This is a genomic window from Oribacterium sp. Sow4_G1_1 (genome assembly GCF_052116105.1).
Classification (GTDB): Bacteria; Bacillota; Clostridia; order Lachnospirales; family Lachnospiraceae; genus Oribacterium.
Genome location: NZ_JBQKLS010000012.1, coordinates 1 through 54,811, shown reverse-complemented (window position 1 = coordinate 54,811; position 54,811 = coordinate 1). Strand labels below are relative to the sequence as shown.

Here is a 54,811-nt window from a genome sequence, read left to right as displayed (position 1 = left end):
CTTCACCTGCTCCGGGGTAGGCTTTATTCTCTCTCCCCGCTTAGCAGATGATGCATAGGTACGCATAGAGTGATACTTCCGAACATCTATTCTATTTCCGAATCTCCATGTCTTCTTCAGGTACATGATGATCACTCCTACGCATTGTCGTAAAGTTAATGGCTATAACAAGTTTCATGGGATGCCCGTCGGCATCCCATCCGGCAGCGCCGGGAAACGTTTCTTCTGGTCCTTTTCCTATTAGGTAGAGACTAGATCGCGAAAATATTCATGATGATGAGATAGACGCAGCTGAAAATCGCAAGCACGAGTGACAGCAGCGTCACGAAGAGCCTCGCCCTGGTTCTCGCCTTCATCGCCTGGTCTAAGAGGATCATCATGGTGTAGGTGCTCACAGACCCAATGAAAACTCCGAGCATGATTCTTCCGATAATCATAAGTTTGTTCTCCTGCTGCTAGTCGCTGATGATCCAGTCCTCAGACAGCATATCTGCCTGCGAGGCAAGCCATCCTACCTGGACTCCCTGCGTTCCTACAAATGCGATCGCTCTTTTTCCCATCGTGTCATGGGTAGCGTTTATCACGCGCCCATCAATCGTAAACGAAAGATCCGTGACCAGCACAAGGTACTGATCCTTTCCATTCCATCCTTCGCGTTTAATGTGTGCTCCTCTTTTCAGAGCTTCGAGTGCTTTTCCGAATGTCATCGTATTCCTCCGTATCTTTCAAAATTTCTTCCCATTTTCTAAGAAGATCGCGAAACTCTTCTATCTTTTCACGATCTTCCGAACGAGTTTCGCTTCAATCGCCGCTTTCACTTCCTCCACGGCGTCAAGTGCAGCTGAATACCCTACGCCGTACCGGTTAAGTTTCTCTGCGATCCACTTCGGAGATCGCTTCTGGCCTAGAAACATTTCGATCTCGTCCCGATAGATCTCCGCGATGCCGGCCTTCTCAGTTTCCGTCGCCGGCTTCACTTCCGGTGCTGCTGCAGTTTTCGTTTCCGGGGCAGCAGCCTTCTCCATAGATCCTGCTGCTTGATTCACTGTATATTCTGTTACCTTCGGCGCTGGTGTCAGGTCCTTCCCTGGCGTCTTCCAGTGCATCATGAAATCTGTTACCGCCTGGAAGCAGCTTTCGCAGAAGTCCATACCGTCCATCTCGCCCTCAACCGGCGTGATCGTCGGATGATCGCCCGCTGCATCCCGCACCTCCTTCACGGAGAACCGCTTCGGAACATTCCGAATCTCCGCCCCGCAGCGGTCGCATAATACAATTACTTTTCTCAAAGCCTTCTCCTTTCGTAGACAAAGCCATGCTGCCGGAGATGATGCCGGCAGCGGTAAAAGCAGATGCCAGAGGATCGCTGATCCGCAAGCATGCACGCGTACCAACCCACGCGCGGGTTTTATTTATTCTTGTCGCGCTCTTTTTTCCAGCGCGTAAGAATCCTCTTTGGCAGCTTCGCTTCTCCACGAAGCGCTGCTGTCACCATGTCCCATTCGAGACACCATTTCGCCCGTGCATCCGTGTCGCTTCTGAACGGGTCCTGTTTCTCCGGTCCCTTCTTCACCATACCTTCAGCCTCCCGATGCCATTCTCCCAGACGACGCGGGAGGAGCGGATCCGAAGGAGTTCACGGCGATGACGGCGGAGCTCCTGCCGCCGCTTCTCGCCCTGGAAACTCGTGTAGGCGATCGATCCGATGAAGCCTGCGATGAGAACGCTCCACGAAGCGCCTGCTGCCGGTACGTTCCCTTTTCCAATGCAGACGGCCCCCATGATGGCGACCATGCCCATGAAGAGCATTACCGCATGGATGAGGTCCCAGAGGTACGAGAGCGTGATCCTGCGCGCGATGCGCTCTAAATTCTTATTTCTCTTTCGGTTCTTCATAGATCCTCCTACACGACTCTTACTTCGAAGTCTTCTTTATGTGATATACCGGCGAGGCGCAGCGCCTCCAGTACGGCCTCGTTCTTATTCTCTGCTACGACCGAGAACAGGCGCATGTACTCATACTGTGGGGTGATCGTGCCCGGGATGAGCCCTCGTGAGACAGACACGATAAAGCTCTTAGTCCGGTTCATACAGTTTCCTCACAATCTCCTGGAGCTCCTCACGGGTGACACCGAGATACTTCGCGAAGCGCGTCTTAAATATCCGGTAGTTCGTCCGCTGACAGGATTTATCACATACGCCAGGGATGACGCCGTCCTCGATCTTCGCCCGGATCCATCCCTCTGACGCCACGAGGATCCGTGCTGCTGCCTTCACAGACAGGCACTCGCAGCCAGGATCCATATCGGTTACGCATGCTGATCTTTTCATTCCGGCATCTCCTCTCTTTTTGACAGAACCTCCAGGATCTTCGCAACCTGGGGACCGGTGAAGTTCTGCTGCGACGATTCAAACATCGCCTTGATCTTATAGAAGCGGTACATCTTCACTTCATCGAGATTTAAGCTTCCGTCCTGGAGATGCGCGAACTCATCGTCGATCAGAGTATCGCAGAGCTCCTCATAAAATGCTTCAAACTTTTCCTTTCTCATACGTCGCCTCCATAGATTGCAAGATGGACAAGTTTCTTTATCTGTTCCCCGTTAAACACGCGGCCCGAGTCCTCGACCACCTCCAGCATGTAGCTAAGTCGATAGCCGGCTGCCCCGTAGATCGAGCCGTCCGCTATCCCGATCGAGTCGAGATCCGGCCTCAACCGGTCATAGAAATCACGAAATCTTTCTTTTCTCATAGTTCCTTCCTTCTCCGTGCAGTCCATCTACCCGCCGCGCAAATGGTTTTACCGCCAGCCAGGCGGGTCTATATTTTTTCAGGAGATTCTTAAATCACGACGGGTGGATCGGCTGCACGGAGGATGACTAAGCGAGCGCGTTTTTCAGTTCCTCTGTTCCCTCTCGAGCTCCAGCATTTTGTCAAACAGCCTTCCCAGTCGTTCCCTCTTTTCCGCGTCGTTTACCGTGCCTGCCTGCATGCAGAGATCCGCGAGCTCCAGTGCCCGCTTAAGCTCTTTCTTTGCGTCAGCGGCCTTTGCCACCGCAACGGTCATCGAGAGGCACATCTCCGCATGGTCCACGTTTCCAGGCAGTGTGATCAGTCCCCATTTCGCCTCTTCTAATGCGATCTCAGAGATCTCCTTTTTGGCCTCCGTGATCATCGCTGCCGCCTTCGCCAGTGCTTCCATTTTCTCCTTCGTCATACTCTTTCTCCTTCTTTCTGAAACCGCGCGAGCCCTCCGCTCTCCACGAACTCCATGCACTCCCGCTTCGTCCGGAACTCCCGGAAGAGCCCGTTCTCTGCCTCGGCGAAATACTTCTTCGCGATCCAGTAGCCTTTCTTATGAGCATACGGGACGCGGAAGTTGCAGCGTGTGATCGTCACGCCTGGAAAATCCTCGCAGTGAAACCGCATCATGGATCCACCGATCGCGTCGAAGCTTTCACCCGCCATCATCCATTTGAATTTCTTCATGCTCTCCTCCTACCATTTTCGTGAGGTCACGAAAATGGTCCGCTTACTCCTTCACCGTCTTGCTGTCGACCAGGACTTCCCACGAAGCACTCCGGCCATCCCGGTAGATCCGCCGCCCGCAGACCGGGCAGTTCACGGTTCCGTTCTGGTAGTCCGCAAGCTTATCTCGATCCAGGTACACATGCATTCCGCAGGACGGGCACGCAAAACCGTACATCGTGAGAAACCCCGTCTCCTGCGTTGGCACGAAGCCGCCGAATCTGGTCTTCATGTCCATCAGGCTCTCCTCTTCCTGCAATTTCTTGTCGAGTTTCTCCCGGTACGCCTGGTAGCGCTTGCCCTGTCCGTACCACTCCTCGGCGTCTTCCATCTTTTCGACGATCGCCGCACGCTCCAGCCTCGTTTTCGAGATCTCTCTATTGAGCATCGCGATGATCCGTTCCTTTGCCTTGTCAATCTTGTTCATGATTCTTCCTCGTCCTCTGCCATCACGAGCGTACCCGGCATCGCCGTGCTCTGAATAAACTTCACGCAGTCATTAAGGCTTTCGAGCTCTACCTCGGTTCCATCCTCCATTCGCACATAGCGGCGCTTTATGTCGGCGCCTATGAAGCTGTCATAATTTAGGACCTCTACGATCTGTTCCTTTGGGTACCCTGCCAGTCTGCATACGATGGTCATTCCGATTTGACCTTGTCGGTGGTTTAATAAACTCTATGTTCTCGAAGAAATTGTGCCAATCTTCTTTAGCCATCGCATGTTCTCCTTCCTTCGGCCAATGCCAGCTGCTCCGCCTTGATGGCCTTCTCAAGCCGCTTCGCCTTGATAGCCTTCTCAAGCTTTCCTCTCTCCACGAATCTTTTCGCGGCGATCGGGCCGCCGAAGACCTTCTTATACCCGGAGTCTCTATCCTCGACGATAAAGTCGTGCTGCCAGATCGAGCCCTGGTAGATCTCGATGCCCCTCTGTTCAAGCTCCGTGATCGTCACGCCCGGGAAATCCTCGCAGGCATATCGGTAGGTGTGGCTGCTGTCTTCGTGCGATTCGCTGATCCGTTTCCATTCGTAGTTCTTCATCGGTTCCTCTCTCCTTCGGCCAATGCCGGCTGCCCCGCCTTGATGGCCTTCTCGAGCTGCCCGCTCTCAACAAACGCCTTCGCTTCCCTGAGCGTTCTGAACTCCTTTGCGAGGAATCCCAAAGGCGTTTCTATAGCAAAACTGCGATACAGCCATCTACCGTTGTCATATGTATGCGGAATGTATACCGCATTGCTGTATACGAAAACGCCAGGGAAATCTTCGCATGTGTATTGGATACTCTTTCCACCATCCTCGAATACTTCTGTACTCGTCTTTACCCATAAATGTTTCATGTCCTTGTCTCCTTGTTCACGTAGCCCACGCTTCCGCCAATGCCGGCTGTTCCATCAGAAGTTCCAGCCGTCCTTCTTCATCTCCTCGTAGCTGTCGTATCCGTACTTCCACGCTACGATGTCCTGGTAATCCTCCAGCGGAATCAGTCCCATGTTTGTCTCTACCATCTCTCCGGTTGTGTTCATTACGATTCTCCTTTCTCTATCGCCAATGCTGGCTGCGATGCTCTGATGGCCGGTGCTGGGTGGATTAGACCTGCTGTACCTCTTATAAAATTGCACTACGCAATTTCCTGGGCAAAAAAATAGCTTGCAAATTGTTCTGGCTCAATATTAAGGAGCTTGCAAATCTTTTCTGCTTCTTTCAAGCTCATCGGGCGCACATTGTTTATCTTCTGATTAGCTGTCGCAGTTGCTATTCCCAAGCACTCTGCGAAGTCTTTTTGGCTCAGACCGAGTTCAACGAGCCGTGCTTTCATTTTTCTTGTATTTATCATTGCCTTGCCTCCTTTATCTGAAATTTAGCACTATGCAAAATCACTGTCAATAGCATTACGCAATATTTTTTGCCGTTCATGCACTTATGTATTGCGCATTGCAAATTTACATCATATAATCGTTCCGAAAGGAGGTCCACTATGACAAACATCGACATTGGCAAGCGTATTGAAAGTGTTCGCGAGGAACAGCACTATTCTTTAGATGAAGTAGCGTCACGAATTGGAGTCGCCGCATCTACTGTTCAGAGATACGAGAAAGGTAAAATCGCTACCATAAAGTTGCCGGTTATTGAAGCCATTGCAAAATGTCTCGGAGTAAACCCGGCGTGGTTGATTGGTAAATCAGACGTCAAAGTTCTCCCAAAGCCAGTTTCCGCAGAAATCAGCACCGTCGAAATTGAATTGTTGGAAGCGTACCGTGACGCCAACGAGCACATCCAGTACGCCGTACGGAAGCTGCTGGATCTTAGTAATTAAGAATTTTTTGTAAGTTTAAAGGAGAGTATTTATGAAAAAGGTTCTTTGCTTTTTTACGCTTGCTTTATTTTTTGGAGCATTTAATTCCGCATTTCTTTTCCTGCTTGTACTTATCGGGAAGGCCATGCCTTTTTTAGCTAAGTATGATTTGTTTTGGTCGCTGCCATCATTGCTTTCGATGATTGTGACGCTTGAGATAGTCGGTAAATTATTCGTTCCTCAAATCATGGCTACACCTATGAAAGTATTAGGCGCTCTGATGGCGGTCACCAATTTTATCGATCTTATAGTCCTGGTTACTGGCGGGGATTCCGTGAACGGTTATCGCTCGGTCATGCTCATTATTATCGGTATCTGTTTCATTCGTTGGTCTAAAGATTACAAAAATGGGGAGACGTTTTAACTAGCAATTTTGTCCATCACATTAATTTAGTCGAAGCTTAGTCTTAGAAAGGAGCACGAAATGTTAATCAACTGCCCTGAATGCGGGCATCAGATTTCAGATCAGGCGTATGCGTGCCCGTACTGCGGGATGCCAATGCAGCAGAGATCGAGCGTCCCCAGACGCTCGGCTCCTGCGATCAGACAGAAGAACATCGCGCTTGACCGCCTCCCGAATGGATACGGGACGATCCGGAAGCTCTCCGGCAGGCGGACCCGGCCATATGCCGCCTTCGTGAATCCTCGCCGCATCGTGAACGACGAGAACCGGAAGTCGCACTACCAGTACGATCTTCTCGGCACGTACCCATCGCGGGCGCTTGCGATGGAGGCGCTCCTTGATTACCGGCGGAACTCTTATAACATTAAAGACGCGAAGCTTACCTTCGCGGAGGTTTATAAGCGCTGGAGCGAAGTATATTTTAAGCTGCCTAAGATCGCCCCGAACACGGTCAATGCCTATAAGACTGCCTACCGGAACAGCGTGCAGCTTTACGGCATGATCTTTCGTGAGATCCGGAAGCCGGATATGCAGCGGATCCTTGACGATGGCCGCGGTCGGAGCTCCGCGATCCAGCTCACGACCCTCTGGCACCAGATGTACATTTACGCACGGGAATATGAAATCTGCTCGAAGGACTACACGGAGTTCCTTGATACGAAGCATATCGCAGTGACGGATCCACACGTGCACCGGAGACTTACGCCTGACGAAGTAGAAGCCCTCTTCAAGTACGCGGAGAAAGGGCTCTTCCCTTCCGTCTATGCGATGCTGATCGGGACCGGCTGCCGCATCAACGAGCTCCTGACGTTAAAACGAGAGAACGTGCATTTAGAGGAAGGTTATATCGAGATCATCTCCTCGAAAACGAAGGCCGGCATGAGAATCATCCCGATCCACCCGCGGATCCGAAAGTACATTGAAGCGTGGATGAACGACGAGTCCGGTTCCCAGTACCTCATTCACGGGAACCGTAACAACCACGTCGGGTACTCGAACTTCAAGGATAACTACATGGCCCGCTGCAAGTCCCTCCTCGGTATCGACTTTAAGCCGCACGACTGCCGGTATACGCTCGCTTCCCTCATGAAGCAGTGCGAGGTCGACGAGTACGCCAGGAAGAAGATCCTCGGACATACGATCCCGTCTATTGATGTGACCAATGCCGTCTATACAGAGATGCCGCTCGAGTGGTTTGCGGCTGAGATGGCGAAGGTCGACTTTTTTTACCGTTAATTTGTTATTAGTTTGTTACTAGTTTGTTACTACCAAGCACGATTTTCACACTTTTTCGAAGGTTCTAAGCACATTAAAAATGGCGTAAATACGTGGGTTTTCCACGTATCTACGCCTACATGTCAATATACACAAAAGATCGAGGTCTTCGTGATTTTAATTCTTCCTTCTTTCAGCAATTTGCCCACAGCACGCTTGAAAGCGGCCTTTGACATGCCGAAATCCCGCATAATTTCGTCAGGTTGAACAGTTTTATCGGTGTAAGGTACATGTCCTTCGAACTTTTCCGTCAGGATCGCGAGAACCTCATCGGCATTTCGCTCATAATGATAGGTCTTAATTTGATCATTCTGTATAACCGTCGCCTCTTCGTGCTTCTTTGTATACATCGTGGCGGCGAGACGCTGGCTGTGATCGACGTACAGATAGACCTCGACCTGGTCGCCGGCCTTAATCTCGTGGCGCATCTCGTGGTATGGCAGAAGCACATCACGCTCGAGTCCGATGTCCACGAACGCACCGATCTTCGTCACATCCTTTACGAGCACCTTCGCGATATCGCCGACCTGCATGAGCGGCTTTCGGGTCGTCGCAATCAGACGGTCACTCGAATCCTTGTACACAAACACGGAGAGCTCATCTCCGATCGTCTTCCCTGCCGGCACCTGCTTCTTCGGAAGCAGCACCGAAGCACCCTCACTGTCTGCGAGGTACACACCGAAGTCCTTCTCTCGCGCGATCTTCAGTGTCTGGATCTTTCCTAATTCAATCATGTTTTTCCTCTTCTTTCTATTACGTACAGGCTGTCCGCATGCCGCGGTACGCCCTTTTTTTATACTGTATTTCAGGCCAATGTCTCCATCGGCATGCCGCCCGTTCAGCTGCGGATAAACTCTACATTACAGTAGACCTCGCCGGCAGGGCTCTGGAGGCTGACGATCAGCCCGCCGTCTGGTGACGATCCATATTTCGGAAGCATTGTATCCCCGAGCACGGCCGCCTTACGATACTCTGCGCGGATGCGACCAGCGTGAAAACGCTCTTTTCCACCGGCTGCCTCGGTGAGCACCTCGTCGGCGATCGCGATGTACTGTGCGTTGTTGACGTGATGATTACTGTCGATGTGATGCGGCTGCACGAGGATCGGTGCGGCTTCCGTGAGCACTTCCGGTTCCGTGATCTTTCGCTCGCTGGCCGGGAGCGCCAGCACATCCCGCATCTCGCCGAACGGCGTCAGCATATCCTCGGTGATTTTCGCAGGACGCATACGCTCGGTGTCATAGCAGAACCAGAGGCTGTCGGCGCGCAGGATGTAGGCACCGGCTTCGTCCTTGATCCAGAAGTTACGGTGTGCCAGCACGCCGCGGAAGGCATGCGGGCAGGTGCCGATCGTGAGGCGCTCACAGAGCTTCGGCATGCGCTCGATATAGATGTCCCAGTAGCTAAGCAGCCAGGCGCGCTTCATCTCCCGCAGATAATCGACCGTGAGGCCGACCTCCGTCGAGTGGAAGGTACTGCAGTCCTGCAGGTAATTCACGACCGAAAGTATCGTCGCCTGCTCATGCTCGTCTGTCTCGGAATAGCGGACCCGCTCGTTAAATTCGTACATGCGTTACTCTCCTTCTGTGCTGTTGTATGGAACTGTCTTCGCTTCGTCTGTGCCTGCAGTGCAGCCATCATGTGGCTGGACTGCGTCTGTGCCCTCTGGCTGCTCTGTGTGTTCGAGATCCTCCGTAGCACGTGCCCGTGCTTCGGCGTCCTCCTCGGCGGAGTGCGTGTGCATGTACGGCTTATCGAGCTGGATGATGCAGCGCACATCCGGATTCTCGATCTGCATCCGGTTCTGGATGCCGTGCAGGAGCTGGTTTTCTTCTTCCTTCGTCAGGTTCCATGGTGTGATGAGATCGAACACCAGGTAGATGAGCTTCTGCGTCTGCGCACCGTTGCTGCCCGCGACGAAGCTGTGCTTCGTATGCTTCTCTTTTGCGAGCTGCGCGACGTCGGAGCTGTGCCGGATACGGAAATCGTGGAAGCTGCTCTCCGGGGAGAGCTCGGCGAGGATGTTCGCCAGCATTGCCCTGTAAAAGCGGGTCTCATCGTCGTTATGAATCGGGTCCATGTGAATCACCAGGTGGACGCCGAGCTGTGTTTCGCAGTCATGCTCGATCCGGTCGATGAGGTCATGGGCGCTTTCGATGTCGCTGCGGCCGTCCACCTCGGCATGGATGGTGGCCATGTACTGGTTCGGACCGTAGTTATGGACGATCAGGTCATGACTTCCGAGGATGCCCGGATAGCGCTCGACGAAATCGATGATGGTATAAAAGAGCTCCGGATCGATGGAGTCGCCGATCAGCGGTGCCAGGGTCTCCCGTGCGATGCCGACACCGTTCCAGAGGACGATCAGGGAGACGAGGAGGCCGACATAGGCATCGATGTTCCGGTCGAAGAAATGGAAAATCAGGAGGGACGCGAAGGTCGTCGCGGTCGTGAGGATATCCATGAAGGCATCCTGGCTCGACGCACGGTAGATGTTCGAGTCGATTTTCTCTGCGACGCGACGGTAGAACAGCGCGAGGTCGAGCTTCGCCAGCATGGAAACGAGCAGGATCACGGCGGCATAGATGCTGTAGTGCATTATCTCCGGATGCAGGATCTTCTGAAAGGAATCCTGCAGGGAGCTGAGGCCGACGTTCAGTACCAGGATCGAGACGATGAAGGCCGCGATGTACTCGATGCGCCCGTGCCCGAAGGGGTGATCCTCGTCGGCTTTCTTTCCGGCCATCTTCGAGCCGACCACGGAGATCACGGAGCTGCCGGCGTCGGACAGGTTGTTAAAGCCATCGGCCATGATCGACACGGAGTTGATGATGATGCCGATGGAAATTTTAAATACAAAAAGGAGCAGGTTGCATACGATTCCCGTCAGACCTGCTCTCTCAGATATTTTCGTTCGTTCAGTATGTTCGTTCATATTCGCCTCTGTTAACTCATCCAACAGACTCTTGTTACGGCTGATGTCACCGCCCTGTGCTCACCCGGCGCTGTGCGATCGCACGACACGGATCTGTGCACTGCTGCCCTTCAGCGGGCCTCAGGATACATAAAACACCTGTGAGCGTTTTAGAATCATAAACGCTCACAGGTGTTTCGTCAAGTGAATTATCTGTGGCACGGTCAATCGGGTAATCTTCGTACTGTTCCGCCGAGCCACGCCTTGACTTAACTACGTTTGAACAGTAACATCTTCGACGTTTAGCTGTTCAGCTCTGCCGGATCGATCTGAAAGCCCTCCAGCTTCGAGGTGCAATGCGGGCAGCGGGTCGCCTTCACGTCGATCTCCGACATGCAGTACGGGCAGATCTTCGTGGTCGGAGCAGCTGGTGTCGGCTCCGCCTTCGGCTTCCGCAGGTGGTTGATCTCCTTCACGAAGAGGAAGACCACCAGTGCCATCACGAGGAAGGAAATCAGCTCGGTGAGGAAGGCACCATACGCGAATACTGCGCCCTGCTCGACCGCCTCGCTGTAGATCTTCGTGGTCTGTCCGGCGAGCGGGATGAACATGTTGGTGAAATCCAGCTTTCCGGTGAAGATGGACAGGATCGGCATGAAGAGATTGTCGACGACGGACTTCACAAGTGAGGTGAAGGCCGAGCCGATGATCATGCCGACCGCCAGATCGACCATGTTGCCCTTGATGGCAAACTCCTTAAACTCCTGTATAAAACGCTTCATATTTTCCCCCTGCGTCCGGAAGGACGGTTTCAACGTGGTTTACAGTTCTAAGATCAGTATATCAGTGCGCCGTCTGCGCCGACATAGTGTGTGCCGGTGTAGTCCGAGAAAATCAGGTTCTTATCCATGAAGCCGTTTGCACCGATGTGGTAGAGCTTGCCGGAATCCACGATCCACTTGCTGAAGACCGGTGCGCCGTTTACGAGGTAAACGTGGCCGATGCCCCAGTCGGTGATGACACCGTTCGTGAGGAAGTCACCGCTGGTGCTGGTCGACTGAGTTGCCGGTGCGCTGGTGCCGCTAGGACCTGCACTCGGTGTGCCCGGGATACCCGGTGTGCCTGCAGTGCCCGGTGTCGGGATGGAAGAACCAGGTGTGTTATTTGTATTTACACCACTGTTGGTTGCAGCGGTGGAAGAAAGCTTCTTCATCGTATCTTCATCGATCTCGTAAAAATCGGACTCGGATTCAGAGAGCTCACCGGTCGACTTTCCATCCTCATCTTTACTCTTTGACTTCGCCTTGATCTTAAAGGTGTAGTCACCGGTCTTGCCATACTTCTTGATCTGCTGTGTGAGCTCGACCGACCCCTTGGTGGTTGTGGTGTCCACGGAAATACCGGTCTTCTTGTCATCACGGGTTACGGTGATGGTTGCTCTGCAGCTGTCGTCGGACGCATCCCAGGTGGCATAGATATGAATCTTGCCGTTGGCGTCCTCCTGTACATCCCAGTCTGCACCACCGATCTCGTAGTCCTTGGACTTGTCCTTGTCGCTGTCTGCATAGGCAGTGATCTGACCGAGTACGGCACCGGCTGGTGTCGAGGTCGCGACAACAGCGGCCATCATGATTGCGCTTAACTTACGTAATTTCATACTTTTTCCTCCATGGCGTCCATGTATTTTTGTGGGTTCGTCCCACTTTTTCGTATACTCTTATGTTAGCTTTTCAGAGGACAGATGGCAAGGAACATATTCAGTTCTTTTTCTTACAAAAAAATCCCAAGACCTTGATAACCAAAGTTCTGGGATCTTTCGCAGCGCTACCAGGATTCGAACCTGGGAATGACGGAATCAGAATCCGTTGCCTTACCACTTGGCGACAGCGCTATGTGTTTGTGTCGCTCGCTTCAAGCGACTCGTATATAGTACCTGACTTTAAAACATTTGTCAACAACTAATTTTAAAATTTTTCGGGGCCCCGGAGGGGCCCGTAGGAGGTATAGTTCAGCCAGGGTCCCCGGCTTAGATTTTACCGGTCTCGGAGTATTGTGCCTCCGTTGCCGCCCCTCCGGGTCCCCTTAGCTGAACACTTATGCTTTCGTATAGTTCAGGAAGCCATCCGTGTACTCCTGGTGCCCGTCTGCGTCGATCCACATAGCTTCGAGGTCCTCGACCCGGAAGTCAGCACCGAGGGGACTGCTGCCCTCGCGGATGGACTGGATCAGTGCCTTGCCATCCTCGACCGGCATCATAAAGAGCGCGGTCGACAGAGCGTCGGCGAGGCCGGAATCCTCGGTCAGAATTGATACACTGCGATGATACTTCGCCGGATACAGGGTATCCGGATCGATGATGTGATGATAGCGCTGACCGTTCACGACGAAATAGCGCTCATAATCACCGGAGGTGACGAGGGAGCGTCCATCGAGGTAGCAGACGATCGCGTACTGGTCGCCGGTCTGGCTGTCGCGGTATTCCGGACTCTCCACCGGGCAGACCCACTTCGCGCCATCGCCTTTGATACCGATCGCACGCACATTACCGCCGAGGTTCAGGAGGAAGTTTTCCGAACCCTCATTCTGAATCAGCTTTGCAGCATTTTCCGTCGCATATCCCTTGCCGATGCCGCCGACGTCCAGGCTCATCTCCGGGTCCTTCAGGTAGATAGTGCCGGCTGCGTCGTCGATGATGACATCCTCGATGTTTGTATGCTTCACGGCTTCCTCCAGTGCGGCCTGATCCGGCAGCTCAGCGTGTGCCGGATCTTCGATCCCGGCTTCCCGCTTGTCATGCCAGAGATGCAGCACTGCGCCGTAGGCGATATTGACCCTGCCATCGGTGAGGGTGTAGACCTCCTTGCCCCATTTTATGAGGGAAAGGAGATCCGGATCGACCTTTACCGGCTGAATGCCGGCGTTGTCATTGACGGTTTTCAGGTTGTTGATGCCCTCGTAGTCGTTATAGATGTCGTAGAGCCTATGCTCCTTCAGGAGCTGTGCGTGGGAGCTCTCATAACACTTCTGGAAATCCGCTTCACTCTTCTCGAAGCCGATCTCCATCGAGACGGTGTCGAAGACATCCAGGAACTGCTTGTTGTAGCGCTCGAGCTTCGTCGCGCGGCTGCAGCCCGGCAGGCTGCAGGCCAGTGTGAGGCCGGCGCAGAGAAGCGCCAGCATTTGCTTCAGTTTTATGTTTCTCAATCGATGTTCTCTCTTTCGAAGGATGTAGGCGTAACGGTGCCGGCAGGGGGCCGCTCCCTGCCGGCACTGTTACGTGTACGCGGGAGGGGCTGTATGCGTTTCACTGCCGCTCTCTTTCGGATCGTGGGCAGCTGGAGACATTGGCCTCTGCTGCAGCTTAGAGCCGAGCATTCAGTATAGGGATGCGGGCGCCTTCTGTCAATGCCGGATGATCTTCCGAATCACGGAGAGGACGAGGCCGACGCCGCCGGCCATGAGGATCATCGCGCGGTTCACGACGAGGCGGGTGGAGGCGATGGCGAGGCCCACGATGACGGGCTGCGCAGATTCCATGATCGGGCTCAGGAGCAGGGCGATCACCTCCACGAGGAGCAGGAGGATGAAGGCGGTCATGCCGCGCCCGGTATCAATCGTTTCCAGCGTGCCGTAGCGCACATATTTCTTTCTGGAGAGCATCCAGAAGAGGGAGATCAGGCTGAACAGCGTGATGCTCGCGAAAACCGAGATGAAGGTGATTTCGGCGACATTGTGGTCCGTGATCATCGACTCGATCGGGCCGAGGGCGTTCAGGTTTTCGAGCGCCGGTACGACCATGAGAAGATACAGGAGGATCAGTGCGGCCACAGAGAAGAGCTGCAGGACACGGTTCACGCCCATGAGCATGCGGTCGCGGATGCCGCCATCGACTGGGCCATCCTCCTCTTCGTCGCCGTACGCTGTGTCACGGAAATAGGCGTCCTCTTCTTTCTCTTCTTGGTTCGGAAGTGGATTCGCATGGCGGTTTCGTACGCTGCCTGGTCGTCCGGTGGACGGCTCTGCCGCGAAATCAGAAGCAGCGCGCGGTGTGGAAGGCCGTGTGCTGCCGGAAGAGGCCATGTCTGCCGTGGAAGATGCGGTGTCAGCCACCGGGATCGTGATGGTCGTGGCGTTCAGCGTGGAGCCGGTGGACATGGACGGCTGCGTCTGTTCGGGCATGTCCAGCACGGGCTGCTGGGCTGTGTCGGTCGGCATGTAGGATGGGCTCAGAAGATGCGCGGCTTCGCTGTGCTTTGAGAACCAGTCCACGGCGTAGCTGCAGCTCGGATATGCTTTCAGCTGATTTCGCTCGAGGCAGGTGATGAGCCGCGCCATGAGCTTCCCGGCGAGCCCCCGACCACGCAGACTCTCATCGACATAGGTATGGGTGATTTCGACCGTCCCCGGCTCCTCTTCCATCGCCGGGAAATCGATCTCTGCCAGTGCCTGCTCTTCGTCATCCACCAGCACGATGCGGTTTTTATAGGTTCTGAATTCCATATTCACCTCCGATAATTGACAGTATTATAGCATAGACGCAAAAAAAGGCCACCGCCTGTGCGATGACCTTCTTTCTCTTTTTCTGATCTGCAGTACGTCGTTTCTTCGATGAAGTGAGGCATGTCGCAACTCAGAGCTTCTTCAGCATCGCGAGGATGTCTTCCTTCGGGCAGTAGCCGATCGACTGGTCGATCATCTTTCCGTCCTGAATCAGCGCCAGCATCGGGATGCTGGAAACATTGAAGCGCATCGCGAGATCCATTTGCTCGTCGACATTGACCTTTCCTACCTTCAGCGTATCCGCATACTCCTCGGCGATCTCATGCACGATCGGAGACAGCATCTTGCACGGTCCGCACCAGTCCGCGTAGAAGTCGATCAGCACCGGCTTCGTAGAGTGAAGCACTTCGGTTTCGAAATTTGTTGCAGTGATTTTAAGCTCAGCCATACAGGCTCCTTTCTCTTTTTGGCCCTGCCGGTGGATGTGGCGGGCGTGGTCGTTTATGTGTTTCGCCAATGTTGTCAGCCGGATCGTTCGTCACTGGACGGAGAGCGCCTGGCTGCTCGACGCATCGCGCACTCAGTCCTTCAGTGATTTGTAGTACAGCATGCAGTGACAGAAACCCTCATAGTTTGGGTCGGCGATCTGGTCCTTAAATTCCTTACACATGCACTTCGTCTCTTCCGTACGCTCGAGGCGGCATGGACAGTAGCCACCAGTGCGCTTCAGACCTTCACGGACGGTATTCACCACATCCTGATCCAGATTCAGTTCTATTTTCATGTTTCTCACCTCGTCTTTCTGCTGGATGATGGCGGGTGCTTATGGAAAAACATCCGGTGCCGTGAAAGCACCGGATGTGTAGCTTCGCTGGCTCTTTCGGAGGCTTACGATGGCGTTTCGGCTGCGATTTCGTTAAGCCTTCCAGAGGCTGTGGAGGTTACAGTAGGCGTAGACCGCCTCCACCTCGTCGCCCGCACAGAGTGCGAAGTCTGCGACCGGCTTCTCGCCCGGATGCAGTTCCTTATGCTGATAGCCCTGCTTCGTAAAGACGGAGATCCACTCGATGTAGTGCTCCGGCAGCATCGGATGCTCCACAGAGCCGACCTGTACATGCACGATCCCGTTCTCTACGCTCCATACCGGAACATGCTTCTCCCGTGCACCGTCACTGGTGCCGGCGATGAGCTCCGTCATCGGCTCGCCGCAGCAGACCACCGGGACGCCGCTGTCCTTTGCTTTTAAGACGATGTTTCCACAATGCTTACAAATATAATACTTCTGCTCCATGTTACGATCTCCTTTCTTCGTAGTGTTGAGTTTATGATCATGGCGATGGTCTTCTGCTCCCACCGTCGTGTACGTTTATGCTTATGGCGATGCTCTTCTGTACTCACCGTCGTGTGCGTTCATCCTTCGATGAGGTCACATTCTGCCAGTGTTCGCCCGGATAAACGTACAGTGCTATGAAACATAGCGGATCAATAGTTCTCTGCGTGCACCTCGAAATAGCTCTGCGGGTGGTTGCAGGTCGGGCAGACCTCCGGGGCCTTCTCGCCGATGACGATGTGTCCGCAGTTGCGGCACTCCCAGACCTTGACCTCGCTCTTCGCGAAGACCTCGGCCATCTCGACGTTATGCAGCAGTGCGCGATAGCGCTCCTCGTGATGCTTTTCAATCGCGGCTACGAGGCGGAAGCGGTGAGCGAGCTCAGGGAAGCCCTCTTCCTCTGCGGTCTTCGCGAAGCCCTCATACATATCGGTCCACTCGTAGTTCTCACCCTCGGCGGCTGCCTTCAGGTTCTCAGCGGTGTCCCCGATGCCGTTCAGCTCCTTGAACCACAGCTTCGCATGTTCCTTCTCGTTGTCCGCCGTCTTCAGGAACAGCGCAGCGATCTGCTCGTAGCCGTCCTTCTTCGCCTTCGAAGCGAAGTAGGTGTACTTATTGCGTGCCTGCGATTCGCCGGCGAATGCCTCCATCAGATTCTTCTCGGTTTGTGTGCCTGCATACTTATTCTTTTCCATCACATATCTCCTTTCGTGCTTTAATCATATCATCATTATACCAGCTTCGCAAAAGGCCGGCGCAGGCCGGCCTCAGAGTTTATAAAAACTTTCGAATTCATGGCTCATTATTAAACAGCGTGTTCAGATTCATAGCTGTCTGAAAATAGGGGCAACTAAAATCTCTTGTGTCCTTGACAAGGGGACTATTCATACGCCGCAATTTGCAGTACTGCAACTTACCGCCTATACAGTTTTTGCGTATGTGCATTCCCAATTACGGCTTACGCTTCGGATACGCGCTTATCTGCAAACGCTCTGTGTTCTCTTAGCTTGCGAGATCGGCATCAGTGGCAGCCGTGATTGCCGCAGCCGTGACTGCCACAGCTGTGTTCGCCCTCGCCGTGCTTGTGATCATGGTGGTTACAGTGCACATCCGGGTTATAGCCGAGATTTCCAGCGATGAGTGCATTGACCGCTGCATCTGCGTCCCCGCTGACCCCACCGAAAAGACGGATACCGACCTCGGCGAGTGCCATTTGTGCACCACCACCGATGCCGCCACAGATCAGTGCATCGACACCGAGCTGCATCAGGAAGCCTGCCAGTGCGCCGTGGCCACTGCCGTTCGTATCCACTACTTCTGCACGAACGATTTCGCCGTTTGCGACATCGTAGATCTTAAACTGTGCGGTATGTCCGAAGTGCTGGAAAATCTGTCCGTTTTCATAGGTTACTGCAATTCTCATGATGATATTTCCTTTATGATCACTGGTTAAACCAGAGGTACAGCAAGTGCCGGATTTACCCGCGCTGCCGCATTCGCTTCCAACATCTGGCGTTTCGCTGATGTCATCCTGGCCTGCTTGAGATCCACGAGACGGATGACCTCGTACTCATCGAGCGTCAGCAGAATCGGAGCGCTCTCTGCCACATTGCATGGGCAGAATCGCTCCACCCTGGGCGCACTGCAGATTCGACGGCATCAGGGCGGTCTCGGCATCGCTGTATCCTCCTTTATTTCCGGTATATACCGATTATGCGCAATCAGAAGGGAAAAGTCAATCCGCGAATCGAATATTGACAAGCACGCTGTTTTTTTGTATTATAATTTGGTCCTGCCGGTATGGCGGAATAGGCAGACGCTCAGGACTTAAAATCCTGTGACCAGTGATGGTCGTGTCGGTTCGACCCCGACTACCGGCATTAGAGGATGGTTCGAGAGATCCATCCTCTAGTGTTATAAAATGGAGATGTACCCAAGTGGCCGAAGGGGGCGCACTCGAAATGCGCTAGGCCGGTTAAACGGCGCCAGGGTTCAAATCCCTGCATCTCCGCTCAATGAAAAGCCTGAAACCGATGGAATGAAGGATTCCATCGGTTTCAGGCTTTTTTGCGTCGGAATATACACATAAAGGCCGTTTTTTGGTTTTTGCAGAGATATTCGTATACATAATTTTTAAAATGATCCTTGCGTGTACAGTTAGATTAAAACTATAGTTTCAGCCGGGTGATTTCCTCACCCGGCTGAGCTGTTACTGCGAATCACGCGGCGGTTTCTGCGATCGGCCCCGCTTCCGTCGTCTGTGGCGGCGCGACCGGTCCGACCTCCGGGCCGGCATTTTCCGTTTCCTTTACGGATGTGCCACCGTTATGTCGATCAGACGAATCGTTCTGATCAGAGCTGTCCGCTTTTCCGGAGGAAGTATGCTTATCCGAAGACACATTCGTATCCGAGTTGCCATTTGAACCACCGTTTCCGAACGAGGTGTTCTTATCGGAAGCCTCCGGCTCGTTCGAATGCTCGTCCTTCTTCGATTCCTCGCCCTTCGAAAGCTCCTCGATGGTGCTCTCTTCTTCCGTCGTCTGGTCGTTCGCCGTCACTTCGGTGGATTCAAGCGCAGATTCGCTCTCTGCTGCCGCGGCGGTTTCCGGTGCCGGCGTTTCCACAGCCGCAGCCGGATTCTGACCACTGTTTCCGGACTTTCCGCTGTCACCGCTGTTCGCGGCTGCCTCTGCTGCCTTCGTCACACCGGTGCCGCCACCGATCTTCGGGATGTCTGCATTCGGCAGCTCCCCGATGCCGGTCTTCTTCTGGATGTGCGCGGAGATCTCCTGCACCTTCGCACTCGGTGTGTAGCCGGCCGCATCATCGCCATACAGGAACGGGTGCAGCTGCGCTACGTTCGATACGAGCGTCGCCGGCACGACGACATTCATCTTTCCGACGTTTGTGGTATCACGTGAGAACGGGAAGCCGACAGCGTTCTGAATCGTATACTTCTTCACGGTCTTCGCGATATCCAGGATATCATCCGCGCCGATACTCGTCTGGATGTCCGGCATGACCTCCATCGCCGTCGCCACCAGCGTCTTCTTGCTGGCAGCCTTTGCCTTCTGCATCGCGAGCTCCAGCACCTTCCGCTGACGCGCCGTACGGTTGAAATCGGTATCCATGAGACGAAGACGCGCATACGCGACGGCCTGTACACCATCGAGATGGTTCATGCCGCTGTGCTCGAGCTGCACGGAGCCAAGCCCCGTACCCTGCACCGTCTCCGTGATAAACGCATTGATATACGCAAATTCTTTATCGCTGATATCGAGATCGACGCCACCGAGCACATTGAGGCCCTCGGCGACCGCCTTCCAGTTGAAGGTCACATAATCATCGATGTCGAGATCGAAGTTCCGGTTCAGCGTTGCGATGGCCTGCTTCGGACCACCCTTGAAGTACGCCTCGTTGATCTTATGGTACTTTCCCTCGTCATCGATCTGAAGATACGTATCGCGGTAAACCGACGTGAGGTTGACATCCCCCGTCTTTCGGTTGATGCTCGCGAGCATGATAACATCACTGAGCGCCCCCGCACCGAGATTTCCGTCACGCGAATCGACACCAAACACCGCCACCGTCCAGTACGTCGACTGACCGAGCGATTTCACGGCACTGCAGCCGAAGAAGCCGCCAATGATGACGACCAGCACGAGGATACCGGCCATCACACGACGGCCCCAGTTCGCCCTTTTCCTCCCGCGTGCCCGCCGCGGCGCGTTACCGGCCCCGGCAGAAGCATTCGCACGCAGGCCCTGCGCGGTGTTCGACACATCATGATTCATCCGCATATCTCCGACACGCTGTCTCGGCGCGTTCGCTGACATTTCGTCGCTCATCCGCGGATGACCGTTCCGTCTGCCCTGCACACCTGCAACCATCGCATCGTCCATACGACGTCCCTGCGCATTTGTCCGCTCCGCCGTACGGTCATATGCACCGTCCGTGCGATGCGTCTGCCCTGCGCCGCTCATCGAAGAAGCTGCCGCATCCGCATATGCGCTGTCCTCATCCTCCTCGAAGCTCGCCTCGACACGACTCGTCCGGTAGCGAAGCTCCTCCATCCGCTGCTGTGCTGCACGAGACGGCGCTGTCCGCCGAGGCGGACGCGCACCACCCTCACGACGCGGCGCGATATTCGGCACCTCAAGCCCGTCCTGATGATTCTGATGTTCGAAATCCTGATTATTCATATGCATGCATCATCTGCACTGTCCCATAGACAGAAGCGATGATCCTTTCTCCCGCTGTTCCGGGTTTTCTTCTTTTGCTTAATTTATCATCGAGATAGTCGTCAGTTTCTCTTTAGAGGATAACCTACCTGACGATACCTTGTTCCGACGGCATTATAACAGAGCTTAACTTAGAAACAAAGGATATTCACTCGATTGTCATTAGAAATTAATAAAGAATGTCGTGGTGCAGCTTCCGGGAACTGAACTGTCATAAAAAAAGGCCATCGGCGGATGCCGATGGCCTCATCAGAACCTGTTCTGTTGTGCTTTATGCGATGGTTGCTGTGTTGAGAAGCAGCATGCAGAATACCAGTGCGAACACGGCGACGGTCTCAGCGACACCGATCACGACGAAGTAGTTCGCAGTACCCTTACCGGTTGCACCGAGTGCATCCGCAGAAGCAGCGGCTACCTTGCCCTGGAACATAGCGGAGAAGCCGATCGCGATACCACCGAAGATACCGACACCGAGGGACAGTGCAGGATCGATGGTGCCTGCATTGTACGCACTCGCGATGAAGTTCATCAGAAGGAAACCGTAGATGGTCTGTGTCAGCGGTGCGCCGGCAAATGCCGTCATGATGAACGGTGCCTGCTTACCCTGTGCATAGCACTTCTTCCATGCGCCTACAGCGGACTGACCGGCGATACCGGTACCAAATGCGGAACCTAATGCAGAGAGACCAAGTGCTGCTGCCATACCAATAAAAGCGATATTCATAATAATCTCCTTTTTGCTTATCTGAAAAGCTTACTGTTTAATTTTATCGTTTAATCTGAACGGGTTGTACGCGATACCGGTCCACTCCAGTCCTACCTGTCCGGAGAACTCAAGCACGTTCAGACGTACACCATGTACAACGACAGAGAGAATACACATAACGATATTGATGACGTGTCCGATCAGTACGATCACGACGGCAGCAATCATCAAAGGTCCATGTGCAAGACCTGCGGCCATGTTGTTAAAGCTCTGAGCGATCGCGAGTCCCGCCATGCCTACGGCGAAGAGTCGGATGTAGCTCATGATATTACCGAAGCAGCTGATCGTGTTCAGGAAGACGGTAAATGCTCCGCCTAAGCTCGAAGCGATACCTGCGCCGATGCTCTTGCCCGGTGCCATGCCGTTCGTAAAGAGAACCAGTACGAAGCCGATCGCCACCGCTGCAACGACCGGTGTCAGCGGAAGCTGCTCGTGTAATACGAGGTAGAGTGCCAGAAGGTACATGCCACAGATGGTAAATAACCATCCGATATCGGACAGGAAGCTGAGATCCTTCTCTTCCATCTTCTTTTTGACGGCGAGGAGGCTTCCGAGCTCCATCTGCATTGCACCGATGGTGAAGGAGAACTTCATCATGTTGTTCTGCTGCAGTGCGGCCGGTACATCGAAGTACTGCGGATAGTTCGCAAAGCCCGGCAGAACCAGTGCGCGGAGGAACGGAACCTTCATCGCAGATTCCATACCGAACCAGGTACCGGTGATGGCACCCCAGATCACGGTTGAGGTCGACAGTACCAGGAGCAGGAAGCTCGCGGTGTCGATTTTTCCGCTCTTCTTGATCATCACGATGGTGCCGATCAGGAACAGGAGGCCGTAGCCACCGTCTCCGATGATCATCGCGAAGAACAGTGCGAAGAACAGCAGGAACCAGAGTGAGATATCCGTCTCATAGTATCCAGGCAGGATGCCCAGCATATCATAGAGCGGCTTGATCAGCTTGCTGACCTTGTTGTAGCGAAGCTTCGTCGGGATGTGCTCATCCTCAGTGGAAACCTCGTCGATCGCGTATGCCCAGTGATTCTCGCGGGCACCTTCCTTGAACCGGTCGAGATAGATCTCCGGGATGTAACCGGACAGCCATACGAGCTGTGTATCGCCTTCCGCGGTTTCGCTTGCGGAGGAGTACTCCTCTGCGTTCTGCGCGTCGAGCAGCTTCTGATGGAAGCTGTTTTCATGAAGCGCCGCCTTTTGAAGGAGCGCATCACAGGCTGCCTGTGCCTGCTGGCAATCCGCGATATCCTGCTGCAGCTCGGCGAGTCCCTTTTCCGGAAGCGTGAATTCACTCGCGTTATAGCTCATCGGGAGTGTACCGATCACGGCGATGGTGTCTGCCTTATCGACCGATGCGAGACGAAGAACCCGGAGGCTCTCGTCTGCCATGATCGCTGCGCATACATCCTTATCCACACGGTAGAAATGGAGGTCGTAGCCGAGCTTCTGAAGCTCGCGGACATCCTTCGGTGAGAACTGTCCCCATGGCTCGATGCGTTCCATCTCTGTGATGTCGGCGGTGATCTGCTGTGTCAGCTGATCCTTCTTCGCGAGTGCGTTCCGAACCTCCTGGTACAGCTGCTCGAACGCCTCGTCCGAAAGAAGTGCCGGTGCTTCGCCTGCAGCGTCTTTCTTTGTATCCTTGCTTTCCGGCAGATACTCCTGAAGCTTCGAGGAGACACGCGCGAGCTCAGTGAAGCGCTCACTCGCAGCCTGACTCGCCTGCTTCTGCTCTGCCAGATGGAGAAGTCCCAGGGAACGGAGCCCCTCCAGCATGTCATCTTTATGTTCAGCGGTGGTCACGACGTGAACCATTTTCATTTTTTCTATCATCGTCCTGCCTCCACCAGTTTTTTCTTTGCGATCTTGCCGCGTACGACAGCGGCTGTCTGCTGATCACCGAGGTAAACACCGATGATACGGATGTTTTCCTTAGCCTCCGGTATCTTGACCTTCTCGAAGAGGTTTACACGCTGGGATGTGGAACGAAGTTCCTTTTCCAGAAGCTCCACCTGCTTGCGAAGGGTTGAAACCAGCGCATCCAGACGCGCGATCTCACGCAGCTTGATCAGTGCAGTGTCCACCCATAAAGGGTAATCATCCACGTTATAGGAGATGTCCTTGAAGGTCAGCTCCTTGAAGGCCGGGATCTTCACACCGGCGACATTTTCGATACCGGAGATCACCTTGTCCGGCTGTACCAGAGTGTCCAGCTGTTTCTCTGTATCAAACAGCGTGTTCTCTGAGAATACAGCTACCCAGTCATCGAGATCGCCGATCATCTGCTCCCGCTCCACTTCCTTCGCGGCCAGATCGTCCTTCACCTGCATGATGACGGACTGCAGCTGCTGCTTTTTCAGCTGCAGGGTCGGCAGGTAACGCTGATACTCTTTCAGGTGATCTTTCTGCACTTTCTGTTCATTTTTCGTGAGTTTGATCGCCATTGACTGCTCCTTTACTCATCCAGCTTCTTCGGCCATCTCTCCTTGATCAGGCTGGTCTTCAGACCGGTCTCGTTCGGCTCGAAGCACTCCGCGAGGATTTCCCAGCCGAGATCCAGTGCCTTCTCGAGAGGAATGTTTACACTGAGGTCCATCAGCTTCGATTCGAAGAGCTGACCATACTTGAGGAGCTTATCATCCCAGGAGCTCATCGCGAAGCCCATGGACTTCTTCTCCAGACTCTCCTTGTACTGTGCATAGAGCTTGATCATACCATCCATCAGTGCACGGTGGTCGTCACGTGTGCTGCCGTTGACGTTCTGCTTTAGTCTGGACAGGGAACCGAACGGCTCGATGTGTCCATTTCGAAGATAGAACTGACCCTCGGTGATGTAGCCGGTGTTATCTGGTACCGGGTGAGTGACATCATCACCAGGCATCGTGGTTACACCGAGAATCGTGATGGAACCTGCGCCATCGATATCCACGGCCTTCTCGTAACGGGATGCGAGCATACTGTAGAGATCGCCCGGGTAACCTCGGTTCGAAGGTACCTGCTCCATGGTGATCGCGAGCTCCTTCTGTGCATCGCAGTAGCTCGTCATATCCGTGAGAAGTACGAGTACCTTCTTGCCCTCGAGGGCGAACTGCTCTGCGACGGCGAGGGACATATCCGGAACCAGCGTACTCTCTACGGTAGGATCCGCTGCGGTATGAATGAACATGACGGTGTGACTCATCGCGCCGCCCTTTTCGAGGGTGTCACGGAAGGTCAGGTAGTCGTCATACTTGAGGCCCATACCGCCGAGCACGATGACATCAACCTCTGCCTGCAGTGCGATACGCGCAAGCAGCTGGTTATACGGCTCTCCGGAGATGGAGAAGATCGGGAGCTTCTGGCTCTCGACGAGGGTGTTAAACACATCGATCATCGGGATACCGGTACGGATCATGTGCTTCGGAATTACTCGCTTCGCCGGGTTGAAGGATGGTCCGCCGATATCGACCATGTTTTCGGTCAGGGCAGGACCGTTATCTCTCGGTACACCGGCACCATCGAAGATACGGCCGAGCAGATGCTCGGAGAAGGAAACCTGCATCGGTCTGCCGAGGAAACGCACCGGGTCATTGGTGCTGACACCCTGTGCACCGGCAAATACCTGGAGGGATACGAGATCCTTATCCAGCTTGATTACATTCGCGTAACTGTCACCGACCAGTGCGAGGTCTCCGTTTCGGATGCCCTCTGCACGGACGGTAACGACGTTACCGACGATCGACTCAATTTTTGTATATACTTTTTGCATAAGACCTCCTAAGCGATTGCCTTTGATTTATAGAAATCAGCGATCTTATTCTTCTGTGCTTCAAAAGCGTCTGAATTAAATTCGGTTCCGTGCCAGTCCAGGAACTCCTGTCTCAGCTGGTTAAAGAAGGAACGAATCTCATCCTTGTCCTCGAGGTCGTACTGCTGCATCAGTGCATCGTAAAGAAGATCGAACTCGACACGCTGTCTCTCCGGAGAGTCGGCCGCATCGATCGGATCGAAGGAGTTCTGCTGGAGGTAAACGGCATCGAGAAGCTCACCCTTCTGATAGGTGATGTAATCTTCTGCCGTCGTACCTTCCTCACCGACGACCTTCATCATCTGGTTGATTTCGATACTTCTCTTCAGAATACTGCGGCTCTCTTCTACACGATCCATCGGGATGATGCCGGTATACTTCGACCAGGATTCCGTCGGATTGATCGCCGGGTATTTACGTGCATCGGAACGCTCACGGCTCAGTCCGTGGAAAGCGCCGACAACCTTCAGGGTTGCCTGTGTTACCGGCTCATCGAAGTTACCGCCGGCCGGGGATACCGTACCGCCGATGGTGACCGAACCGATGGAGCCATCCTTCAGACGAACCTTACCGGCACGCTCATAGAAGGCGGCGATGGTGGACTCAAGGTATGCAGGGAAGGCTTCCTCACCCGGAATCTCCTCGAGACGTCCACTCATCTCTCGCATGGCCTGGGCCCAGCGGGAGGTAGAATCTGCCAGAAGAAGAACATTGAGACCCATCTGACGATAATACTCTGCGAGGGTTACCGCGGTATAGCAGGATGCTTCTCGTGCGGCAACCGGCATCGAAGAGGTATTACAGATGATGATGGTTCTCTCCATCAGGGAACGACCGGTACGCGGATCATCCAGCTCCGGGAATTCCTTCAGGATTTCAACGACCTCACCGGCACGCTCTCCGCAGGCAGCGACGATTACGATATCAGCTTCTCCGTTCTTCGCCTCCATGTGCTGAAGAACGGTCTTGCCTGCGCCGAACGGACCAGGTACGCAGAAGGTACCGCCCTTTGCGATCGGCAGGAAGGTATCAACACAACGAAGCTGCATGATCAGCGGCTCATCCGGACGAAGTCTCTCTGCGTAGCACTTGATCGGCTGCTTGATCGGCTGCGTGATCACCATGCTGAGCTCCTTCTGCTCGCCGAGGCTGTTCTCGATGACGCAGATGGTGGCACGTACATTATACGTTCCCTTTGCCTTGATGGACTTTACGGTCCAGTCATCCCCCTTCAGAGTGAACGGAACCATGATATGGTGGGTGAAGATACCCTCCGGAACGGTTCCGATGGTATCACCGGCCACGACGCTGTCCCCTGCCTTTACGCTCGGTGTGAATTCCCAGTCCTTATCCGGGATCGCGTCGAGGTATACACCTCTCTGCAGGAAGAAGCCACACTGCTCTGCAAGCTCCGGAAGCGGGTTCTGAAGTCCATCATAGATCTGTGTCAGAAGTCCCGGACCCAGATCAACACTCATCAGCTCACCGGTAAACTCGACCGGATCACCGACCTTGATGCCATTTGACATCTCATAAATCTGCATACTGGCGATTCCGTTATTGATACGAATGACCTCACCCTTCAGACGCTTTCCGTCGACGAGGATATAGCCTACCTCGTTCTTACGGACGGCACCGTCGAAGCTTACATTCGCCATGTTACTGTTAATGCCAGTTACATGTCCTGTTATTGTTTCCATATATGTCTCCCGATATTTCTACTTATTACAAACTGTAAACGCGCTGCTGCACGACACGGAGCAGGCGGCGGAACTCGGCCTGACCCTTCTCGTGTTCGAAACTTCTCTGACGTTCGAGCAGCTTCAGCTTCAGCGCATAGCCGAACAGTACATAGTCATCAAACATATGAAGACCTACCAGCTGATCCAGCTGCTGGAATGAGAAATCCAGCATGATCTGCTCTGCCTCCAGAGGATTCTTCGCGGTAAGTGCGGAGCCGACGACCTGTGCCGTCACGTAATCCTTCGTGGAAGGTGCAGGATAGCTCTTTCCGAGCTTCATGCTACGCTGATAATTCAGCTCCTTCGTCATCGCACCGTACACCTGGTTCCACTCCTTTACGAGCGGGCCCTCCGCCGAGTTCAGTGTGAGCTCCGATAAGAGCTTATACGTGCCACGGCTGACGGTGGATTCACATAAATCAAGAAATTCCTGATAGCTGAGTGGCATATCTCCGTCACTCCGGAGTTCCGGCAGGCTCGATATCAGATAATAATAATGCGAAGCCATGAGCAGTACCTCCTATCAGATTTCAAGGTTTCTGAAGTACGGCATCATCATCTCTGCGATCGCATCATCGGTACAGTCGAAGTATCCTGATCCATCCTTGGCTGCCAGACGGAAACCGGCATTGACGCCTCTGGTCGGCTTGATCTCGAGGCCGTTTCGAACCTCGTCGGCAAGCTCTGCCTTCAGCTCATCGGATACAGCAGCGACCTCTGCGCTGTACTGCGCCACATCCTCGCCCGCCAGTGCGGCACGAATCAGCTTGCCCAGCGCGGCACCGGACAGTTCCTTGCGGATATCGTTCTTCAGAAGCTTCTCGTATTCCTTCTGAACCTCCGTCTTAAACGAGAGCATGGCGTCACGCTTTGCCTGCTCTGCACTGACAGCGGCACTTTCCTTCATGACTCCGATTTCCTTTTCTGCGCCTGCTTTCGCAGCAGCCGCTTCTGCCTTTGCATCGGAAATAATTGCGTCTGCTTTTTTACGGGCTTCCGCAATGATAGAGTCAGCTTCAGCGTTTGCTGCATCGACACCCTCTTTGCGAATCGATGTAACCAGATCCTGAATCTGTAATTCCATAGGCCTCCTCCTTGTATGCAATGTTAATATTTTGGTAATCCCAATTCAGATAATTATAATTGTTAAAAATTTATTAGTAAAGATTCTTTATGTGATTTTAATATTTCGGAGATTTCTTCCTTTTTTACTATCTATTTTCGGAAACTATAGTACCTGAACTTCGATAGGATCAACATCTTGTATCTTATCATACAGCATGTCTATTTAATACATACAAAAAAGAGCCTGTGTCATAAAAGACACAGACTCTCTTCTATACATATTTATGCTTCCGGCTTCGTAGCCTCTGTTTCAGCGGCCTTCGGCGTCGGTGCAGTCTCTGCAGCCTTCGGAGCGGTCGGAGCAGCCGGCTTCTTGACCACCGGGCGCTTACCAGTGATGGCACCGGTCGGACACTTCTGGGCACAGATACCGCAGTCCTTACAGTTCTCGTTCATCACTGCAAGATCATTCACGATATGGATACCATCGAACGGACAGTTACGCTCGCACATACCGCAGGCGATACATCCGGTCGCGCAGGCATCCTTGACCGCCTTGCCCTTCAGATGGTTCTGGCAGGCAACGTTATGCTTCTTCTTATACGGAACGAGATCGATGATGTGCTTCGGGCAGGCCTTCATGCAGGCACCACAGGCCACACACTTCTCCTTATCGACGACAGCGACACCGTTTACGATGTGGATCGCATCGAATGCACAGGCCTTCACGCAGGTACCGTAACCACAGCAGCTGAATGCACACTCTTTCTCGGAACCGTTTGGTACGACCGCAAGATCGGAACAGTCTGCGATACCGGAATAGTGGTATGCCTGCTTCGCCTTCGAGCAGTCACCCTGGCAGCGTACGAACGCGACCATCTTGCTGGACTCGTCGATCGGCTCCGCCTTGACACCCATCACCTCAGCGATCTTCTCAGCGACCGCAGCACCACCAACCGGACACTGGGTGACGGCAGCTTCACCGCTTGCGATGGCCTTCGCACAGCCATCACAGCCCGGGAATCCGCAGGCACCGCAGTTGTTACCTGGCAGACAGTCTCTGACCTTCGCTTCACGCTCATCTACTTCAACCTTAAACTTCTCGGAAGCCACGCCCAGGAAGATGCCGATGACTAAACCGACAGCTCCGACCAGGATGGCAGCAACAACGACAAATAATACCATTTTCTCTACCCTCCTATCAGATCAGACCCTGGAATCCGAAGAATGCCATGGACATCAGGCACGCCGTCAGAAGAACGATCGGTGCGCCCTGGAAGGAACGCGGGATGTCCTTGTTATCCTCGAGCACATTCTCACGAACATAAGAAAGGAGGAGAATGGCGAGGGCAAAGCCGATACCGATGCCGAGTGCGTATACGATACACTCGATCATGTTGAAGCCATAGCTTACGTTGTTCAGTGCAACACCGAGTACGGCGCAGTTCGTGGTGATCAGCGGAAGGTAAACACCGAGCGCATCATAGAGGCTCTTCATGTTCTTCTTCATGAACATCTCAACCAGCTGCACAAGTGCGGCGATGAGCAGGATGAAGACGATGGTGTTCAGGAAATCGAGGCCATCCTTGATGCCCAGTGCCTTGCAGATCGGGGAGCTTGCGCTCATGATGCCCACATAGATCAGGTGGGAAACGATCGATGCCAGTACCGTAACGAAGATAACGGCAGCGCCCATACCCTTGGAAGCGGAGGACTTCTTCGATACACCGAGGAAGGCACAGATTCCGAGGAACTGAGACAGAACGACGTTGGAAACAAGAGAATATTTAATTGCAATTAACAGAAGATCTACCATACTCATGCCTCCTTCACGTCAGCGGCATCTGTGCTCTGGTTATAGGCACCGAACACATCGCCGGAGGTTACAAATTCGTTTGGCTCCTGTCCGCCGTTGGTTGCAGACGGAAGGCCCAGCTTATTCTGGATCGCGGTAAGGAAAGCGAGCACCAGGAACGCACCCGGAGCCAGAACCATCATACCGATATGGAAATCATCCGGGATGATCTGGAAGCCGAAGATGGAGCCTGCACCGAGGATCTCACGGAATGCACCGAGCGTAACGAGCGCGAAGGTGAAGCCGAGACCCATTCCGAGTCCATCGAAGAAGGACAGGATCGGCGTATTGAACAGCGCAAAGGACTCTGCACGTCCGAGGATGATACAGTTTACGACGATCAGCGGGATATAGATACCGAGCGCGCTGTAAACATCCGGCGTATAGGCCTGCATGAGGAGCTGTACGACGGTTACGAGCGATGCAACGACGACGATCTCACTCGGAAGACGCATACGACCAGGAATCACCTTACGAATAGCGGAAATGAGCATGTTGGACATGACCAGTACGGCGGTCGTGGAAAGACCCATGCCGATCGCGTTGGTCGCACTCGTGGTGGTTGCCAGCGTAGGACACATACCAAGCATCATGATGAAGGTAGGATTTTCTTTAACGATACCGTTATAAATTCTTTCTACATATTTATTCATCTTCTATCCTCCTTCACTTAAGGATGTAATCCTGAACAAATTCAGTAGCGGCATTGACCGTGTTCGTAACCGCGGTCGAGGTGATGGTCGCACCTGAAATTGCATCGATTTCATCCTCACCGGCACCGCCGCCCTTCTTTACAGAGAGCTTCGTGCCCTTGCCGGCAAACTGCTCATAGAATGCAGGCTCTGTAGCCTTCTGGCCGAGACCTGCCGTCTCCGGAAGTGTCTCCGGGAAGGAAATACCGGTTACCTTCAGATCTGCATCGACACCGACGACGACGATGACACTTCCACCGTAACCAGCGGCTGAGCCCTTGACGATGTAGCCGGTTTCTGCACCGGATGCATCCTTCGCAGCGACGACAGAAATCAGGGAAGCGCCGCCATTATCGGCTGCGATCTTTCCATCGCTCTGCGCGGTGGTGAGGGCATCTGCATAGGTCTCATCATCGTACTCCTCTGCCGGCATAACCTGCTTGTAGGATGCGATGGTGGAAGCCATATTGATCTCATAGATTTTCTGCTTCGTCAGGCCGTAGGCGCCACCGAGGCAGCAGCCGGAAATCAGTGTGATCAGTGCGAGGACAAGCGCGTCCTTCATAAATGAATCTTTCTTCATTTCTTAGCGCCCTCCTTTCCGAAAGCCTTCGGTACGGTATGCACATTGATCATCGGCACGAGGATGTTGCAGATGATGATGGCATAGGAAACACCCTCTGCGGAGCCACCGAAGAGACGGAACAGTCCGGTCAGGATACCAAGCATAATCGCGAAGATGATCTGGCCGAGCGGGGTGATCGGGGATGTAACATAGTCCGTCGCCATGAAGAATGCACCGAAGATCAGTCCACCGGCGCAGAGCTCACAGGCGAGATAGTAAAGGTCGAAGCCGTGACCACCGAAAAGCAGCGTGAATACGGCAACGGTTCCGATGTAGATCAGCGGGATCTTCGGAGAAATTACCTTACGGATGATGAGGTAGGCTGCACCGATCAGTACGCAGAGCTTCGAAACCTCACCGATGGTTCCAGGGATACGTCCGAGGAAGGCAGCACCGAGGTCGACCTTGGCGATCGCATCCGGATTCGTCTTCATGAAGGCAAGCGGGGTTGCACCGGAAAGTGCATCTGCGCCGACACCGGTGAAGCTGGTCATCTTACCTGCGAAGGAAATCAGCAGGAAGCATCTGGCAGCGAGTGCCGGGTTCATGAAGTTCTTACCGAGGCCGCCATAGAGCTGCTTTACGATGATGATAGCAAAGACAGCACCGAGACATGGAATCCATGCCGGGATATTCGGCGGGCAGTTGAGCGCAAGGATGAGACCTGTAACCGCAGCGGACCAGTCCTTGATGGTGATCGGCAGCTTCATGCACTTCTCATACACAAGCTCGGAAATTACAGCAGCAGCGACCGTCAGGATACATACGAGTGCAGCGTTGAAGCCCCACTGGATGATACCGTACAGGGTCGTCGGAATCAGGGCGATGAAGACATCGCGCATGATTTCCGCAGTCGTTACGTTGTCACGAATATGCGGATTTGAGGAAAGATTTAAAAGCTTACTCATTATTTCTGTACCTCCTCCGCTTTCTTCTCAGCGGCCTTCGCCTCTGCTTCAGCCTTTGCCTTTGCAGCGGCAGCTCTACGCTCCGCACCGACACGGCGCTTCATCTCCTTGAAGCCCTGGGTGAGCGGACGCTTCGCCGGGCATACATATGCGCAGGCACCACACTCGAGACACTCCATGCCCTCGAGCGCTGTGAAGCGGGCGGTATCCTTCTTCAGTGCAGCCTTGAACATCATGGTCGGCATGAGGTTCTCCGGGCATGCGGAAACACAGCGGCCGCAGCCGATGCAGGCTGTGGTCGGCTCATGGGAAACCTGATCATGTGCGAATGCCAGGATGGAGCTCGAGTTCTTCGCTACCGGGATATCCAGCTTAAAGAGCGGAATACCCATCATCGGTCCACCGCAGACGATCTTCTCCGGCTCAGTCTTGAAGCCACCGGCCTGATCCACGATCTCCTGGTAGTTCATACCGGTCGGCACGCGGAAGTTGCCCGGCTTTGCCATCGCATCACCGGTGACGGTGAGGATTCTCGAAACGAGCGGCTTCGATTCACAAACGGCCTCATAGATGGCGAGCATGGTGGCAGCATTGTCCACGACGCAGCCTGCGTCTGCCGGAAGCATACCGGAGTTGATCTTACGACCCGTAATCGCATAGATCAGCTGGCGCTCACCACCCTGCGGATACTTGGTCTTCAGTGCCACAACCTCGATGTTGGACTCGCCCTTTGCGGCTTCCGTCATCGTGCGGACAGCCTCTGGCTTATTGTCCTCGATACCGATTACGCCCTTCGCGTTCGGGAAAATCGAAAGGATGACCTTGAGGCCGCCGATGATCTTCTCCGGCTCCTCGAGCATGATGCGATAGTCGGAGGTGAGGTAAGGCTCACACTCGGCACCGTTTACGAGGAAATAATCGATCTTATCGATGTTCTTCGGTGCCAGCTTCACGGAGGTAGGGAATCCTGCTCCGCCCAGTCCGACGATACCGGCTTCCTTTACGATATTCACGATCTCGTCACGCGTGAGCTTCGTATAGTCTCTCGCCTGACCGAAACCCTCGATCGCTTCATACTGCTGGTCGTTCTCTACTACAATTGCGTCTACCATGGCTCCGCCGGCCGTCAGCTTCTTCTCGATACTCTTTACAGTACCTGATACAGAGCAGATGACAGGTGCGGAAATAAATCCACCGGCCTCAGCGATCTTCTGTCCGACGAGGACACGATCCCCCTTCGCTACAACCGGCTTCGCCGGTGCACCGATATGCTGAGAAAGCGGATAGACCATGAGTCCCTGTGGCTTCAGCTCGACGATCGCCTGATCTTTGGCGAGGTCCTTGCCGTCATAGGGATGGACGCCACCTTTAAAAGTGGTAACACCCATGTTCACATACCTCCTAAAATAAAATCATAGACTGATATATTATATCAAATTCGCGAGGCTCGACAACGAATTTTCTTCGAATGTACGCCTTTTTGTGCATGTTTTCAACAAAAAATTTGTTAAAATTATGACATAATAAACAAAAATTTGACAATAACTGGAAAAAGTCACCAACTCGGAGTTTTTCTCCGGTCTGGTGACTTTTTCTTAAAGATTTACCGCTGCTTTCTTCTGCATGAGAAGCAGCGGAACTGCACGCATGCGGTTTCCGAGCGCCCGGTTCATGGAATCCGATGGTGAGACGGGACCGTGCTTCGGCTCCGCTCACTCCACGGTGACGGATTTCGCGAGGTTTCTCGGTTTATCGACGTCGAGGCCCTTGGCGACGCTCACATAGTAGGCGAGCAGCTGGAGCGGTACGACGGCGAGGCTGGTCGCGAAGTACGGGTCCGTCGATGGTACGTAGACGGTGAAGTCTGCGGTATCCTCGATGCTGTAGTTTCCATAGCTTGTGAGGCCCATGAGGTAGCCGCCACGGGATTTCACTTCGACCATGTTCGACACGGTCTTTTCGAAGAGCTCCGGCTGGGTCAGGATGCCGACCACCAGGATGCCCTTCTCGATCAGGGAGATGGTGCCGTGCTTCAGCTCACCGGCCGCATAGGCCTCAGAGTGGATATAGCTGATCTCCTTCAGCTTGAGCGAGCCCTCGAGTCCGATCGCATAGTCGATGCCACGGCCGATGAAGAACACGTCCTTCGCATTGGCCTGCTTCGCGGCGAACCACTGGATACGCTCCTTATCGAGCAGGATGCGCTCGATCTTCTCCGGCAGTGTTCCGAGCTCTGTGATGAGCGCCGCATAGCGCTCATCCTCGAGCTCGCCCCGTACCTTCGCAAATTCGATGGCGAGGGTGTAGCCGGCGATGAGCTGGGTGGAGTATGCCTTCGTCGTAGCGACCGCGATCTCCGGTCCGGCGAGGGTATAGAACACGTTATCCGCCTCGCGCGCGATGGAGGAACCGACGACATTGACGATGCCGAGGGTCCGGATGCCGCGTGCCTTCGCTTCACGAAGTGCGGCGAGCGAATCGGCAGTCTCACCAGACTGGCTGATGATGATCACGAGGCCGTTCGGATCGAGGATCGGGTTCCGGTAACGGAACTCGGAGGCGAGCTCCACACGCACCGGGATCCGGGCGAGGCCCTCCATCACGTACTGTGTCACGACACCGACATGGTAGGCAGAGCCACAGGCGACGATATAGATCTGCGAAATCTTCTGGATCTCCTCATCACTGAGGCCGACGGCGGACAGATCGATGTGACCATCCTTTACGACGGAAGTGATCGTATCACGGACAGCCTTCGGCTGCTCATAGATCTCCTTCATCATGAAATGCTCGAAGCCACCCTTTTCGGCGGCCTGCGCATCCATCTTGATCTCGACGAGCTCCTTCTCGATCGGCTCCTGATCGAGGTTGAAGAACTCGGCCTTTCCGGCGGTGAGCTTCGCGATCTCGGAATTGTCGATATAGTACACGTTCTTGCAGTACTTGAGAATCGCCGGTACATCGGAGGCGACATAGGTCTCGCCCTCTTCGACGCCGATGATCATCGGTGCATCCTTCCGGGCGACGTAGATCTCCCCCGGGCAGTCCATAAACATGAATTCGAGGGCATAGGAGCCGCGGATCCGCATCATTGCCCGTGCGATCGCGTCGATCGGTCCCTGTCCGTACTTTTCATAGTAGTAGTCCACGAGGTTGACGGCGACCTCGGTATCGGTCTGGCTGTAGAACTGATAGCCCTTCTTCAGGAGCTTATCCTTGATTTCCTGGAAGTTTTCGATGATGCCGTTGTGAACCGCGACCACCTTATGATGAAAGCTCATATGCGGGTGGGCGTTGGTCTCGGATGGCTCGCCATGGGTCGCCCAGCGGGTGTGGCCGATGCCGGTGGTGCCCTTCATCGCCTTGCCGTCGTTCGTCTTCTCCATCAGATTCTTCAGGCGTCCCTTTGCCTTCACGACCTCGATCTCGCCCTGCTCGTTCCGCACGGCGATGCCGGCTGAGTCATAGCCTCTGTACTCGAGCTTCGAAAGGCCGTTCAGAAGAATTGGTGCTGCCTGCTGCTGTCCTACATATCCTACAATTCCACACATAAAAAAATCTCCTCTCACTGATCAGACGCATGCATCCGACGGGCGTTCTGCACAGGAAAGCAGGGCGGGCATCACCGGGAGGTCTGCCGGGTGTTTCTGCTGCCCGCATAGCATGCAGTGCCGCTGCGGTGGGTACAGAACAGGGGCATGCAGCGTGCATGCCCTGTGGATGTATGGGTGTTGTTCAGTGTGGGGAAACTTCTGTTACGGTGTTGATTCCGCTTTTTCTTTTTCCTCTTACGATCACTACTCCGTGACAGCATCCGCCGAGTCTTTCGATGACTGTCATCCTCGTCGACCTTTACGGTCCTGGCGCTAATGGATCACCGGTCTCCAGACGGAAGGATCCATTTGCCGCAAACTATAGCACAAAATGAGGTCTGCGGCAAGGCGGTGTGCAATCATGCCCGGTGCCCATACCCCGGAGAACGGCAACAGAAACACAGTACTGTTCAGACGTGGCTCGGCGGACAACAGCCGAAAACACAGTACTACGAGACCGGTGAAATCTAAGCCGGGGACCCTAAGCGGCACTAGGCCCTCTGCAATCGCTGAGTTTTCTTCATGAAAACTCAGCGTTGCAGAGGGTGCTAAGGAAAATGTACCAAGTGCCGCTAAGGGGACCCGGCTTGATTTCACACGGTCTCTTCGTATGGCTTCCGGCTGCCGTCCGCCGAGCCACGTCTTGACTTAACTACGCTTGAACAGTAACACCGACCTCGTAGTACTGCGCTTCAGTTATCGGTCCTTCGGTTTTCGTGATCAATGCTTTCTTCAGATGAATTTACTGGTGGAGCAACCTTGTCCGCTATGTTCGGGTTTACTTTTTCAGATTTTCTGGTTTTCCTGCGGCTGCGGATGGCCTTCACGATGCGGTAAATAATGAAAAAGAGGATCGCGAGGACGAGGAGTACCGGGATGCTCGCCAGGAACCAGATGAGGAAGCTGGTGACGGCGTCACCGAGGTCTTCGAGGTTCGATTCGAGGTTTGCCTGTACACGGCTCCAGAAGCCGCTCTTTTCCGAGGCGGTGAGGACGGTGGTTTCGCTGACATCGACCGTGACCGTGGAGTAATCGACCTGGTTATCGTAGCGGCGGAGGTCGGATTCGAAGCTGTCGAGCTGGTAGCGGATCTCCGACAGGCGTTGTTCGATGGCGATGACGGCGTCGACGGATTCGGCCTTCGCCATGAGCTGAAGCAGTCGGTCATATTCTGCCTGGAGGGCCTTCTTCCTAGATTCGGTGTCATGATACTGGAGGGTGATGTCCTGGGTATACTCGTACTTTCTTGTGAGATTGGCTTCTCCCTCAGCGAAGCTCAGGAAGCTGTCGACCTGTGGCTTCGGGATGCGCAGGGTGAAGTAGGCGCTGCGGCGACGGTCGGTATAGGCGTTACCGCTTACATCGCTGGACTCGATGTAGCCGCCAAGTGCGGTCGTCTTACTCTGAATATCCTGTACGAAGGTATCGAAATCGGTAGTCTCGAAGCTGAGGTCGACGTTTCGGATGAGCTTACGGGAATCCGGGATCTTCGTGGTATCGACCGAACCGTCGGCGCCGGTGCTGTCTGTGCCGGTATCGCCGCGTTCCTGCAGCGAAACGCTGTTCATTTTCATATTCGCTGCGCTGTCGTAGTCGGCGACGGCCTCTTCTGCTGAGGCTTCGTTATACATGCCACCGCTGGCAGCTGCCATCGTCTCACTTACATAAGCGCTTTTACTGGCACTGGCACCACAGGCCGTGAGGCCGGACACCAGCAGAAGGCCGGCAGCAGCGAGCGCCAGCAGGCGCACGCTGGTGTTGTTCAGGCGCTTCCGTTTCATTATGGTGGTATCACTCTTTCTTTTCATGGTCAGCTCCTTTCTGTATGGCCATGTGTTTTTCTTATTTCCAGATCGCTGGATCGATGGCTTCTACGAGGCTTCGGATATCATCTTCCGTGAAGTGCTGGTCTTCCGCTACACAGATGGCGTAGCTGAGGTTCAAGCTGTGATTGCTCCAGGTGGCGACGGAGATCGTATCTCCGTTTCCGCGGATCGTGACGGAGCGACCGCCGCTGGTCAGCGTCTTCTCCTGTGCGTAGCTTGTGTAGTCACCGCTGATGTCTTCGGAGCCACGGCTCTTCCGGATACGGAAGCCCTCCTGCCCGTCGGCATCCTGATAGATAATTTCGAGCATCTCGCCATGCATCGAACGGTAAATACGATGATCAAAATTCTGGTAGCTTTCCGGGAGTTCAATCTGGAGTAGTGCATCGGCTTCTGCCTCTTCCAGTGAATCGAAGTCACTCCATGGGTTCGCCAGCTGCATGCTCTCCTGCGCATCCGAGGAGGCTGCCTCCGGTGTGGCACCGGTTTCCGTCACTGAGGATTTCATCCGCGCACTGCCATCCACTTCCATCGTGCCCTGATCCGCATACGGCGCTGCTTCGGCTGCCATCTCCGGATCACCTTCCGCTGCGGCGACGTCCGGATCTGCGCCGGTTTCCATCCTCGCGGACCTTTCCATCGCAGCTGCGCCTGCAGACTCCTGATCAGCTCCGGTGGCCGCGCTCTCGTCCTCACCATCGATAGCCCTCGCCATATCGCTTCCACCGGTGACGAACGCGACCGGTGCCATCGAGTTGCTGGCTTTTTCTGTCTTCATATATGCTCCGAAGCCGATTACGAGAACCGCAGCGGCCGCGATGATACCCATCGGCTTCCAGCGTTTCTGCGGTTTCATATAGAGGACCTTCGGCTCCGAATGACGATCTTCGTCCGGCATATCTGCTTTCGCTGGCGCCTCCGCTTCCTTCTGTGCGTCCATTTTCGTCTTCTCGACGTCCGCGTGCTTCATCTGCACAAGCGTCGCCGTCTCCACAGCCCCTTCCAAAGCCGCGCTATGTTCTGTATTTTCCGGGGCAGCCTCCGCGATATAGCGATCCTCGATCTCTGTCATCGCGTGCAGGAGCTGCCGCGCCTTTTCTTCTCTCGTCAACATGAGATGCCTTCCTTTTCTAACTCAGCCATGAGCTGTGCGCGCATGCGGCTCAGGGTCATCTTGACCTTACTTTCCGTAAAGCCATAGTCACCGGCGATTTCCTTGATTTCCGAAAGGTACCAGTAGCGGCGGACGAAAAGCTTCCTGTTTTCCGGCTTCTGGTGTTCCAGAAAGCGGTTGATACATTCGGTCAATGTCAACTGTTCCGGAAGCTGATCCGGCTGTCCCGCCCGGGTATCTGCCACGCACTCTGTGAGCTCATCGAGCGCCGCTGCGGGTTCACCCCGGCCACGCTTCTCCGCATGGGTATGCTCCCAGCGATTCAGTGCCAGATTCCGGGTGATCTTTCCGAGGAAGGTCCGGAGCATGGCCGGACGCTTCGGTGGAATCGCACCCCAGGCCCGGAGCCAGGTATCGTTTACACACTCCTCACTGTCCTCGTGACTGTAGAGTATGTTCATCGCGACCGTATGGCAGTACTTTCCGTATTTCTCATTCGTTGCGCTGATCGCGCTTTCCGACCTCGCGAAGTAGAGGTCGAGGATATCCTGATCGTTCATGTTGTGCCCTCTGTTTCTGTCCTTTCACCTATATACACCGGGTACATAGAGTGGCGTCACATACATTTCATAAAAATATACTGAATTTTTTCATCTTTCCATGGGTGGTGTCCCCGGAGCGTTCATGATCCACCGGATCACGGTTCTTTCCCAAGTGGCATTTCTTATATGCATACTTTTTATATTCATTTTACCCGATACCATCTGATCAGGCATCTGAAATCATCCTCGGAATTCTTACGAAAGTATGAAAAAAGCCGCCGGGAAAACCTCCCGACGACTTTTCATCATCACTCATGTACATTTATGCGCTGTAACGGTTGAGATAGCCGGCAGCACCGGATACCTTACCAGCTGCAGCATCATGTGCCTTCTGCACAGATCCACCCTCTGTACTTGCAGCATCGGCTGCAGTGCTTTCTGTCGCGACAGCCACGGTAGCATCCGCACTGTAGCGGTTCAGGTAGCCGGCGGCACCCTCTACCTTACCAGCCGCAGCGTCATGCGCCTTCTGTACGGAATCAGCAGTACCCTCCGTTTCGGACTCTGCCGCGCTGGCTTCACTCTCTGACTCCGCAGCTTCGGTCTCTGCGCCCGCTTCGCCGGCATAACCGAAGGTAGCCGGATCGACATCCGCATCCGCGATCGCCTGTGCTACTGCGTTCTTAATCGCTGTAGACGTGATAGTCGCACCGGAAACCGCATCCACATTCAGACTGTTCTCCGCGACGATAGTACCTGGCAGTGCATCGATCGCCTTCGTTCCGATATCCGGCGTCTCATTCGCCTCGGTCACGGTCACACGGTAAATCTTTTCCGGAGAGAACGCGACCTCAACCTTTACCGGTCCGTCCATACCCTGTGCACTTCCGTTTGCGATGATCGAACCCTCCGGAATCGCGTTCGCATTTCTGGACTGCATACCCGTTGCGATCGCAACGATGATACCTGCACCGATAACCACCAGTGAAACCATATTTGTATTCTTCTTCATTTCCTATTTCCCCTCATCCGTGCCGATTAACCCTAGTGGCACTTTTGTCAAACCATTCATACATTATAACACAGGTAGTTAACAGCAACAAGCAGAGATGCTTTTCAATACTTTCTATAATGACGCAAAAAGCGCCCCTTACGGGACGCTTCCAGCGGATAAAACATCTGTCTTATGTTATATATGTCAAACGGGGAACCGCCCCGATATGACCGTGCTTACTCGACATCCTGAATGTCCTCATAGTCTTCCTCGCCGGTACGTACCTTGACGGCACGCATCACATTGTAAACGAAGATTAGGTATAGCAAAAGGGCGTCTGGAAAAACCAGACGCCCTTGCCCATGAATGGTATTATAGTTATGGCTCCGCACGAAGTCTACTACCATTTAGTTATATCTAAAATGAAATAAGGGAGCCCGCCGTGGTCCTTCACCACAACATAAAGAGCGTCCCTTTCGGGACGCTCTCTGATCGCCATACAGGCATCGTATCAGTTAAAGTACTCCTTCGCTGCACGGAAGAGACCCATATCATAGTTACCAGGTACGTTCTTATACAGTCCGCTGCCCCAGCGCTCTGCGTGACCCATCTTACCGAGGACACGACCATCCGGCGAGGTGATACCCTCGACCGCATAGTAGGAGCCGTTCGGGTTGTACTGGATATCCATGGTCGGATGACCCTCGAGATCCACGTACTGGGTTGCGATCTGACCGTTCTCGACGAGCTGCTGGAAAAGCGCCGGCTCACAGAGGAAGCGGCCCTCGCCGTGAGAGATCGGTACGCTGTAGATGTCGCCCGGCTCCGTGTCAGCAAGCCACGGAGACATGTTCGAAGCGACACGGATGTTGACGATCTTCGACTGGTGGCGTCCGATCGTGTTGAAGGTCAGGGTCGGACAGTGCTCATCGGTATCACGGATCTCACCATACGGTACGAGACCGAGCTTGATGAGGGCCTGGAAGCCGTTGCAGATACCGAGCATGAGACCATCCCGCTTGTTCAGCATATCCATGGTTGCGTTCTTCACTGCCTCATTTCGGAAGAAGGAGGTGATGAACTTCGCAGAGCCGTCCGGCTCGTCACCACCGGAGAAACCACCTGGGATGAAGATCATCTGGGACTCGGCGATCCGCTTCGCAACCTGCTCGACGGAATCACTGATGTCCTGCTTCGTCATATTGCGTACGACGATGATCTCAGGATCGAGTCCTGCGTCGGCGCAGGCCTTCGCAGAATCATACTCACAGTTGTTGCCCGGGAAGACCGGAATCAGGACGTGCGGCTTCTCCACCTGGATGGCCGGAGCGACCCACTCCTTCTCGGTATAATCCGGAATCGTCACATCTGCTGCACTCTCCTCACTGTCCTTCTCGAGGTTCATATTGCAGGTGAAGACCTTCTCAAGCTTATCCTCGTAAGATGCCTCGAGATCACTGAGCTTCAGGGTCTCGTCGTTGTAACGGATCTCTGCATTGTCCGTGGTGACACCGAGGTCTGCCACGATGATGTTCGCTGCCTTCACAGCCGGATCATTATAGATCGCGTCACGGTCTGCTGCGTCACGGAGCTCCAGCAGGAAGCTGCCGTACTGATAGCCGAAGATGTCCTCGACACTCAGGCTCGGTGCGAAATCAAAGCCGATGTCGTTACCCATGCACTGCTTCAGTACCGCCTCGGCGGCACCACCGTAGGTCGGGGTGTAGATGGACGCGAGCTTACCGTCGAGCACGAGCTGATGTACGTACGCGAACAGGGCGAGGAGGGACTCCTTCACCGGAAGCTCATCACGGTACTGCGGCTTCAGCCAGAGCACCGGATGACCGGCTGCCTTGTACTCCGGGCTCACGATGTTCTTCGCATCCTCTGTGGTGATGGCGAAGGAAACGAGCGTAGGCGGAACATCGAGCCTCTCGAAGGTTCCAGACATGGAGTCCTTACCACCGATTGCAGCGATACCGAGGTCGAGTTGTGCGTTAAATGCACCGAGCAGTGCCTCGAGTGGCTGTCCCCAGCGCTCCGGCGTACGACCCGGCTTACCGAAGTACTCCTGGAAGGTGAGGTAGGTATCCTCGAAGCCTGCGCCGGTTGCAATCAGCTTCGCCGCAGACTCAACGACGGCGAGGTACGCACCCTTGTAGCAGTTCTTCTCAGTGATAAACGGGTTATATCCATAGGCCATGACGGATGTGTCATCGGTATGACCCTTTTCAATGGAGATCTTCGCCGCCATCGCCTGTACCGGTGTACGCTGATTCTTACCGCCGAACGGCATCAGCACGGTACCTGCACCGATGGTGGAGTCGAAGCGCTCGCTGAGACCACGCTTGCTGACCACGTTGAGATCCTCGGCCAGTGCCTCATAGTTCTCGGCGAAGCTGCCCCTCACCTCACGGGCAATGTTCTCGCCCGCCGCAGTCGTCACGCTGATGTGCTTCTCGGCACCGTTACTGTTCAGGAAGTCTCTCGAAAGATCGATGACATTCTTTCCGTTCCAGTGGGCGACGAGACGATTGGTGTCGGTGACGTCTGCCACGTGGGTCGCCTCGAGGTTCTCCTCATGTGCGAGCGCAAGGAAGCGCTCCATATCCTCCGGCGCGACCACGACCGCCATACGCTCCTGCGACTCGGAGATCGCAAGCTCTGTGCCATCGAGACCGGCATACTTCTTCGGAACCTTATCGAGGTTGATGTCGAGACCATCCGCGAGCTCACCAATCGCGACGGATACACCGCCAGCACCGAAGTCGTTGCAGCGCTTGATCAGCTTACTTGCCTCCGGATTACGGAAGAGACGCTGCAGCTTACGCTCCTCAGGTGCATTACCCTTCTGCACCTCTGCGCCGTCCTTCTCGAGGGATTCCACATTGTGCGACTTGGAGGATCCGGTAGCGCCACCGATACCATCACGGCCGGTACGACCGCCGAGGAGGATGACGACATCACCCGGTGCCGGAACCTCACGGCGTACGTTCTCTGCCGGTGCGGCTGCGACGACGGCACCGATCTCCATACGCTTAGCGACATAGCCCGGATGATAGATCTCATCGACGAGACCGGTCGCGAGGCCGATCTGGTTACCATAGCTGGAGTAACCGTTGGCCGCGGTCGTCACGAGCTTACGCTGTGGCAGCTTGCCCTTCATGGTCTCCTGTACCGGTACGGTCGGATCGCCGGCACCGGTGACACGCATCGCCTGATATACATAGCTTCTGCCGGACAGCGGATCACGGATCGCGCCACCGATACAGGTGGCCGCACCACCGAACGGCTCGATCTCGGTCGGGTGGTTATGGGTCTCGTTCTTAAAGAGCAGGAGCCAGTCCTGATCCTCGCCATCGACATTGACCTTGATCTTTACGGTGCAGGCATTGATCTCCTCCGACTCATCGAGCTTCTGGAGCTTTCCTTCCTTCTTCAGAACTTTCGCAGCGAGGGTACCGATATCCATGAGGTTGATCGGCTTCGTGCGGTTCAGCTCCTTGCGGGCTGCGATGTAACGATCCCATGCCTTCTGGAGCGCCGGATCAGCGAAATCGACATGATCGATCGTGGTCAGGAAGGTGGTATGACGGCAGTGATCGGACCAGTAGGTATCGATCATGCGGATCTCCGTGATGCTCGGATCACGATGCTCGGACTTGAAGTAATCACGGCAGAACTCGAGATCGTCGAGGTCCATCGCGAGGCCCTTCTCCTGACGGAAGGCATCGAGCTCCTCGTTCGGTGCATCGATGAAGCCCGTGAGGGTCTCGACCTCGGTCGGGATGTCATACTTTACATCCAGGGTCGCATAGGTGTCGAGGGAAGCCTCTCTCGACTCTACCGGGTTGATGACATACTTCTTGATTTCTGCGATCTCATCCGCGCTGAGCTCTCCGTAGAGGAGGTACACCTTCGCGGAACGTACCTTCGGGCGCTCACCCTGGGTGAGGATCTGGATACACTGTGCGGCAGAGTCTGCGCGCTGGTCGAACTGACCCGGCAGGAACTCGACGGCAAACACATACGCACCGTCCTGCTTCGGAAGCTCAGTCGATACATCATCGAGCTGCGGCTCGCTGAGGACGAGCTGTACAGCCTTATCAAAGGTCTCCTGGTCCAGTCCCTCGACGTCGTAACGGTTCAGAAGCCGTACGTCCGTGAGGTTCTTGATCAGAAGGATGTGACGGATATCATGGCGGAGTCCCTGTGCCTCGTGGCGGAGACCCTGCTTCTTCTCAACATAAATTCTATTTACCATGGATCGTAATCCTCCTTAACTCAGTGCCTTCAGTGCACGCTGTCCTATGTCCTTCCGCATGTGCATCTTTTCGAAGCTGACCTTCGCTGCACTTGCATACGCCTTATCGATGGCCTCCTTCAGAGTCGGTGCGGTCTCAACGACGCCGAGCACACGACCGCCGTGGGTATAGAGCTTTCCATCGCGGAGGTCTGCACCTGCGACGTAGACATGATCCACCTGATCGACACCCGTGATCTCGAAGCCGGACTCGTACGCCACCGGATATCCGCCGGATGCCTCGATGATACAGCAGGCGGATTCATCCTTCCACTTCACTTCGACATCCGCGAGTCTGCCCTCGGTGACGGCCTGCATGATGGTCAGCAGGTCAGAATCCAGCAGCGGCAGTACGACCTGCGCCTCCGGATCGCCGAAACGGCAGTTGTACTCGATAACCTTCGGGCCATCCTTCGTCAGCATGAGACCGAAGTAGAGGCAGCCCTTGAAGGTGCGGCCCTCACTCTTCATCGCTTCGATGGTCGGCTTGAAGATGGTCTCCATGCAGACAGCGGCGATCTCCTTCGTGTAGTACGGGTTCGGTGCGATGGTGCCCATACCGCCGGTATTGAGGCCCTCATCGTTGTCATTGGCACGCTTGTGATCCATGGAGCTGATCATCGGCACGACGACGTTACCGTCGGTAAAGCTGAGGACGGAGACCTCCGGACCCTCGAGGTACTCCTCGATGACGATCTGGTCGCCGGAGTGGCCGAACTTGTGCTCTGCCATGATGGTCTTGATGCCTTCGATCGCCTCTTCACGGGTCATCGCGATGATGACACCCTTTCCGAGTGCGAGTCCGTCCGCCTTGATGACGGTCGGGATCGGGCAGGTCTCGACATATGCTTCTGCAGCATGAATATCGGTGAATACCTCATAGCCCGCGGTCGGGATGTGGTACTTCTTCATCAGGTTCTTCGAGAATACCTTCGAGCCCTCGATGATCGCTGCCTTGCCCTCCGGTCCGAAGGCCGGGATGCCGGCTGCCTCGAGTGCATCGACCATGCCCGCAACGAGCGGATCATCCGGTGCGACGACCACATAATCCAGCTTCTGTTCGACGGCGAACTTTACGACGCCCTCGACATCGGTTGCCTTGATCTCTGGTACGCACTCGGCGTCTCTTGCGATACCGCCGTTGCCAGGGATCGCATAGAGCTTCTCGACCGAAGGATTCTTCTTGATTGCTTTGATGATGGCATGCTCACGTCCGCCACCACCTACGACGCCAATTCTCATCGTTTATGCCTCCTGTTCACGCTTCTGTTCACGGATTTCCTTACTCATCAGCTCGGCTGCGGCCGGCAGAAGCTTCCACTCCGCCTGCTCCATCACGCGCTTCTGAAGGATCTCGGGCGTATCGCCTTCCTCGATCGCGACGGCCTTCTGGAGAAGGATACGTCCGCCATCCGGAATTTCGTTTACGAGATGTACGGTTGCACCGGTCACCTTCACACCGTAGGCGAGTGCGGCCTCATGCGGGCGAAGCCCGTACATGCCCTTGCCGCAGAAGCTCGGGATCAGGGACGGATGGATGTTGATGATGCGATCCGCATACGCATGGATGAAATCCGGGCCCAGGATCGTCAGATAGCCGGCCAGGATGACGAGGTCGATGCTGTGGGACTGTAAGGTTTCGATCAGCTTCGGCTCATCCTTATGCACGACGGTATGCTCGATGCCGGCCTTCTCTGCACGTTCCAGTGCATAGATCCCCTCACGGGAGCCGACGACGAGGACGATCTCGCCATCCGGGATCTCACCACGATGCTGTGCATCGATCAGCGCCTGGAGGTTGGTACCACCGCCGCTGACCAGCACGGCAATTCTAGTTTTATTCTTCATTTGTATATATCCCTCTCAATCTACAAGGAGACAATGCCATTATATGCGCCTTCGGGCGCACCCCATGTGATTAATGGTGGAAGAGACGCATGCCGGTGAAGCACAGCACCATACCGTACTTATCCGCGGTCTCGATGACATTGTCATCACGGATGGATCCGCCCGGCTCTGCGATGTAGCTGACACCGGACTTCCGTGCACGCTCGACATTGTCACCGAACGGGAAGAACGCGTCGGAGCCGAGGGCCGTTCCGGTGAGTGTAGCGAGGTACGCCTTCTGCTCTGCTCTCGTAAATGGAGCCGGCTGCTCGGTGAAGTACTGCTGCCATGCGCCATCCTTCAGGACATCCTCGCACTCCTCGGAGAGGTATACGTCGATGACATTGTCCCGATCGGCACGACGGAGGCCCTCCTTGAACGGAAGGTTCAGGACGCGGTCGGTCTGACGAAGGTGCCAGTGATCCGCCTTATCACCTGCGAGACGTGTGCAGTGCACTCTGGACTGCTGTCCGGCACCGACACCGATGGCCTGACCATCCTCTGCATACGCTACGGAGTTGGACTGCGTGTACTTGATGGTGATGAGGGCGATGGTCATGTTGAGACGCGCCTCCTCGGTGAGCTCCTTGTTCGCACTCACGATGTTTGCGAAGGCCTCCTCGGTCACCTTGTACTCGTTGCGGCCCTGCTCGAAGGTCACACCGAATACCTGCTTGTGCTCGACCGGATCCGGGCGGTAGCTCGGGTCGATCTTGATGATATTGTAGTTTCCCTTCTTCTTCGTCTTCAGGATCTCGAGCGCTTCCTCCGTGTAGCCTGGGGCAATGACGCCATCCGACACTTCGCGGTGGATGATGCGTGCGGTCGTCGCATCACAGGTATCCGACAGGGCGATGAAGTCACCGTAAGAAGACATACGATCGACACCACGTGCTCTCGCATACGCACAGGCCAGCGGAGACTCGTCGAGTCCTTCGATATCGTCTACGAAGCAGGCCTTCTTCAGCTTGTCGGAAAGCTTCCGTCCGATCGCGGCACCGGAAGGAGAAACGTGCTTGAAGGATGCGGCGGCGACCATGCCGGTGGCTTCCTTGAGATCGGAAACCAGCTGCCAGCTGTTCAGTGCGTCGAGGAAGTTGATATAGCCAGGACGGCCATTCAGAATCTCGATCGGAAGATCAGAGCCGTCGTGCATGTAGATCTTCGCCGGCTTCTGATTCGGGTTCATACCATACTTTAATTCAAACTCTTTCATCGCTGCCCTCTCCTCTTATGCGTTCACCTTTGTGAACTTGTTAATCATTCTGTTTGTTACGCTACCGTCTACGACATTGATATAGCGTACGTACATGGAAATCTTATTATCCTCGTTCAGGCTGTTCCAGATCGCCTCTGCGAACTCCTCCGCGCTGTTCGGGATCGCGACACGCTCCGGCTCTCCCTCGAAGGTCGGAATCGGATTACCGTTCTGTTTGTAGGTATGGATGAAGTGGCCAAGACCATTCTGCAGCTTGTAGCTGTAGGTATAGCGTGCACAGTCGGTGCCCTCTGCATCCTGGGACTTGAGAATCGACATCTTATAGCGGTCGGAATCATCGAGCATCACGAGGCCGCTGATACGCGGTGTCCAGTTCGGACCATCCGGCTCGAATTCACGTGTTTCGAGGGCTTCCTCGAAGGTGTTGCCCTCCTTCAGGAAATCATAGATGGTATCCGTCTGATCGCCGTTGGTCACGATCAGATTATCACCGATCTTACGGATCGGGCTGTAGATGATGAGGCTCGGGTCCTCGACCTTGCTGGCGTCTGCCGGGTAGATGGTGACGGTGTCACCATCCTCGATAAATAAGCGGTTTCTGGAGTTTGCGCTACGCCCCATGATGAAGTAAGCGATGGCGATGGACTGTCCATCCGCGGACTTGCCGATCACGATGCCACGGCCAGGGTACTCGTTGTTTTTCAGCAGCTCTGGAAGCTGTGCTACATCATATGTTGCCATGTTTTTACTCTCCTTACTCTAAAACGACCTTATCGTCGGACGCGATGATCTCACCGAGGTGGTATGCCTCGACACCATTTGCACGAAGTACCTCGAGTGCTGCCGCCTCATCCTCCTTCGCTACGACAACGCTCATGCCGACACCCATGTTGTAGGTATTGAACATATCGTGTGTGGATACATCGCCGGTCTTCTGAATCAGCTTGAAGATCGGAAGCACGCGTACGTCATCCATACGGATCTTTGCACCGAGGCCATCCGGGATGGATCTCGGGATATTCTCATAGAAACCACCGCCGGTGATGTGGCTGATGGCCTTCACAGTCACCTTCTCAAGCAGCTGGAGCACCGGCTTTACATAGATGACGGTCGGTGTCAGCAGGGTCTCACCGAGGGACTGACCACCGAGCTCCTCGAGCGGCTTACGAAGCTCCTCCTTCGTGATATGGTCGATGTCGAAGACCTTACGTACCAGTGAGAAACCGTTGGAGTGCACACCGGAGCTTGGAAGTGCGATCACGACATCACCTGCCTTCATGGAGTTGTTGTCGATGACCTTCTCCTTATCCACGATGCCGACAGAGAAACCGGCGAGATCGAACTCATCCTCCGGATAGAAGCCCGGCATCTCTGCCGTCTCACCACCGATCAGCGCACTGTCACTCTGAACACAGCCCTCGGCTACACCCTTTACGATGTCGGCGATCTTCTCTGGCACGTTCTTGCCGCAGGCGATGTAGTCGAGGAAGAACAGTGGCTTCGCACCACAGCAGATGACATCGTTTACACACATCGCAACGCAGTCGATGCCGACGGTGTCATACTTCTCCATCAGGAAGGAGATCTTCAGCTTCGTGCCGACACCGTCGGTACCGGACACGAGAATCGGGTGCTTGTAGCCCTCCGGAAGCTCGAACAGACCGCCGAAGCCGCCGAGACCGGATGCGACACCCTCGGTCATGGTTCTCGCGACGTACTGCTTCATCAGCTCTACGGACTTGTAGCCGGCCGTGATATCAACACCTGCCTCCTTGTATGCCTCACTGTAGCTCTTTGTATTCATATCTAAACTCCTTTATCGTTTGATCGTCATGATACTTCGAATGACATTTTATCGTGAAATGTCATGATATTATTTCATTCGGATAGCTTATATGGATATTTCGTGTGGATACGTTTATTCCATGCGTCTCTTCCATGCCTCACGTGGCTTATGCATTGGCCTCGCTGTTCGGATTCCACTTCTTGTTCGGGTCATCCGTGTGTGCATCTCTCCAGGCCTTTGGAATCTTCTCTTCGAAACGATTCTTCTCGCTGACGCTTGGCAGCTCCGTTGAATACTGACCATTGAAGCACGCGGCACAGTAGCCTGCATTCGGATCATTCTTCGCGATACGGAGCACATTCTCCACACTGAGGTATCCGAGCGAATCAACCCCGATGATCTTCGCAATCTCATCGACGGTATGGTGGCAGGCGATCAGATTGTCCTGACTGTCGATATCGGTTCCATAGTAGCAAGGGTACAGAAATGGCGGTGCGGTTATACGCATGTGGATTTCCTTCGCGCCGGCCTCCCGCACGAGCTTGACGAGACGTGCGCTGGTGGTTCCACGTACGATAGAGTCATCGATCAGGACGACACGCTTGCCCTCGATTTCGGAGCGGATCGTGTTCAGCTTGATCTTGACGAGATTCTCACGCTCCGTCTGTCCTGGTGCGATGAAGGTTCGTCCGATGTACTTATTCTTGATGAGACCGATACCATACGGGATACCGGACTTCCGGCTGTAGCCGACCGCGGCATCGAGGCCGGAGTCAGGAACGCCGATCACGACGTCTGCATCGACCGGATGCTCCTCTGCGAGGAACTCACCGGCACGCATTCTGGCATCGTGTACAGATGCACCATCGATGATGGAATCCGGACGTGCGAAATAGATATACTCGAAAACGCAGGTAGACGGTTTCACCGTCTTGCAGTGATCCTTGATGGAGCGGAGACCATTCTGGTCCATGACCATGATCTCACCCGGCTCGAGGTCACGCACCAGCTTCGCACCGACTGCATCGAGTGCACAGGACTCACTGGCAAATACGACGGAACCGTCCTCGGTTTCACCATAGCAGAGCGGACGGAAGCCATGCGGATCACGTACGGCGATCAGCTTCGACGGCGACATGATGACCAGAGAGAAGGCACCGTGCAGCTTCTCTACAGAATTGGTCACCGCCTCTTCGATCGACTTCGTCTTCAGACGCTCACGCGTGATGACATACGAGATCGCCTCGGTATCCGTAGTGGACTGGAAGATACAGCCCTCCAGCTCGAGGTTACGGCGAAGCTCTGTGGAATTGACCAGATTTCCGTTATGACAGAGTGCCATACGGCCCTTCACATGATTTACGACGATCGGCTGCGCATTGATACGGTTTGTGATGCCGGAGGTGGAGTAACGCACGTGACCGCAGGACATCTGTCCGTCGCCCAGACGGTCGAGCTGTTCCTTCGTCATCGCCTCGCTGACGAGACCGAGCTCACGATAGAAACGGAAGACACCCTCGTCGTTTACGACGATACCGGCCGATTCCTGGCCACGGTGCTGTAACGCAAACAGCCCATAGTAGGTCAGTCTTGCAAGTGGCTTGGTTGTCTTCGAGTACATGCCAAATACGCCACACTCGTCATTAATTTTTCCCATAGATTCCCCTTTAGATGTATAGAAATATAATTGCGCCTGCGATGGTCATGAAATAAAGTACGTTTATGTGCATGCCTCCGATACTGCCGGCGCGTAATCGTTACTATGTGTGATTTCGCCCCTACCGATCGCTCAGCTGTTAAACTGCGCCTCGATGGCGGCATTCTTCTCCAGGATCGTCTGATGATTCTTATCACGCTCATCCTGAAGCTTCTGTGCGAGTGCGGCATCTTCGATCGCCAGCATCTCGATGGCGAGCAGTGCTGCGTTCTTTGCGGTATTGACGCCGACCGTGGCAACCGGAATTCCAGGTGGCATCATGATCGTGGAAAGAAGTGCATCCATGCCCTCAAGTACCTTCGATGAACATGGGATACCGATCACCGGAAGTGTGGTATTCGCTGCGATGGCACCTGCGAGGTGCGCAGCCATGCCGGCAGCGGCGATGATGACACCGAAGCCGTTTTCACGTGCGGATTTCGAGAACTGTGCAGCCTCCTCCGGTGTTCTGTGGGCACTGTATACATGAACTTCAAAAGGTACTCCGTACTCCTTCAGGACACTGATGCCTTTTTCAACTACTGGAAGATCTGAATCACTTCCCATGATGATCGCAACTTTTTTCATGCAAACTCCTTTCCTGATCCGTGGAAGCACCGCTTCCGATATCACTCTGAATACGTCCGCCCGGAGGGCATCACAGAGAACTCATGCCAGAAGCGTGAGCCTGTAATCAACAACAAAAAGAGGGAACAGCGCAGGCTGTTCCCCCTTCTATTATTTTACGGTATTCGAATAGATGTCGTTATTAATTTCGCAGCTTACACTAAGCCCGATAAATCCGGCCTGTCCTGAGAATCCGAGTGCACACATCGCTAAAAGGTGATTCGTATGTCTGTTTCCAGCCATGTGCTTCATCCCCAAATCCTTTCGCCCGAGAAACTTGTGAACAACGACAACAAAATTATATTAGATGCCGTCTGCTCCGTCAAGCTGTCACTTTGCCATTTTAAGAAGGATTTCGTTTGAACGGCTTATGAACTTTGTCATCTCGTCTGCACTCAGCGGGGACTGCTGCAGCTTCGCAAGATCGTAGAGCTGCTCGGAGATCATGTCGACGGTCTCCTTCGCTGCTTCATCCGTACGATGCTCGATCAGATACTGTACCAGCGGATGTTCGGTATTGAGAATCAGTGTCTCATCGACCGGCATATCGCTCATCGGCATACCACTCATCGCATACATCTTCATCATGTCATTCATACGACGGCTCTCCTCGGAGATGGAAAGCATCGCCGCGATGGAGGACTGTGTCAGCTTCTGAAGCTTTACCGTCAGCTTATCCTTCTTCGATGCGGCACGGATCTCGGTTTCCAGATCCTTCTGCTGCTCGTCGAGGGTCTTCTGCTCATCCGCACTTACCGCTGCCTTGAACTCCTCACTGAGATCAGCATCGATTCTGCGGAAGTGAACGCCCTGGTTCTTCGCTTCGAGCTCAGAGATGAACGGCTGGTCGATGCGCTCCGGCAGGATGACGGCATCCTTACCTGCATTCTTAAACATCGCGATGTACTGACTCTGCTGAACAGGGTCGGTGACATAGTAGATGACCTTGTTCTTTTCAGGCTTGTCACTGTTCTCCGCGGTCTTCGCTGTATCTCCCGTGGAAGCAGCCGTCTCGTCCGCTGCGCTGTTCTCAGCACCGGCCTTTTCTGTGGCTTCGTCGACGTCACTCTTCTCGACTTCGAGGCACTCCGGCAGGGCGAGGAACTTACCGTTGATGTCCTTGAAGAGGATGTAATCGGTCATCTTCTTACAGAACTTATCGTCGCGGAGGCAGCCGTACTTGATGAATGGTGCGATATCGTCCCAGTACTTCTCATAGTTCTCACGATCGGTCTTGCAGAGGCCGGACAGCTTATCGGCGACCTTCTTTGTGATGTAATCCTGAATCTTCTTTACGAAGCCGTCGTTCTGGAGCTGGGATCTCGATACGTTCAGCGGCAGATCCGGACAGTCGATGACGCCCTTCAGGAGCATCAGATACTCCGGGATGACTTCCTTGATGTTGTCTGCGACGAAGACCTGGTTGTTATAGAGCTTGATGATACCCTCGGCAGACTCATACTCCATGTTGATCTTCGGGAAGTAGAGGATGCCCTTCAGGTTGTACGGGTAATCCATGTTCAGATGGATCCAGAACAGCGGCTCCTTATAGTCGCGGAATACCTTATGATAGAAGTCGATATACTCTTCCTTCGTGCACTCGGATGGCGTCTTCCCCCAGAGCGGATGTGTATCGTTCAGGAGCTGCGGACGCTTCTCGATCTTCAGCTTCGCCGGTGTCTTCGTCTCCTTGCCATCAGCATCCTTCTCGACCTTCTCAGGGATCTCCTCTACGACGACATCACCGTCCTTCTTCTGATCCGCCTGGATCGTCTCAGTGTCCTTCGGAAGCTTCGTGATATAGACCTCGACCGGCATGAAGGAGCAGTACTTCTCGATGATCTCACGCATCTCCCACTCGTTATCGTACTTGAGACAATCGTCGTTCAGATGGAGGGTGATGGTGGTACCGACGGTTTTCTTGTCGCCATCGGTCATCTCATATTCCGTACCGCCGTTGCAGGTCCAGTGAATCGCTGTCGCATCCTGCTTATAGGACAGAGTGTCGATGTCGACCTGATCTGCAACCATGAAGACACTGTAGAAGCCGAGGCCGAAGTGTCCGATGATCTGATCATCGTTGGCCTTATCCTTATACTTGTTGATGAAGTCCGTCGCACCGGAGAAGGCGATCTGATTGATATACTTCTCGACCTCCTCTGCGGTCATACCGATACCGTTATCCTGGAAGGTGATGGTCTTATGCTCGGAATCGACGATCACATCGACTCTGCCCTTATAGTCTGCAGGCTTCGTCCACTCGCCGATGAGGCTCAGCTTCTCCAGCTTCGTGATCGCATCACATGCGTTGGAGATCTCCTCACGTACGAAGATATCCTGATCGGAATACATCCACTTCTTGATAATCGGGAATATGTTTTCAGAATTGATCGAAAGTGTACCCTTCTGTGCCATAACATTTACCTCTTATACTATGTAGATTTCATCTCGTATCGTCCTTCTTCGTGCCGGACAGACGCATACTGTCCATTGAAGGCGGATACAGATGATTCATTTTATTCACAACGAAAAGAAGTATAGCACCGATGTTAGCACTCTACAAGCTGTACTGCTAATAATTCATAGATAATTCATAATTAGTGTATCAGATCAGCCAAGGGGACCCGGAGGGGCTGATCTGATACACTAATTAGAAGAATTAAAAAAGGCCCCATCACTGGGGCCTGAAGCGTGGAACTGCGGGGACTCGAACCCGGGACCGATCGGTTATGAGCCGACTGCTCTAACCAGCTGAGCTACAGTTCCATCTTATATAAATATCGAGGAATCGATATTCATCAGTTTAAAAAAGCCTTAGCTCTGAAAGCTAAGGCTGAAAGCCGGGATTCGGACTCGAACCGAAGACCTACTGATTACAAATCAGTTGCTCTACCAACTGAGCTATACCGGCACAACTCCCCCAGTCGGACTCGAACCAACGACACCGCGGTTAACAGCCGCGTGCTCTACCGACTGAGCTATGGAGGAATAGCTGCCCCGCGAAGGGAACAAATTATATATATCGTGCCTTGAAAACTATATACCGCTTATATATTATTCTGTAGATAAAACATCAAACCTACCAGCACATCTACTGTCGTAGATGCCGCATACTCGTGAATGTGGAAGTAAATCTTCACGCTTCACTCGTCTTGCGCACATTGGATAAGCCCTCGACCTATTAGTAACTATCACCTGAATGCTTTGCAGCACTTACAGCTTAGCCCTATCA

62 protein-coding genes and 6 tRNA genes (1 of these 68 cut by a window edge) are annotated in these 54,811 nt (G+C 54.1%); 5 read left to right on the top strand and 63 right to left on the bottom strand.

From position 1 onward, the window contains the following. The 18 genes from ACTQ52_RS08820 to ACTQ52_RS08735 all read right to left on the bottom strand — a co-directional run. Positions 1-126, bottom strand: the 5' portion of a protein-coding gene (locus ACTQ52_RS08820) for a rolling circle replication-associated protein (protein WP_441982380.1). The gene continues 609 nt to the left of window position 1, outside the view; only the first 126 of its 735 coding nucleotides appear in the window; its start codon is at positions 124-126; its stop codon lies off the left edge, out of view. Between the two features lie 125 nt (positions 127-251). Beyond that, positions 252-437 (bottom strand): hypothetical protein, encoded by a 186-nt coding sequence (locus ACTQ52_RS08815; RefSeq protein ID WP_441982379.1) that lies wholly within the window; start codon positions 435-437, stop codon positions 252-254. 18 nt (positions 438-455) lie between these two features. After that, positions 456-707, bottom strand: a complete 252-nt coding sequence (locus ACTQ52_RS08810) for a DUF2829 domain-containing protein (protein WP_441982378.1) — start codon at positions 705-707, stop codon at positions 456-458. A 60-nt stretch (positions 708-767) separates the two neighbouring features. After that, positions 768-1,289 (bottom strand): hypothetical protein, encoded by a 522-nt coding sequence (locus tag ACTQ52_RS08805; RefSeq protein ID WP_441982377.1) that lies wholly within the window; start codon positions 1,287-1,289, stop codon positions 768-770. Positions 1,290-1,408: 119 nt separating this feature from the next. Beyond that, a complete protein-coding gene (locus ACTQ52_RS08800; RefSeq protein ID WP_441982376.1) occupies positions 1,409-1,576 on the bottom strand; it encodes a hypothetical protein in 168 nt (55 codons plus the stop codon). Beyond that, positions 1,570-1,896 carry a hypothetical protein gene (locus ACTQ52_RS08795; protein WP_441982375.1) on the bottom strand — a complete coding sequence of 109 codons (327 nt, stop codon included), beginning with the start codon at positions 1,894-1,896 and terminating at the stop codon, positions 1,570-1,572. Before ACTQ52_RS08795 ends, ACTQ52_RS08800 begins: the two co-directional genes overlap by 7 nt. An 8-nt stretch (positions 1,897-1,904) precedes the next feature. Beyond that, positions 1,905-2,090, bottom strand: coding sequence for a hypothetical protein (locus ACTQ52_RS08790; RefSeq protein WP_441982374.1), 186 nt, complete (start codon positions 2,088-2,090; stop codon positions 1,905-1,907). Further along, on the bottom strand, positions 2,077-2,331 hold the full coding sequence (locus tag ACTQ52_RS08785) for a hypothetical protein (RefSeq protein WP_441982373.1): 255 nt from the start codon (positions 2,329-2,331) through the stop codon (positions 2,077-2,079). Before ACTQ52_RS08785 ends, ACTQ52_RS08790 begins: the two co-directional genes overlap by 14 nt. Then, entirely contained in the window at positions 2,328-2,552 is a 225-nt protein-coding gene (locus tag ACTQ52_RS08780; RefSeq protein WP_441982372.1) for a hypothetical protein, read from the bottom strand. Before ACTQ52_RS08780 ends, ACTQ52_RS08785 begins: the two co-directional genes overlap by 4 nt. After that, a complete protein-coding gene (locus tag ACTQ52_RS08775) occupies positions 2,549-2,752 on the bottom strand; it encodes a hypothetical protein (protein ID WP_441982371.1) in 204 nt (67 codons plus the stop codon). Before ACTQ52_RS08775 ends, ACTQ52_RS08780 begins: the two co-directional genes overlap by 4 nt. A 144-nt stretch (positions 2,753-2,896) precedes the next feature. Next, on the bottom strand, positions 2,897-3,217 hold the full coding sequence (locus ACTQ52_RS08770) for a hypothetical protein (protein ID WP_441982370.1): 321 nt from the start codon (positions 3,215-3,217) through the stop codon (positions 2,897-2,899). Continuing rightward, positions 3,214-3,489 (bottom strand): hypothetical protein, encoded by a 276-nt coding sequence (locus tag ACTQ52_RS08765; protein ID WP_441982369.1) that lies wholly within the window; start codon positions 3,487-3,489, stop codon positions 3,214-3,216. The genes ACTQ52_RS08770 and ACTQ52_RS08765 overlap by 4 nt, the downstream gene beginning before the upstream one ends. 43 nt (positions 3,490-3,532) lie before the next feature. After that, positions 3,533-3,955 carry a hypothetical protein gene (locus tag ACTQ52_RS08760; RefSeq protein ID WP_441982368.1) on the bottom strand — a complete coding sequence of 141 codons (423 nt, stop codon included), beginning with the start codon at positions 3,953-3,955 and terminating at the stop codon, positions 3,533-3,535. Next, a complete protein-coding gene (locus ACTQ52_RS08755) occupies positions 3,952-4,170 on the bottom strand; it encodes a hypothetical protein (protein ID WP_441982367.1) in 219 nt (72 codons plus the stop codon). Before ACTQ52_RS08755 ends, ACTQ52_RS08760 begins: the two co-directional genes overlap by 4 nt. A 65-nt stretch (positions 4,171-4,235) precedes the next feature. Next, the gene (locus tag ACTQ52_RS08750; RefSeq protein ID WP_441982366.1) at positions 4,236-4,565 is read right to left on the bottom strand and encodes a hypothetical protein; all 330 of its coding nucleotides are present in this window, start codon (positions 4,563-4,565) and stop codon (positions 4,236-4,238) included. Next, positions 4,562-4,861: a hypothetical protein gene (locus tag ACTQ52_RS08745; protein WP_441982365.1), complete on the bottom strand. Its 300-nt coding sequence runs from the start codon at positions 4,859-4,861 to the stop codon at positions 4,562-4,564. The genes ACTQ52_RS08750 and ACTQ52_RS08745 overlap by 4 nt, the downstream gene beginning before the upstream one ends. A gap of 54 nt (positions 4,862-4,915) precedes the next feature. Next, on the bottom strand, positions 4,916-5,047 hold the full coding sequence (locus ACTQ52_RS08740) for a hypothetical protein (RefSeq protein ID WP_441982364.1): 132 nt from the start codon (positions 5,045-5,047) through the stop codon (positions 4,916-4,918). A gap of 95 nt (positions 5,048-5,142) precedes the next feature. Further along, positions 5,143-5,358: a helix-turn-helix domain-containing protein gene (locus tag ACTQ52_RS08735; RefSeq protein ID WP_441982363.1), complete on the bottom strand. Its 216-nt coding sequence runs from the start codon at positions 5,356-5,358 to the stop codon at positions 5,143-5,145. A 141-nt stretch (positions 5,359-5,499) separates the two neighbouring features. Between ACTQ52_RS08735 and ACTQ52_RS08730 the strand changes: the two genes are divergently transcribed. From ACTQ52_RS08730 to ACTQ52_RS08720, 3 genes are read left to right on the top strand one after another with little or no spacing between them, the layout of a single operon-like run. Continuing rightward, positions 5,500-5,838, top strand: a complete 339-nt coding sequence (locus ACTQ52_RS08730) for a helix-turn-helix domain-containing protein (RefSeq protein ID WP_441982362.1) — start codon at positions 5,500-5,502, stop codon at positions 5,836-5,838. A 31-nt stretch (positions 5,839-5,869) separates the two neighbouring features. After that, positions 5,870-6,241 carry a hypothetical protein gene (locus ACTQ52_RS08725; RefSeq protein WP_441982361.1) on the top strand — a complete coding sequence of 124 codons (372 nt, stop codon included), beginning with the start codon at positions 5,870-5,872 and terminating at the stop codon, positions 6,239-6,241. A gap of 60 nt (positions 6,242-6,301) precedes the next feature. After that, positions 6,302-7,516 carry a tyrosine-type recombinase/integrase gene (locus ACTQ52_RS08720; RefSeq protein ID WP_441982360.1) on the top strand — a complete coding sequence of 405 codons (1,215 nt, stop codon included), beginning with the start codon at positions 6,302-6,304 and terminating at the stop codon, positions 7,514-7,516. A gap of 122 nt (positions 7,517-7,638) precedes the next feature. Here the strand turns inward: ACTQ52_RS08720 and ACTQ52_RS08715 are convergent, their stop codons facing one another. The 14 genes from ACTQ52_RS08715 to ACTQ52_RS08650 form a co-directional block, all read right to left on the bottom strand. After that, entirely contained in the window at positions 7,639-8,289 is a 651-nt protein-coding gene (locus ACTQ52_RS08715; RefSeq protein ID WP_441226880.1) for a S1-like domain-containing RNA-binding protein, read from the bottom strand. A 104-nt stretch (positions 8,290-8,393) separates the two neighbouring features. Then, a complete protein-coding gene (locus ACTQ52_RS08710; RefSeq protein WP_410043732.1) occupies positions 8,394-9,125 on the bottom strand; it encodes an acyl-[acyl-carrier-protein] thioesterase in 732 nt (243 codons plus the stop codon). 3 nt (positions 9,126-9,128) lie between these two features. Continuing rightward, positions 9,129-10,490, bottom strand: coding sequence for a cation diffusion facilitator family transporter (locus ACTQ52_RS08705; RefSeq protein ID WP_441982359.1), 1,362 nt, complete (start codon positions 10,488-10,490; stop codon positions 9,129-9,131). Positions 10,491-10,771: 281 nt separating this feature from the next. Beyond that, positions 10,772-11,251, bottom strand: a complete 480-nt coding sequence (mscL, locus tag ACTQ52_RS08700; protein WP_410043734.1) for a large conductance mechanosensitive channel protein MscL — start codon at positions 11,249-11,251, stop codon at positions 10,772-10,774. 53 nt (positions 11,252-11,304) lie between these two features. Further along, positions 11,305-12,126, bottom strand: coding sequence for a hypothetical protein (locus ACTQ52_RS08695; protein ID WP_441982358.1), 822 nt, complete (start codon positions 12,124-12,126; stop codon positions 11,305-11,307). Positions 12,127-12,288: 162 nt separating this feature from the next. Next, positions 12,289-12,360: transfer RNA gene (locus ACTQ52_RS08690), tRNA-Gln, on the bottom strand. Positions 12,361-12,563: 203 nt separating this feature from the next. Beyond that, the gene (locus tag ACTQ52_RS08685; protein WP_410043736.1) at positions 12,564-13,673 is read right to left on the bottom strand and encodes an FAD:protein FMN transferase; all 1,110 of its coding nucleotides are present in this window, start codon (positions 13,671-13,673) and stop codon (positions 12,564-12,566) included. Positions 13,674-13,871: 198 nt separating this feature from the next. Beyond that, positions 13,872-14,969: a GNAT family N-acetyltransferase gene (locus ACTQ52_RS08680; RefSeq protein WP_441982357.1), complete on the bottom strand. Its 1,098-nt coding sequence runs from the start codon at positions 14,967-14,969 to the stop codon at positions 13,872-13,874. 130 nt (positions 14,970-15,099) lie between these two features. After that, the gene (gene trxA / locus ACTQ52_RS08675) at positions 15,100-15,417 is read right to left on the bottom strand and encodes a thioredoxin (protein ID WP_410043738.1); all 318 of its coding nucleotides are present in this window, start codon (positions 15,415-15,417) and stop codon (positions 15,100-15,102) included. Between the two features lie 132 nt (positions 15,418-15,549). Further along, complete coding sequence (locus ACTQ52_RS08670) at positions 15,550-15,753, bottom strand: ferredoxin-thioredoxin reductase catalytic domain-containing protein (protein WP_410043739.1); 204 nt, start codon at positions 15,751-15,753, stop codon at positions 15,550-15,552. 132 nt (positions 15,754-15,885) lie between these two features. Continuing rightward, entirely contained in the window at positions 15,886-16,260 is a 375-nt protein-coding gene (locus ACTQ52_RS08665) for a desulfoferrodoxin family protein (RefSeq protein WP_410043740.1), read from the bottom strand. 191 nt (positions 16,261-16,451) lie between these two features. Further along, the gene (gene rbr / locus ACTQ52_RS08660) at positions 16,452-16,994 is read right to left on the bottom strand and encodes a rubrerythrin (RefSeq protein ID WP_410043741.1); all 543 of its coding nucleotides are present in this window, start codon (positions 16,992-16,994) and stop codon (positions 16,452-16,454) included. 326 nt (positions 16,995-17,320) lie between these two features. Next, positions 17,321-17,722, bottom strand: coding sequence for a NifB/NifX family molybdenum-iron cluster-binding protein (locus ACTQ52_RS08655; protein ID WP_441982356.1), 402 nt, complete (start codon positions 17,720-17,722; stop codon positions 17,321-17,323). A 26-nt stretch (positions 17,723-17,748) separates the two neighbouring features. Continuing rightward, positions 17,749-17,931: a hypothetical protein gene (locus ACTQ52_RS08650; RefSeq protein WP_441982355.1), complete on the bottom strand. Its 183-nt coding sequence runs from the start codon at positions 17,929-17,931 to the stop codon at positions 17,749-17,751. Between the two features lie 162 nt (positions 17,932-18,093). Between ACTQ52_RS08650 and ACTQ52_RS08645 the strand changes: the two genes are divergently transcribed. Beyond that, a tRNA-Leu gene (locus tag ACTQ52_RS08645) sits at positions 18,094-18,179 on the top strand. 43 nt (positions 18,180-18,222) lie between these two features. After that, positions 18,223-18,310: transfer RNA gene (locus ACTQ52_RS08640), tRNA-Ser, on the top strand. A 208-nt stretch (positions 18,311-18,518) separates the two neighbouring features. Here ACTQ52_RS08640 and ACTQ52_RS08635 read toward each other — a convergent pair. The 31 genes from ACTQ52_RS08635 to ACTQ52_RS08485 all read right to left on the bottom strand — a co-directional run bounded on the left by ACTQ52_RS08635 (position 18,519) and on the right by ACTQ52_RS08485 (position 54,567). Then, positions 18,519-20,501: an LCP family protein gene (locus ACTQ52_RS08635; RefSeq protein WP_441982354.1), complete on the bottom strand. Its 1,983-nt coding sequence runs from the start codon at positions 20,499-20,501 to the stop codon at positions 18,519-18,521. Between the two features lie 310 nt (positions 20,502-20,811). Then, the gene (locus ACTQ52_RS08630; RefSeq protein ID WP_410043745.1) at positions 20,812-21,264 is read right to left on the bottom strand and encodes a V-type ATP synthase subunit K; all 453 of its coding nucleotides are present in this window, start codon (positions 21,262-21,264) and stop codon (positions 20,812-20,814) included. Positions 21,265-21,294: 30 nt separating this feature from the next. Then, entirely contained in the window at positions 21,295-23,151 is a 1,857-nt protein-coding gene (locus ACTQ52_RS08625; RefSeq protein ID WP_410043746.1) for a V-type ATP synthase subunit I, read from the bottom strand. Beyond that, complete coding sequence (locus ACTQ52_RS08620; protein WP_410043747.1) at positions 23,148-23,762, bottom strand: V-type ATP synthase subunit D; 615 nt, start codon at positions 23,760-23,762, stop codon at positions 23,148-23,150. The genes ACTQ52_RS08625 and ACTQ52_RS08620 overlap by 4 nt, the downstream gene beginning before the upstream one ends. Before the next feature lie 11 nt (positions 23,763-23,773). Continuing rightward, positions 23,774-25,066 (bottom strand): V-type ATP synthase subunit B, encoded by a 1,293-nt coding sequence (locus tag ACTQ52_RS08615; RefSeq protein ID WP_441226870.1) that lies wholly within the window; start codon positions 25,064-25,066, stop codon positions 23,774-23,776. Between the two features lie 8 nt (positions 25,067-25,074). Beyond that, complete coding sequence (locus ACTQ52_RS08610; RefSeq protein ID WP_441982353.1) at positions 25,075-26,805, bottom strand: V-type ATP synthase subunit A; 1,731 nt, start codon at positions 26,803-26,805, stop codon at positions 25,075-25,077. 25 nt (positions 26,806-26,830) lie between these two features. Then, positions 26,831-27,355, bottom strand: coding sequence for a hypothetical protein (locus ACTQ52_RS08605; protein ID WP_410043750.1), 525 nt, complete (start codon positions 27,353-27,355; stop codon positions 26,831-26,833). A 15-nt stretch (positions 27,356-27,370) separates the two neighbouring features. Then, on the bottom strand, positions 27,371-27,931 hold the full coding sequence (locus tag ACTQ52_RS08600) for a hypothetical protein (protein WP_441982352.1): 561 nt from the start codon (positions 27,929-27,931) through the stop codon (positions 27,371-27,373). 263 nt (positions 27,932-28,194) lie between these two features. Next, positions 28,195-29,097 carry an RnfABCDGE type electron transport complex subunit B gene (locus tag ACTQ52_RS08595; RefSeq protein ID WP_410043752.1) on the bottom strand — a complete coding sequence of 301 codons (903 nt, stop codon included), beginning with the start codon at positions 29,095-29,097 and terminating at the stop codon, positions 28,195-28,197. 16 nt (positions 29,098-29,113) lie between these two features. Further along, entirely contained in the window at positions 29,114-29,728 is a 615-nt protein-coding gene (locus tag ACTQ52_RS08590; RefSeq protein WP_410043753.1) for an electron transport complex protein RnfA, read from the bottom strand. A gap of 2 nt (positions 29,729-29,730) precedes the next feature. Beyond that, a complete protein-coding gene (rsxE, locus tag ACTQ52_RS08585) occupies positions 29,731-30,420 on the bottom strand; it encodes an electron transport complex subunit RsxE (protein ID WP_441982351.1) in 690 nt (229 codons plus the stop codon). Positions 30,421-30,433: 13 nt separating this feature from the next. After that, on the bottom strand, positions 30,434-31,042 hold the full coding sequence (locus tag ACTQ52_RS08580; protein ID WP_441982350.1) for an RnfABCDGE type electron transport complex subunit G: 609 nt from the start codon (positions 31,040-31,042) through the stop codon (positions 30,434-30,436). Next, on the bottom strand, positions 31,039-31,992 hold the full coding sequence (locus ACTQ52_RS08575) for an RnfABCDGE type electron transport complex subunit D (protein WP_441982349.1): 954 nt from the start codon (positions 31,990-31,992) through the stop codon (positions 31,039-31,041). The genes ACTQ52_RS08580 and ACTQ52_RS08575 overlap by 4 nt, the downstream gene beginning before the upstream one ends. Next, positions 31,992-33,380, bottom strand: a complete 1,389-nt coding sequence (rsxC, locus tag ACTQ52_RS08570) for an electron transport complex subunit RsxC (RefSeq protein WP_441982348.1) — start codon at positions 33,378-33,380, stop codon at positions 31,992-31,994. The genes ACTQ52_RS08575 and rsxC overlap by 1 nt, the downstream gene beginning before the upstream one ends. A 324-nt stretch (positions 33,381-33,704) precedes the next feature. Beyond that, on the bottom strand, positions 33,705-35,543 hold the full coding sequence (gene glmS, locus ACTQ52_RS08565) for a glutamine--fructose-6-phosphate transaminase (isomerizing) (protein WP_441982347.1): 1,839 nt from the start codon (positions 35,541-35,543) through the stop codon (positions 33,705-33,707). A gap of 734 nt (positions 35,544-36,277) precedes the next feature. Next, positions 36,278-37,393, bottom strand: a complete 1,116-nt coding sequence (locus ACTQ52_RS08560; RefSeq protein ID WP_410043759.1) for a DUF4349 domain-containing protein — start codon at positions 37,391-37,393, stop codon at positions 36,278-36,280. Between the two features lie 34 nt (positions 37,394-37,427). Continuing rightward, positions 37,428-38,525 carry a hypothetical protein gene (locus ACTQ52_RS08555; RefSeq protein ID WP_441982346.1) on the bottom strand — a complete coding sequence of 366 codons (1,098 nt, stop codon included), beginning with the start codon at positions 38,523-38,525 and terminating at the stop codon, positions 37,428-37,430. Beyond that, positions 38,519-39,085: an RNA polymerase sigma factor gene (locus tag ACTQ52_RS08550; RefSeq protein ID WP_410043761.1), complete on the bottom strand. Its 567-nt coding sequence runs from the start codon at positions 39,083-39,085 to the stop codon at positions 38,519-38,521. Before ACTQ52_RS08550 ends, ACTQ52_RS08555 begins: the two co-directional genes overlap by 7 nt. A gap of 304 nt (positions 39,086-39,389) precedes the next feature. After that, entirely contained in the window at positions 39,390-40,079 is a 690-nt protein-coding gene (locus ACTQ52_RS08545) for an FMN-binding protein (RefSeq protein WP_410043762.1), read from the bottom strand. 493 nt (positions 40,080-40,572) lie between these two features. Continuing rightward, positions 40,573-44,325 carry a phosphoribosylformylglycinamidine synthase gene (locus tag ACTQ52_RS08540; protein ID WP_441982345.1) on the bottom strand — a complete coding sequence of 1,251 codons (3,753 nt, stop codon included), beginning with the start codon at positions 44,323-44,325 and terminating at the stop codon, positions 40,573-40,575. A gap of 15 nt (positions 44,326-44,340) precedes the next feature. Continuing rightward, on the bottom strand, positions 44,341-45,606 hold the full coding sequence (purD, locus tag ACTQ52_RS08535; RefSeq protein WP_410043764.1) for a phosphoribosylamine--glycine ligase: 1,266 nt from the start codon (positions 45,604-45,606) through the stop codon (positions 44,341-44,343). A gap of 3 nt (positions 45,607-45,609) precedes the next feature. After that, positions 45,610-46,212: a phosphoribosylglycinamide formyltransferase gene (gene purN / locus ACTQ52_RS08530; RefSeq protein ID WP_410043765.1), complete on the bottom strand. Its 603-nt coding sequence runs from the start codon at positions 46,210-46,212 to the stop codon at positions 45,610-45,612. A 70-nt stretch (positions 46,213-46,282) separates the two neighbouring features. Continuing rightward, entirely contained in the window at positions 46,283-47,467 is a 1,185-nt protein-coding gene (locus tag ACTQ52_RS08525) for a phosphoribosylaminoimidazolecarboxamide formyltransferase (protein ID WP_410043766.1), read from the bottom strand. A 15-nt stretch (positions 47,468-47,482) separates the two neighbouring features. Beyond that, complete coding sequence (locus ACTQ52_RS08520) at positions 47,483-48,211, bottom strand: IMP cyclohydrolase (protein ID WP_441226863.1); 729 nt, start codon at positions 48,209-48,211, stop codon at positions 47,483-47,485. Between the two features lie 13 nt (positions 48,212-48,224). Further along, positions 48,225-49,274: a phosphoribosylformylglycinamidine cyclo-ligase gene (gene purM / locus ACTQ52_RS08515; RefSeq protein WP_410043768.1), complete on the bottom strand. Its 1,050-nt coding sequence runs from the start codon at positions 49,272-49,274 to the stop codon at positions 48,225-48,227. Between the two features lie 148 nt (positions 49,275-49,422). After that, positions 49,423-50,913: an amidophosphoribosyltransferase gene (purF, locus tag ACTQ52_RS08510; protein WP_441226862.1), complete on the bottom strand. Its 1,491-nt coding sequence runs from the start codon at positions 50,911-50,913 to the stop codon at positions 49,423-49,425. 132 nt (positions 50,914-51,045) lie between these two features. After that, positions 51,046-51,540, bottom strand: coding sequence for a 5-(carboxyamino)imidazole ribonucleotide mutase (gene purE / locus ACTQ52_RS08505; RefSeq protein WP_410043770.1), 495 nt, complete (start codon positions 51,538-51,540; stop codon positions 51,046-51,048). A gap of 369 nt (positions 51,541-51,909) precedes the next feature. Further along, a complete protein-coding gene (htpG, locus tag ACTQ52_RS08500) occupies positions 51,910-53,994 on the bottom strand; it encodes a molecular chaperone HtpG (RefSeq protein ID WP_441982344.1) in 2,085 nt (694 codons plus the stop codon). A 277-nt stretch (positions 53,995-54,271) separates the two neighbouring features. Next, positions 54,272-54,345: transfer RNA gene (locus ACTQ52_RS08495), tRNA-Ile, on the bottom strand. Between the two features lie 72 nt (positions 54,346-54,417). Next, positions 54,418-54,490, bottom strand: a tRNA-Thr gene (locus ACTQ52_RS08490). 4 nt (positions 54,491-54,494) lie between these two features. Continuing rightward, positions 54,495-54,567: transfer RNA gene (locus tag ACTQ52_RS08485), tRNA-Asn, on the bottom strand. Positions 54,568-54,811 lie beyond the last annotated feature (244 nt).

Excerpts from the sequence above, each read along its gene's own strand:
- purE (WP_410043770.1), bottom strand. The coding sequence starts at position 51,540 with ATGAAAAAAGTTGCGATCATCATGGGAAGTGATTCAGATCTTCCAGTA.
- ACTQ52_RS08735 (WP_441982363.1), bottom strand. The coding sequence starts at position 5,358 with ATGATAAATACAAGAAAAATGAAAGCACGGCTCGTTGAACTCGGTCTG.
- purD (WP_410043764.1), bottom strand. The coding sequence starts at position 45,606 with ATGAGAATTGGCGTCGTAGGTGGTGGCGGACGTGAGCATGCCATCATC.
- ACTQ52_RS08745 (WP_441982365.1), bottom strand. The coding sequence starts at position 4,861 with ATGAAACATTTATGGGTAAAGACGAGTACAGAAGTATTCGAGGATGGT.
- ACTQ52_RS08780 (WP_441982372.1), bottom strand. The coding sequence starts at position 2,552 with ATGAGAAAGGAAAAGTTTGAAGCATTTTATGAGGAGCTCTGCGATACT.
- ACTQ52_RS08810 (WP_441982378.1), bottom strand. The coding sequence starts at position 707 with ATGACATTCGGAAAAGCACTCGAAGCTCTGAAAAGAGGAGCACACATT.
- htpG (WP_441982344.1), bottom strand. The coding sequence starts at position 53,994 with ATGGCACAGAAGGGTACACTTTCGATCAATTCTGAAAACATATTCCCG.
- rsxE (WP_441982351.1), bottom strand. The coding sequence starts at position 30,420 with ATGAATAAATATGTAGAAAGAATTTATAACGGTATCGTTAAAGAAAAT.
- ACTQ52_RS08620 (WP_410043747.1), bottom strand. The coding sequence starts at position 23,762 with ATGGCGATCAAACTCACGAAAAATGAACAGAAAGTGCAGAAAGATCAC.
- purF (WP_441226862.1), bottom strand. The coding sequence starts at position 50,913 with ATGGGAAAAATTAATGACGAGTGTGGCGTATTTGGCATGTACTCGAAG.
- ACTQ52_RS08600 (WP_441982352.1), bottom strand. The coding sequence starts at position 27,931 with ATGGAATTACAGATTCAGGATCTGGTTACATCGATTCGCAAAGAGGGT.
- purN (WP_410043765.1), bottom strand. The coding sequence starts at position 46,212 with ATGAAGAATAAAACTAGAATTGCCGTGCTGGTCAGCGGCGGTGGTACC.
- ACTQ52_RS08785 (WP_441982373.1), bottom strand. The coding sequence starts at position 2,331 with ATGAAAAGATCAGCATGCGTAACCGATATGGATCCTGGCTGCGAGTGC.
- ACTQ52_RS08800 (WP_441982376.1), bottom strand. The coding sequence starts at position 1,576 with ATGGTGAAGAAGGGACCGGAGAAACAGGACCCGTTCAGAAGCGACACG.
- ACTQ52_RS08545 (WP_410043762.1), bottom strand. The coding sequence starts at position 40,079 with ATGAAGAAGAATACAAATATGGTTTCACTGGTGGTTATCGGTGCAGGT.
- ACTQ52_RS08610 (WP_441982353.1), bottom strand. The coding sequence starts at position 26,805 with ATGGAAACAATAACAGGACATGTAACTGGCATTAACAGTAACATGGCG.
- ACTQ52_RS08795 (WP_441982375.1), bottom strand. The coding sequence starts at position 1,896 with ATGAAGAACCGAAAGAGAAATAAGAATTTAGAGCGCATCGCGCGCAGG.
- ACTQ52_RS08590 (WP_410043753.1), bottom strand. The coding sequence starts at position 29,728 with ATGGTAGATCTTCTGTTAATTGCAATTAAATATTCTCTTGTTTCCAAC.
- ACTQ52_RS08580 (WP_441982350.1), bottom strand. The coding sequence starts at position 31,042 with ATGAAGAAAGATTCATTTATGAAGGACGCGCTTGTCCTCGCACTGATC.
- ACTQ52_RS08550 (WP_410043761.1), bottom strand. The coding sequence starts at position 39,085 with ATGAACGATCAGGATATCCTCGACCTCTACTTCGCGAGGTCGGAAAGC.
- ACTQ52_RS08705 (WP_441982359.1), bottom strand. The coding sequence starts at position 10,490 with ATGAACGAACATACTGAACGAACGAAAATATCTGAGAGAGCAGGTCTG.
- ACTQ52_RS08525 (WP_410043766.1), bottom strand. The coding sequence starts at position 47,467 with ATGAAAGAGTTTGAATTAAAGTATGGTATGAACCCGAATCAGAAGCCG.
- trxA (WP_410043738.1), bottom strand. The coding sequence starts at position 15,417 with ATGGCTGAGCTTAAAATCACTGCAACAAATTTCGAAACCGAAGTGCTT.
- ACTQ52_RS08520 (WP_441226863.1), bottom strand. The coding sequence starts at position 48,211 with ATGGCAACATATGATGTAGCACAGCTTCCAGAGCTGCTGAAAAACAAC.
- rbr (WP_410043741.1), bottom strand. The coding sequence starts at position 16,994 with ATGGAAAAGAATAAGTATGCAGGCACACAAACCGAGAAGAATCTGATG.
- ACTQ52_RS08595 (WP_410043752.1), bottom strand. The coding sequence starts at position 29,097 with ATGGTATTATTTGTCGTTGTTGCTGCCATCCTGGTCGGAGCTGTCGGT.
- ACTQ52_RS08540 (WP_441982345.1), bottom strand. The coding sequence starts at position 44,325 with ATGGTAAATAGAATTTATGTTGAGAAGAAGCAGGGTCTCCGCCACGAG.
- ACTQ52_RS08695 (WP_441982358.1), bottom strand. The coding sequence starts at position 12,126 with ATGAAATTACGTAAGTTAAGCGCAATCATGATGGCCGCTGTTGTCGCG.
- ACTQ52_RS08760 (WP_441982368.1), bottom strand. The coding sequence starts at position 3,955 with ATGAACAAGATTGACAAGGCAAAGGAACGGATCATCGCGATGCTCAAT.
- ACTQ52_RS08755 (WP_441982367.1), bottom strand. The coding sequence starts at position 4,170 with ATGACCATCGTATGCAGACTGGCAGGGTACCCAAAGGAACAGATCGTA.
- ACTQ52_RS08680 (WP_441982357.1), bottom strand. The coding sequence starts at position 14,969 with ATGGAATTCAGAACCTATAAAAACCGCATCGTGCTGGTGGATGACGAA.
- ACTQ52_RS08630 (WP_410043745.1), bottom strand. The coding sequence starts at position 21,264 with ATGAATATCGCTTTTATTGGTATGGCAGCAGCACTTGGTCTCTCTGCA.
- ACTQ52_RS08730 (WP_441982362.1), top strand. The coding sequence starts at position 5,500 with ATGACAAACATCGACATTGGCAAGCGTATTGAAAGTGTTCGCGAGGAA.
- ACTQ52_RS08605 (WP_410043750.1), bottom strand. The coding sequence starts at position 27,355 with ATGGCTTCGCATTATTATTATCTGATATCGAGCCTGCCGGAACTCCGG.
- mscL (WP_410043734.1), bottom strand. The coding sequence starts at position 11,251 with ATGAAGCGTTTTATACAGGAGTTTAAGGAGTTTGCCATCAAGGGCAAC.
- ACTQ52_RS08725 (WP_441982361.1), top strand. The coding sequence starts at position 5,870 with ATGAAAAAGGTTCTTTGCTTTTTTACGCTTGCTTTATTTTTTGGAGCA.
- ACTQ52_RS08750 (WP_441982366.1), bottom strand. The coding sequence starts at position 4,565 with ATGAAGAACTACGAATGGAAACGGATCAGCGAATCGCACGAAGACAGC.
- ACTQ52_RS08790 (WP_441982374.1), bottom strand. The coding sequence starts at position 2,090 with ATGAACCGGACTAAGAGCTTTATCGTGTCTGTCTCACGAGGGCTCATC.
- glmS (WP_441982347.1), bottom strand. The coding sequence starts at position 35,543 with ATGTGTGGAATTGTAGGATATGTAGGACAGCAGCAGGCAGCACCAATT.
- ACTQ52_RS08770 (WP_441982370.1), bottom strand. The coding sequence starts at position 3,217 with ATGACGAAGGAGAAAATGGAAGCACTGGCGAAGGCGGCAGCGATGATC.
- ACTQ52_RS08815 (WP_441982379.1), bottom strand. The coding sequence starts at position 437 with ATGATTATCGGAAGAATCATGCTCGGAGTTTTCATTGGGTCTGTGAGC.
- ACTQ52_RS08615 (WP_441226870.1), bottom strand. The coding sequence starts at position 25,066 with ATGCAAAAAGTATATACAAAAATTGAGTCGATCGTCGGTAACGTCGTT.
- rsxC (WP_441982348.1), bottom strand. The coding sequence starts at position 33,380 with ATGGGTGTTACCACTTTTAAAGGTGGCGTCCATCCCTATGACGGCAAG.
- ACTQ52_RS08575 (WP_441982349.1), bottom strand. The coding sequence starts at position 31,992 with ATGAGTAAGCTTTTAAATCTTTCCTCAAATCCGCATATTCGTGACAAC.
- ACTQ52_RS08655 (WP_441982356.1), bottom strand. The coding sequence starts at position 17,722 with ATGAGAATTGCAGTAACCTATGAAAACGGACAGATTTTCCAGCACTTC.
- ACTQ52_RS08775 (WP_441982371.1), bottom strand. The coding sequence starts at position 2,752 with ATGAGAAAAGAAAGATTTCGTGATTTCTATGACCGGTTGAGGCCGGAT.
- ACTQ52_RS08740 (WP_441982364.1), bottom strand. The coding sequence starts at position 5,047 with ATGAACACAACCGGAGAGATGGTAGAGACAAACATGGGACTGATTCCG.
- ACTQ52_RS08665 (WP_410043740.1), bottom strand. The coding sequence starts at position 16,260 with ATGGAGCAGAAGTATTATATTTGTAAGCATTGTGGAAACATCGTCTTA.
- ACTQ52_RS08710 (WP_410043732.1), bottom strand. The coding sequence starts at position 9,125 with ATGTACGAATTTAACGAGCGGGTCCGCTATTCCGAGACAGACGAGCAT.
- ACTQ52_RS08635 (WP_441982354.1), bottom strand. The coding sequence starts at position 20,501 with ATGAATAATCAGGATTTCGAACATCAGAATCATCAGGACGGGCTTGAG.
- ACTQ52_RS08715 (WP_441226880.1), bottom strand. The coding sequence starts at position 8,289 with ATGATTGAATTAGGAAAGATCCAGACACTGAAGATCGCGCGAGAGAAG.
- purM (WP_410043768.1), bottom strand. The coding sequence starts at position 49,274 with ATGAATACAAAGAGCTACAGTGAGGCATACAAGGAGGCAGGTGTTGAT.
- ACTQ52_RS08765 (WP_441982369.1), bottom strand. The coding sequence starts at position 3,489 with ATGAAGAAATTCAAATGGATGATGGCGGGTGAAAGCTTCGACGCGATC.
- ACTQ52_RS08720 (WP_441982360.1), top strand. The coding sequence starts at position 6,302 with ATGTTAATCAACTGCCCTGAATGCGGGCATCAGATTTCAGATCAGGCG.
- ACTQ52_RS08555 (WP_441982346.1), bottom strand. The coding sequence starts at position 38,525 with ATGTTGACGAGAGAAGAAAAGGCGCGGCAGCTCCTGCACGCGATGACA.
- ACTQ52_RS08625 (WP_410043746.1), bottom strand. The coding sequence starts at position 23,151 with ATGATAGAAAAAATGAAAATGGTTCACGTCGTGACCACCGCTGAACAT.
- ACTQ52_RS08560 (WP_410043759.1), bottom strand. The coding sequence starts at position 37,393 with ATGAAAAGAAAGAGTGATACCACCATAATGAAACGGAAGCGCCTGAAC.
- ACTQ52_RS08670 (WP_410043739.1), bottom strand. The coding sequence starts at position 15,753 with ATGAAAATAGAACTGAATCTGGATCAGGATGTGGTGAATACCGTCCGT.